The sequence below is a fragment of the Chryseobacterium rhizosphaerae genome (assembly GCF_003385455.1).
In the GTDB taxonomy this organism is placed as follows: domain Bacteria; phylum Bacteroidota; class Bacteroidia; order Flavobacteriales; family Weeksellaceae; genus Chryseobacterium; species Chryseobacterium rhizosphaerae.
Map to the genome: position 1 here is coordinate 1 of NZ_QNUF01000014.1, position 57,671 is coordinate 57,671.

Annotated in this window: 44 protein-coding genes and 3 tRNA genes; 23 read left to right on the plus strand and 24 right to left on the minus strand. The window is 36.2% G+C overall.

Annotation, left to right across the window (positions count from 1 at the left end):
- Window positions 1-226: 226 nt before the first annotated feature.
- The gene (locus DRF57_RS13025; protein ID WP_115918885.1) at window positions 227-448 is read right to left on the minus strand and encodes a hypothetical protein; all 222 of its coding nucleotides are present in this window, start codon (window positions 446-448) and stop codon (window positions 227-229) included.
- Window positions 449-782: 334 nt separating this feature from the next.
- Between DRF57_RS13025 and DRF57_RS13030 the strand changes: the two genes are divergently transcribed.
- Together DRF57_RS13030 and DRF57_RS13035 are read left to right on the plus strand one after the other, a co-directional pair.
- A complete protein-coding gene (locus DRF57_RS13030; RefSeq protein ID WP_228450263.1) occupies window positions 783-1,598 on the plus strand; it encodes a helix-turn-helix domain-containing protein in 816 nt (271 codons plus the stop codon).
- A gap of 27 nt (window positions 1,599-1,625) precedes the next feature.
- Window positions 1,626-2,789: an FAD-dependent oxidoreductase gene (locus DRF57_RS13035; protein WP_115918889.1), complete on the plus strand. Its 1,164-nt coding sequence runs from the start codon at window positions 1,626-1,628 to the stop codon at window positions 2,787-2,789.
- Window positions 2,790-2,885: 96 nt separating this feature from the next.
- On the opposite strand, the gene DRF57_RS13040 is transcribed toward DRF57_RS13035, so the two are convergent.
- The 4 genes from DRF57_RS13040 to DRF57_RS13055 form a co-directional block, all read right to left on the minus strand.
- Complete coding sequence (locus DRF57_RS13040; protein WP_115918891.1) at window positions 2,886-5,891, minus strand: reprolysin-like metallopeptidase; 3,006 nt, start codon at window positions 5,889-5,891, stop codon at window positions 2,886-2,888.
- A gap of 537 nt (window positions 5,892-6,428) precedes the next feature.
- The gene (locus DRF57_RS13045; RefSeq protein ID WP_115918893.1) at window positions 6,429-7,853 is read right to left on the minus strand and encodes a tetratricopeptide repeat protein; all 1,425 of its coding nucleotides are present in this window, start codon (window positions 7,851-7,853) and stop codon (window positions 6,429-6,431) included.
- A 158-nt stretch (window positions 7,854-8,011) separates the two neighbouring features.
- Entirely contained in the window at window positions 8,012-9,508 is a 1,497-nt protein-coding gene (locus DRF57_RS13050; protein ID WP_167449371.1) for a tetratricopeptide repeat protein, read from the minus strand.
- A gap of 6 nt (window positions 9,509-9,514) precedes the next feature.
- Window positions 9,515-10,948 (minus strand): tetratricopeptide repeat protein, encoded by a 1,434-nt coding sequence (locus tag DRF57_RS13055; protein ID WP_115918897.1) that lies wholly within the window; start codon window positions 10,946-10,948, stop codon window positions 9,515-9,517.
- 578 nt (window positions 10,949-11,526) lie between these two features.
- On the opposite strand from DRF57_RS13055, the gene DRF57_RS13060 reads away from it, so the two are divergent.
- The 6 genes from DRF57_RS13060 to DRF57_RS13085 all read left to right on the plus strand — a co-directional run bounded on the left by DRF57_RS13060 (window position 11,527) and on the right by DRF57_RS13085 (window position 17,038).
- Entirely contained in the window at window positions 11,527-11,997 is a 471-nt protein-coding gene (locus tag DRF57_RS13060; protein WP_115918898.1) for a GNAT family N-acetyltransferase, read from the plus strand.
- A 10-nt stretch (window positions 11,998-12,007) separates the two neighbouring features.
- A complete protein-coding gene (locus tag DRF57_RS13065; RefSeq protein ID WP_115918900.1) occupies window positions 12,008-12,349 on the plus strand; it encodes a hypothetical protein in 342 nt (113 codons plus the stop codon).
- 324 nt (window positions 12,350-12,673) lie between these two features.
- On the plus strand, window positions 12,674-13,774 hold the full coding sequence (locus DRF57_RS13070; protein ID WP_115918902.1) for a hypothetical protein: 1,101 nt from the start codon (window positions 12,674-12,676) through the stop codon (window positions 13,772-13,774).
- A gap of 186 nt (window positions 13,775-13,960) precedes the next feature.
- Window positions 13,961-14,629 (plus strand): DUF2625 domain-containing protein, encoded by a 669-nt coding sequence (locus DRF57_RS13075; protein WP_115918904.1) that lies wholly within the window; start codon window positions 13,961-13,963, stop codon window positions 14,627-14,629.
- 192 nt (window positions 14,630-14,821) lie between these two features.
- Window positions 14,822-15,697, plus strand: coding sequence for a helix-turn-helix domain-containing protein (locus DRF57_RS13080; RefSeq protein WP_115918906.1), 876 nt, complete (start codon window positions 14,822-14,824; stop codon window positions 15,695-15,697).
- Between the two features lie 120 nt (window positions 15,698-15,817).
- Window positions 15,818-17,038: a TCR/Tet family MFS transporter gene (locus DRF57_RS13085; protein WP_115918908.1), complete on the plus strand. Its 1,221-nt coding sequence runs from the start codon at window positions 15,818-15,820 to the stop codon at window positions 17,036-17,038.
- A 263-nt stretch (window positions 17,039-17,301) separates the two neighbouring features.
- On the opposite strand, the gene DRF57_RS13090 is transcribed toward DRF57_RS13085, so the two are convergent.
- From DRF57_RS13090 to DRF57_RS13125, 8 genes are all read right to left on the minus strand, one after another.
- A tRNA-Lys gene (locus DRF57_RS13090) sits at window positions 17,302-17,374 on the minus strand.
- 314 nt (window positions 17,375-17,688) lie between these two features.
- Window positions 17,689-19,161, minus strand: a complete 1,473-nt coding sequence (locus tag DRF57_RS13095) for a hypothetical protein (RefSeq protein ID WP_115918910.1) — start codon at window positions 19,159-19,161, stop codon at window positions 17,689-17,691.
- A 344-nt stretch (window positions 19,162-19,505) separates the two neighbouring features.
- On the minus strand, window positions 19,506-20,567 hold the full coding sequence (locus DRF57_RS13100) for a hypothetical protein (RefSeq protein WP_115918912.1): 1,062 nt from the start codon (window positions 20,565-20,567) through the stop codon (window positions 19,506-19,508).
- An 81-nt stretch (window positions 20,568-20,648) separates the two neighbouring features.
- Window positions 20,649-21,740 (minus strand): AraC family transcriptional regulator, encoded by a 1,092-nt coding sequence (locus tag DRF57_RS13105; protein ID WP_123863323.1) that lies wholly within the window; start codon window positions 21,738-21,740, stop codon window positions 20,649-20,651.
- Window positions 21,741-22,238: 498 nt separating this feature from the next.
- Entirely contained in the window at window positions 22,239-22,610 is a 372-nt protein-coding gene (locus DRF57_RS13110) for a helix-turn-helix domain-containing protein (RefSeq protein WP_241508024.1), read from the minus strand.
- 24 nt (window positions 22,611-22,634) lie between these two features.
- Window positions 22,635-22,943: a hypothetical protein gene (locus DRF57_RS13115; RefSeq protein ID WP_115918916.1), complete on the minus strand. Its 309-nt coding sequence runs from the start codon at window positions 22,941-22,943 to the stop codon at window positions 22,635-22,637.
- The gene (locus DRF57_RS13120; RefSeq protein WP_115918918.1) at window positions 22,940-23,182 is read right to left on the minus strand and encodes a hypothetical protein; all 243 of its coding nucleotides are present in this window, start codon (window positions 23,180-23,182) and stop codon (window positions 22,940-22,942) included. Before DRF57_RS13120 ends, DRF57_RS13115 begins: the two co-directional genes overlap by 4 nt.
- Before the next feature lie 575 nt (window positions 23,183-23,757).
- Window positions 23,758-24,096: a hypothetical protein gene (locus DRF57_RS13125; RefSeq protein WP_307724817.1), complete on the minus strand. Its 339-nt coding sequence runs from the start codon at window positions 24,094-24,096 to the stop codon at window positions 23,758-23,760.
- A 1,321-nt stretch (window positions 24,097-25,417) separates the two neighbouring features.
- On the opposite strand from DRF57_RS13125, the gene DRF57_RS13130 reads away from it, so the two are divergent.
- From DRF57_RS13130 to DRF57_RS13150, 5 genes are all read left to right on the plus strand, one after another.
- Window positions 25,418-26,140: a hypothetical protein gene (locus DRF57_RS13130; protein ID WP_115918922.1), complete on the plus strand. Its 723-nt coding sequence runs from the start codon at window positions 25,418-25,420 to the stop codon at window positions 26,138-26,140.
- 24 nt (window positions 26,141-26,164) lie between these two features.
- Window positions 26,165-27,661 (plus strand): hypothetical protein, encoded by a 1,497-nt coding sequence (locus tag DRF57_RS13135; RefSeq protein ID WP_123863324.1) that lies wholly within the window; start codon window positions 26,165-26,167, stop codon window positions 27,659-27,661.
- Window positions 27,662-28,177: 516 nt separating this feature from the next.
- Entirely contained in the window at window positions 28,178-31,252 is a 3,075-nt protein-coding gene (locus DRF57_RS13140; protein WP_206607192.1) for a DEAD/DEAH box helicase, read from the plus strand.
- A 240-nt stretch (window positions 31,253-31,492) separates the two neighbouring features.
- A complete protein-coding gene (locus DRF57_RS13145) occupies window positions 31,493-33,487 on the plus strand; it encodes an ATP-dependent nuclease (protein ID WP_115918926.1) in 1,995 nt (664 codons plus the stop codon).
- A gap of 4 nt (window positions 33,488-33,491) precedes the next feature.
- Entirely contained in the window at window positions 33,492-35,348 is a 1,857-nt protein-coding gene (locus DRF57_RS13150) for a UvrD-helicase domain-containing protein (RefSeq protein ID WP_115918928.1), read from the plus strand.
- A gap of 145 nt (window positions 35,349-35,493) precedes the next feature.
- On the opposite strand, the gene DRF57_RS13155 is transcribed toward DRF57_RS13150, so the two are convergent.
- Window positions 35,494-36,297: a TIGR02391 family protein gene (locus tag DRF57_RS13155; protein WP_115918930.1), complete on the minus strand. Its 804-nt coding sequence runs from the start codon at window positions 36,295-36,297 to the stop codon at window positions 35,494-35,496.
- 169 nt (window positions 36,298-36,466) lie between these two features.
- Between DRF57_RS13155 and DRF57_RS13160 the strand changes: the two genes are divergently transcribed.
- Both DRF57_RS13160 and DRF57_RS13165 read left to right on the plus strand, forming a co-directional pair.
- Window positions 36,467-37,957: a recombinase family protein gene (locus tag DRF57_RS13160; RefSeq protein WP_115918932.1), complete on the plus strand. Its 1,491-nt coding sequence runs from the start codon at window positions 36,467-36,469 to the stop codon at window positions 37,955-37,957.
- Entirely contained in the window at window positions 37,944-38,108 is a 165-nt protein-coding gene (locus DRF57_RS13165; RefSeq protein ID WP_115918934.1) for a PTS sugar transporter subunit IIBC, read from the plus strand. Before DRF57_RS13160 ends, DRF57_RS13165 begins: the two co-directional genes overlap by 14 nt.
- 187 nt (window positions 38,109-38,295) lie before the next feature.
- On the opposite strand, the gene DRF57_RS13170 is transcribed toward DRF57_RS13165, so the two are convergent.
- The 9 genes from DRF57_RS13170 to DRF57_RS13205 all read right to left on the minus strand — a co-directional run bounded on the left by DRF57_RS13170 (window position 38,296) and on the right by DRF57_RS13205 (window position 47,270).
- A tRNA-Lys gene (locus DRF57_RS13170) sits at window positions 38,296-38,368 on the minus strand.
- A gap of 210 nt (window positions 38,369-38,578) precedes the next feature.
- On the minus strand, window positions 38,579-40,378 hold the full coding sequence (locus tag DRF57_RS13175) for a BamA/TamA family outer membrane protein (RefSeq protein WP_115918936.1): 1,800 nt from the start codon (window positions 40,376-40,378) through the stop codon (window positions 38,579-38,581).
- A 295-nt stretch (window positions 40,379-40,673) separates the two neighbouring features.
- Window positions 40,674-40,746, minus strand: a tRNA-Lys gene (locus DRF57_RS13180).
- Between the two features lie 545 nt (window positions 40,747-41,291).
- Complete coding sequence (locus tag DRF57_RS13185) at window positions 41,292-41,924, minus strand: DJ-1/PfpI family protein (RefSeq protein WP_047490648.1); 633 nt, start codon at window positions 41,922-41,924, stop codon at window positions 41,292-41,294.
- A 98-nt stretch (window positions 41,925-42,022) separates the two neighbouring features.
- Entirely contained in the window at window positions 42,023-43,018 is a 996-nt protein-coding gene (locus tag DRF57_RS13190) for a GlxA family transcriptional regulator (protein ID WP_115918938.1), read from the minus strand.
- Window positions 43,019-43,097: 79 nt separating this feature from the next.
- Window positions 43,098-43,226, minus strand: coding sequence for a hypothetical protein (locus DRF57_RS24170; RefSeq protein WP_262511487.1), 129 nt, complete (start codon window positions 43,224-43,226; stop codon window positions 43,098-43,100).
- 70 nt (window positions 43,227-43,296) lie between these two features.
- Window positions 43,297-44,886, minus strand: coding sequence for an MFS transporter (locus DRF57_RS13195; RefSeq protein WP_167449372.1), 1,590 nt, complete (start codon window positions 44,884-44,886; stop codon window positions 43,297-43,299).
- Window positions 44,879-45,943: an HlyD family secretion protein gene (locus tag DRF57_RS13200; protein ID WP_047490653.1), complete on the minus strand. Its 1,065-nt coding sequence runs from the start codon at window positions 45,941-45,943 to the stop codon at window positions 44,879-44,881. Before DRF57_RS13200 ends, DRF57_RS13195 begins: the two co-directional genes overlap by 8 nt.
- A 4-nt stretch (window positions 45,944-45,947) precedes the next feature.
- The gene (locus DRF57_RS13205; protein ID WP_115918942.1) at window positions 45,948-47,270 is read right to left on the minus strand and encodes a TolC family protein; all 1,323 of its coding nucleotides are present in this window, start codon (window positions 47,268-47,270) and stop codon (window positions 45,948-45,950) included.
- Between the two features lie 130 nt (window positions 47,271-47,400).
- Here DRF57_RS13205 and DRF57_RS13210 point away from each other — a divergent pair, with 130 nt between their 5' ends.
- From DRF57_RS13210 to DRF57_RS13245, 8 genes are all read left to right on the plus strand, one after another.
- Complete coding sequence (locus DRF57_RS13210; RefSeq protein WP_047490658.1) at window positions 47,401-48,213, plus strand: AraC family transcriptional regulator; 813 nt, start codon at window positions 47,401-47,403, stop codon at window positions 48,211-48,213.
- A 203-nt stretch (window positions 48,214-48,416) separates the two neighbouring features.
- Window positions 48,417-48,848 (plus strand): RrF2 family transcriptional regulator, encoded by a 432-nt coding sequence (locus DRF57_RS13215; RefSeq protein ID WP_084084748.1) that lies wholly within the window; start codon window positions 48,417-48,419, stop codon window positions 48,846-48,848.
- Window positions 48,849-48,903: 55 nt separating this feature from the next.
- Complete coding sequence (locus tag DRF57_RS13220) at window positions 48,904-49,356, plus strand: hypothetical protein (protein WP_228450261.1); 453 nt, start codon at window positions 48,904-48,906, stop codon at window positions 49,354-49,356.
- The gene (locus tag DRF57_RS13225) at window positions 49,346-50,122 is read left to right on the plus strand and encodes a class I SAM-dependent methyltransferase (protein ID WP_115918944.1); all 777 of its coding nucleotides are present in this window, start codon (window positions 49,346-49,348) and stop codon (window positions 50,120-50,122) included. The genes DRF57_RS13220 and DRF57_RS13225 overlap by 11 nt, the downstream gene beginning before the upstream one ends.
- A gap of 9 nt (window positions 50,123-50,131) precedes the next feature.
- Complete coding sequence (locus DRF57_RS13230; protein WP_167449373.1) at window positions 50,132-50,554, plus strand: c-type cytochrome; 423 nt, start codon at window positions 50,132-50,134, stop codon at window positions 50,552-50,554.
- Between the two features lie 39 nt (window positions 50,555-50,593).
- Window positions 50,594-51,319 (plus strand): iron-sulfur cluster repair di-iron protein, encoded by a 726-nt coding sequence (gene ric, locus DRF57_RS13235; protein WP_115918946.1) that lies wholly within the window; start codon window positions 50,594-50,596, stop codon window positions 51,317-51,319.
- Window positions 51,320-51,332: 13 nt separating this feature from the next.
- Complete coding sequence (locus tag DRF57_RS13240) at window positions 51,333-53,576, plus strand: nitric-oxide reductase large subunit (RefSeq protein WP_115919040.1); 2,244 nt, start codon at window positions 51,333-51,335, stop codon at window positions 53,574-53,576.
- 64 nt (window positions 53,577-53,640) lie between these two features.
- A complete protein-coding gene (locus DRF57_RS13245) occupies window positions 53,641-54,093 on the plus strand; it encodes a hemerythrin domain-containing protein (protein WP_115918948.1) in 453 nt (150 codons plus the stop codon).
- Between the two features lie 65 nt (window positions 54,094-54,158).
- On the opposite strand, the gene DRF57_RS13250 is transcribed toward DRF57_RS13245, so the two are convergent.
- Window positions 54,159-57,644, minus strand: a complete 3,486-nt coding sequence (locus DRF57_RS13250) for a glycosyltransferase family 117 protein (RefSeq protein WP_115918950.1) — start codon at window positions 57,642-57,644, stop codon at window positions 54,159-54,161.
- Window positions 57,645-57,671 lie beyond the last annotated feature (27 nt).

A 57,671-nucleotide genomic window follows, 5' to 3' on the forward strand; every position in this document is an offset into this window, starting at 1 on the left:
AGAATCGGTATATCTTGATTATTGGGGTGATAAAAATGGAGAAGCTAAGGAGAGAAAAGAGAGGAAAGAAAGAGAGGAAAGAATGAATCAACTTTTAAGTGATTTACAAAAAATTGAATGATAATAGGTGCTAAGCCAGTAAGGCTATGCGCTCACTTGATCTTTTTTGATGGTTCCCTCCTGATCAACTTCAGGAGGGATTTTATTTTCTATAAACCGGCTATGGTTATTTAAAAGTTTTATAAATATCATCAGCCAGTTCTTTTAAAACGGCTTTAGCATTTTCTAAATCTTTTTCTGTTATTCTTTGTTTACTGTCCCCAGCAATATTTTCATTAAGTTTATTTGTCAATTTTGACGGTGCCGATTTATTATCCGGCCACATTTTCCTTGCCAATTGTGCCGTATTTATCGTTGGATTTCTCTCCAGGAATTCTTTTAATTTCATAATGGCAATATAAAAATTACAAAGGAAGATTAGAAACAAAAGATGGTGAAGCTTTTTGTTGTAAGGCGCAAAGATTTTATCTCCGATAAAATTGAATACCGCATCTATTTTTCATTGTCGTAGGCTATTCATTCTAATTTTTTTAATCTTGTTACTATCCGGGCTATCTTTTTAGTCCTGGGTTTTGTTTGAAAAATTGGGGAATTAAGGTTGGGAAACGCTAAGACGCTAAGATCGTAAAAGCTTTCTGTTGTAAGGCGCAAGGATTATATCTCCAATAAAATTGAATACCGCATCTATTTTTCGATATCTGTACATTATAAAAATTCAACAAATGGCTTACGGTTGTCCATTTTTTGTATCTTCATGTACTGAAAGCTTATTAAGATCAATCATGGATAATGACTTCCATTATAATTTCATTGAACCGGATCAGACGATTGCAGATTTTGTAGAAAATCTGGGGACGTTTCAAAACCTTTCTGGAACAGCTAAGGAAGTAGTTATCATTCCTGACGGACGGGTGGACCTGTTCTTTATGCAATCGCCATCTGAACCTTTTTGTGTTACACTTCTGGGGTTGGAAACTTATCCGGAACAAAGAGAAATCCCTTCAAAAACGACAGCTTTTGTCGTCAGTTTTAAGCCTATCGCCGTAGAATATATTTTAAAGACCTCTATTGCCGGTTTATTAAATAAGGGGGAAGTACTTTCCAATGATTTCTGGGGGTTTCAAGCGAATGATTTACAGGATTTTGAGCTTTGCTGTAAAAAAGCAACGCAAAAAATAAGAGAATCGATTCCTGAAAAAACAGATGAAAGAAAACATCAACTTTTTAAACTTATATATGAATCAAAAGGTGAAATGAGTGTAAAGGATCTTTCAGAAAAAATAGGCTGGAGCAGCCGTCAGATCAACCGTTATTTTACAAAACAATTAGGGCTATCCTTAAAAGCTTATTCTACTATTTTACGTTTCAGAACATCATTGGAACATATTGCACAGGGAAAGCTCTTCCCTGAACTCAATTATACCGACCAAAATCACTTTATCAAAGAGGTTAAAAAATTCTCCGGAGTTGCTCCTAAAGAATTGTCTAAAAATAAAAATGACCGATTTGTACTATTATCAGTGTTGAAAGGAAAATAAATTTGCATTGTAAAATTTAAATTAACAATGCTGATAGACAATACATCAATAGCCATCGTCGGTGGTGGTCCTGCAGGACTTACCCTGGCAAGACTTTTACAATTGAAAAACGCGAATGTAAAAGTATATGAAAGAGATCCTAATAAAAATGCACGGGTACAGGGTTCTCCTCTTGATATGCATGAAAATTCCGGACTGGCAGCTTTACGTAAAGCTGACCTGTTGGAAGAATTCAAAAAGACATTCCGTCCCGGTGCAGATAAGACCCTTATTATGAATGAACAGGCTGAAATATTTTTCAGCGACCACGAACTAAAACCTGAGGAAGATTTTGGAGCTGAACATTTCCGTCCGGAAATAGACCGTGGTCCGCTGAGAAATATGCTGCTGGAGTCATTACATCCTGAAACCGTAGTTTGGGACAGTCATTTTTTATCAATGGAGGCCCGGCAGGGAGGCTGGATCCTTCATTTCAAAAATGGAACTTCCGCTTATGCCGATCTTGTGATTGCAGCAGATGGTGCTCATTCTAAAATACGTCCTTACCTCACAGAAATGAAACCTATCTATTCCGGAATCATCATGCTTGAGGGCAATGTTTCAAAGGAAGCGGCCCCGCATATTGATGCACTGATCAAAGGGGGCAAAATAATGGCTTTTGGAAATTCCAAGAATATACTGCTGGGTCAGAAAGGCAACGGTGATCTTGGGTTTTATGCCAGCTTTAAAGCAGATGAAAACTGGAGTGTACACAGTGGCCTGGACTTTTCGGATAAGATGCAGGTTTTGAAATGGTTTAAAATAGAATATTCTGAATGGAACAGCATCTGGGATGAATTATTTGAAAATGCTCAGACTCCTTTTATCCCCCGCCCGATCTACTCTATGCCTTTGAACCAAAGCTGGGAAACAAAGCCCAACTTAACTCTGCTGGGTGATGCCGCTCATGTGATGCCGCCATTTGCAGGTGAAGGTGCCAATATGGCCATGCTGGACTCTCTGGAACTTAGTGAATGTCTGACAAACCATACTTATTCCACTTTACAGGAAGCTATTTCTGCCTATGAAATAAAAATGCGCAAAAGAGCCGGCATTGCCACCCAGGAATCCCTTGAAAACGGAGAACGGATGCATTCTGAAAAAGCGTTAGTTAGTATGCTGAAATTTTTTAATGGTCATATAACTTCATAGTAAACAAAAGGCTGCCTCCAATAAGAGACAGCCTTTTAGTTAATACATCTTTTTTCTCTCCATTTTCAAAAATCTTAATGTGGAGATTTATTCATCTTATTTCTTGATCAACTTATTATTATAAGTGTTTTTGTCATCTTTTATCGTCATTACATACATTCCTTTTACCAGAGAAGCCACATTGATTTTTCCTTCAACTTTTCCCTCCTGAACAAGTCTTCCATCTGCACTGTAGATTTTGTAATCCGCTTTACTTCTAAGGTTCTTCACTTCTACAAATGTATCCGCAGGATTAGGGTAAATAGATACCTCTGATGATTTTATATCTTTTACTTCTCTCACAGCAAGTGTATTATCAGTAATTCTCACAGGAAGATCCATAATACCTCCTGCCTGACTTGGTATTTCACCGCACAAATCATCCAAAGAGCTGGTGGCATACTTACATACAATCCTCATTCTTGTCAACTTATCTCCTGAATACGTAGCTGATGGAACTGTAAAATTAATAGTCCCCATCCCAATATCACCTTTAGGTGCTGTTCCGGATACTTGAGCGATTCTTTCTGACACTTCGAAAACTCCATTTCTATTGTAATCAATCCAGGCAGACATATTTACAGGCATGCTTTGTAATAAGTTTCCTATTCTAGGTGCAATAGTATAGGTGCTACCCTGTGTCAAATTAATAATCTTATTAGGATCTTCACTTAAATCTTTATATGATCTTGCCGTAACATCAGTATAATTAATATTAGCAACAACTACTTTCAAAATTGCTCCTAAATAAGGTGATCCAGAACTTAATATACAGTAATCAACACCTGTCTTTAATCCTTTTGTTTTAAATGAATAGTTATTAGAAAAAACCCCAAGAGATGAATTGACTACAGAAGCCACCTGTACTTCATAATTCGTTTCGTCTTCTAAGTTATTCAACACTACTGAATTTGCAGCACTTACAACATTAGACCAATTCACAGTTCCTTCTTTTCTGTAATTAATTGAATAAGTAGCTCCAGGAATACTGTTCCATGAAACTCTTGCTGTTGTTTTGAAAACCTCAGTATCCAAAGTAGAGATACCTGTAGGAGCTAATGTAGAAGATGTAGGGGCACCTCCTACAGTAATAACAGGAGAAATTGCATAAAATATACTACCTACAGCCGATATTCTTAGTTTAACGGTACCACTTAGGCTACCCGGCATTTGCACATTATAATTTCCTGTATTGGGAGTTGCAGTCACAAGATCTGCCCATGTAATTCCGTTATCAGTGGTGTAATCTATTTTTACAGCTGCTACATTATAAGGAGCTGTATTTGTATTCGCAACATCCCAATATATTGTGTTTACGGCATCATTATACAGTACTGAAGATGTTGTAAGTCCATTGAATTTGAAAGGTCCATCATTTCCTACCGTTACTGAGGTTGTTGAGCTGGAAACCATTGGACGTTGTGGATTTTGATCTCTTACAGTTACTGCATAATTCAAAACACGAGGAATATAAGATACAGTTTCCCATTCTTGCTTGTTAGTTAATCCTCCATTCATTACTGTCTCTAGTTTAGGAAAATATCTTCTTCCATTCGGTGATCCGGGAAGCGATCTTGTGAGGGCTCCTTTTGAATTATATCCCCAACCGCTGTCTCCTGAAATGGTGGAAAATTCATCTGTACTGTCATTCTGCTCCCATGTATAATTTATAGGATCATTTTCAGCATCGGTAGCTGAAGCTTCAAGATAATAAGCGGTACCTTTAGGAATACTATAAGCTGCCAATGGATTGATCACCGGAGCCGTATTATTATTGATATTTTGAGAGACTCCACAATTAAGTTTATTTTCTAAATTAGTTAACACCTGATCAATTGATTTATAATGAAAATATCCATCCGAATTAGCCTGAACATTATCATATGTAATGCCTGCATATCCCATAATAGTTGTTCCTCCTCCAGGCTCTACATTAGCTCCCTCATTAGCATCTGTGACAGATGTGTTGGAAAACGTATGGTTAGCTCCCAGTTGATGTCCCATTTCATGGGCAGCGGTAAAGTCAAAAATTTCACCTACAGGTACAGGTCCTCTGGTAAAAGCTGATCCTTTTTTAATATCCATATTATTAGCGGGATCCGGATCTGTACAGACAATCCCAATTCCTCCGGCATTTCCACTTCTTTCTGCATTTTGATGAAAAACGTGCCCAATATCATAATTGGCATTTCCTACCTCAGAAGTAAGTGTTTGCTGTAATTGAGTATTTAAATCATTTGTATAAGGATCTGTAGCAGCATCAAGATAGATGATTTGTGGGAGATTCTGAACCGTAAAATGAGCTCCAAAATCACGTTCGAAAACACCATTTATTCTTGTCATTGTATTATTCATAGCGGCCAGAACAATTCCTTTTTTTATATCATCGGGAGCATTGCTGGGAGTTCCTGCTGCTGTTAGTTGATATTGGCTGTATTCTCCTGTAGCGGACAATGCCATTCTGAAATCTCTGTATTTTGTGTTAGTTGGTCTGCTGGCAATTCCTACTCCCGAAAGCATTTTTTTACCATTCTCTACTAACTTATTAATGTCATTAAGATGATGTTCTCCCGTTTCGCATTTAAAGCCATGTTCTCCCCTCTCTTTTGTTTTGTAGAAAACTCCATAAGTTTGTTTATCAGCACTTATCGGCTCTATAAACTGAAATACCCCGTCTTTGATAATCATAGACTGCATATCACCTGGAGACGTACTGAATCTCAAATATTTAGAAGGATCATCCACTCCAACTCCTACATAAGAACCTAGCTGATATCTGTCTACCAGAGATCTATCCATCACCGGATTGCTATAGACCGCAAATTTTTCGATTCTTCCTTCTGCAGTTGGTAAAGAAATAATAACAGGTTTTGCATTTCTTCCTGTTTCTGCAGCATCTTTTAGAAGGTTTCTCAGAGATTGTAAGTTTAGCTGGTACGAGTACTGAACTTCAATATTTTTATCTATTTGAGATGATTTTTGAGAAGCAGGTTCCCATCTCTGTCCATAGGTAGCTATACTTCCAGCTACTAATGTACTAACCAATAATAATTTTTTTTTCATAATGTTTTTTAATATTTTTCAAGTATAATTCTTAATGTGAGTAAAGAATAATTTTGGCAAAAACTATCTTCATTTGGTTTTTAATTAAGTAACAAAAAACAATGTCAATTTATATTTTTAAATAGTAAATAGCATTAGATAGATCTACTACATAGATACAACACAATATACAACGTACTGAAATCCAACAACATACAAATCAAGTTGATTATTCTCCTGATGAAAAAAAGATTACAGAATGCTAAAAATTAATGAGAAAAAGAGATAAAGATGTTATCATTGAGCACTTAGAAAGTACACATTTTAATAATCAATTAAAAAAATCGATGATGCATAGAATTTCAACAAAAACAGATAAATGATAAAAAAAAATTAAACAAAAATAATAATGTAGTACGTATGTAGTAGGTGGTTATTTTTGAATTTCATGAAAAATATTCAAATTTGAAAAAGCAAATCACCAAAAAGCTAAATGGTGAAAAAAAACATTTCGAATAACTGCCTGATGGAATCATCAGGCAGTTTTTTATATCGGATTTATACCAAATTATCAAAAAAATGATAAATATCTGTCTCTGTAGGGATATTAAGTCTTTTTCTGATTCTGTATTTTTTCTGCTGAACAGTCCGGTGTTGGATGAGTGTATAACTGGCAATTTCTTTTGAGGTAAAATGTAATTTTAACATAGCACAAAATGTAAGCTCGGAAGCTTCAAGACTAGGATTGATAATGAGAAGCTTATTGATAAACTCAGGATAGCTTTCTTTAAACCTGTTAAAAAATTCAGGATCATTTTTCCTTGCCAGTTCCAGAATTTCGTCCTGTTTATTATCATCTGCTTTGGCTTTTAATTTTTCTGTTTCGACTTTAAGTGCTTCTTTTTTCTTCCTCAGTATGTCTATAATCCTCCAGGCATATATTCCCAGAACAGAAAACCCCACAAGCGATAATAGGATTACCCATTGCACATTTTTATCATGCCTTTTAGTATCTTTTTTGGTTTCATCAATAAAAGATTCCATATCCTTGTTAATGGTTGTAAATATTGCAATATTGGTTTTATCTATTGCATTGGTATAAGCATTTAAATAAAAATAAGCTTTTTCTTTGTCTCCTTTTTTTTCATATACCATTCTGAGATCGTTGTAAATATATTTGGTATAATTAGCATATACACGCCGTGTCTTTTTATCAATTTCAAGGGCCTGTAAAAGCATTTCCTCTGCTTTATCATATTGTCCGTCTACAAAGTACCATTCTCCCATCATCGTATTGGTATAAAGCGCTATCCCATCTTTTTTTCCGGAAATATTGGTCTTATGATAGGCTGTTGCTATATATTTGTAGGCAGAATCCTGATACCTGTAATAAACATAATCTCCTATAGCACATTCTGCGTATCCTGTATTATCAATCTTTTGAGCCTTTTGAAAAAATTTCAATCCTTTCTGGTATTCTTTCTTCAAGGAAAAATAAACACCCAGTCTAATATAAATATCGAAAAGCAGCTTATCTTTTAATTTAGAATTTTCACTTTTATAAATATTATTCAATGCTTTATTATAATTCTCAAAAGCCTTATCCGTTTTGCTAAGTTCAAAATTAAACCGTCCATACGCAGTATAGAATATTGCTTTATGAAGGTTATTTTGAGAATTTTCCAGAACATTTTTTGCTTTACCAAAAAGCACTTCCGATTTTTGAAAATTTCCAAGAGAAATATTCAATTTAGCTAGATTGACATAGGTCAAAGCCTTCCCTTCTTCATAGCCCATTTGATTAGCTTGTCTGTAATATTTTGTATTAAGACTGACAAGAGAATCATATTCCCCGGATAGGCTGAACTGCTCATTTTTTTCCCCTAAAGAAATATCAAAGTTTTCTTCATCCTGTTTACGGGAACGCTGATTACACGAAACCAAAACAATCAGCACAATAAAAAGAAAAAAACGGATCATCATATTTTTTAATATTTTCCAATATAATTTATGAGTAAAAAAACTGTTTTTTTAACAGGTAATAATATTCTCTACTCTTTATACTTCACTTGTTTCACATTGAATAAAACCTTTTTCTAAAATTCATTTGACAATACTATACTTATCATTATTATTTTTTATTATAAACCATCAAAAAAATCATAAATATCTTCTTCTGCCGGAATATCCAGCCTCTTTCTGATCCGGTATTTTTTTTGCTGAACCGACTTATGCTGTACAAAAGTATAATCAGCAATCTCTTTGGATGAAAGACGGAGTTTCAGCATAGCACAGAAAGCCAGTTCAGAATTTTCGAGACCAGGATTAATCTTTAAAAGGGCACCTGCAAAATCCGGATACAGTTCTTTGAATTTCAACAAAAAAGAAGAATCATTTCTTTTCACCAGTTCCATAACTTCCTGAAACATCTTGGTATTTACGTGTCTTTTCAAATCTTCAGTTTCCATTTTTAAACTTCTTTTTTTCAGTCTCAGGGTATTGATAACCTTCCGAACATAGACTCCCGAAACAGTAACTACAGCAATAGCTAATGCAATAGCCAGGGGCAGTTTATTTCTCTTCCAGTCCGATTCTCTCTTTGTTTCCGATATAAATTCATCCAACGTATGATTTATTGCAATTAATTGGGCAGAACTGGATTTTCCCCGTTCTTCCATATATTTTTTCAGATAATAATAGGCTTTGTCCTCTTCATGCATTTTTTTATACATTTCTGCTAAAGATTGATATACTTCTACCATATGTGAAGAATATGTATGTCTTATTTTTACATTAATTCCCAGTGCTTTTTTAAGATTTTTTTCTGCCTCTTTATAATTGTTGATCTCATTATAATAGTAGCCCATCGTATAATATACCCAAAGAGATTCTACATTATTTATTTTCTCGGTCAGTATTTTTTCTTCTGCTCTGTGAATGTATATTCCTGCAGGTTCCAGCTGGTGCGTAAATAAATAATATTGCGCCACCATACAGTTGGTATATGCTGAATTTTCTAATTCATTTGCTTTTAACAAACATTTCAAAGAAGTTCCCGACCACCCTTTCCATGCAAAATAAGCTCCTCTGTTCACCAATAGCCTTGGAAGAAGTTTATCATTGAATTCTGACTTTTTGACATCCTTTACATCATGAAGTGCCTTGTCATTGTATTCTATCGCCTTATCATACAGTTTAAAATGAGAATAATATTTACTATAACTATCATAAAACAACGCTTTATGATATGCATTTCCGGATTTATATAAAGCTTTTTCTGCTTTTTCAAAAAAAACCAAAGCCCTTTCATAATTTCCGGCAGAAACATTCACCCTTGCTATATTGAGATAACAAAGTCCTTTCCCTTCTCTATAACCCAATTTTCCTGCTTTTTTCAAATAGTCTATGTTCAGGCGGATAAGAGCTTCATATTCACCTGATGACAACAAAAAATCATTCTTACTCAGTAAATTGTTATCAAAGGTTTCTTTCTCTTTTTCACTTATATTCTTATGTCCACATGAAACCAAGACCAGTAACAAACCTATACAAAAGATATAGGTGCTAGTCTTCTTTACTTGTTTTAAAAGGTCTAACAACCTCTTTTCAAATTCATATGACAACATATTGATTATCATCCTTTTTTATTGTAAATGATCAAAAAAATCATAAGTATCTTCTTCTGCCGGAATATTCAGCCTCTTTCTGATCCGGTATTTTTTTTGCTGAACCGACTTATGCTGCACAAAAGTATAATCAGCAATCTCTTTGGATGAAAGACGGAGTTTCAGCATAGCACAGAAAGCCAGTTCGGAATTTTCGAGATCGGGATTAATCTTTAAAAGGGCACCTGTAAAATCCGGATATAGTTCTTTGAATTTTAACAGAAAAGAAGAATCATTCCTTTTTACCAGGTCTCGAACTTCCTGAAACTGCTTGGTATGCATATGTTTTTTTAAATCATCGGTTTCCTTTTTTAAGTTTCTCTTTTTCAGTCTCAGTGTATTAATAATCTTTCGAACATAGACTCCTGAAGCAGTGATCGCACCAATGGCTAAAGCAATAGCTAAAGGCAATTTACTTCTATTCCAGTCCGACTCCTTTTTCGTTTCTGTCATAAAATCATCCATCATTTTATTCAGTGTTGTCAATTGAGCAGAACCAGATTTTCCCTCTTCCTCGGTATATTTTTTCAGATAATAATAAGCTCTGTCTTTATCATGCATCTTTTTATATAGTTCTGCCAAAGACTTATAGCAACGTCCTTTGAATACAGAGTAAACGCCTTGTGTTTCTAAAATGAAAAGGGCTTTTTTAAAAGCTTTCTCAGCATCTTCATTACGATTCAACGTATTATAATACTCGCCCATTGTGGAGTATACATAAAAGGACTCCACATCATCTGTTTTATCACTCAACATTTTTTCATTAGCCTTTACAAGATATGTTTCCGCAATATCCGGCTGATGTACAGACAAATAATATTTTGCCAACATACTATTGGTTAACTTTGAATCTTCAAGTTCATTGGCTTTAAGGAAAATTTTCAGTGATGTACCCAACCAGCCTTTTTCCATAAAATAAGTTCCTCTATTCAAATACATCCTGGGAAGAATTCTATCTTTAAGTTTTGATTTTTTTGCTTTATTCATATAATAAAATGCAGTATTGCTATACTCTATTGCCTTATCGGTTAAATTAAGAAATTTGTAATACCTACTATAATTATGATAAAATAAAGCTTTATGAAGTGGATTTTTAGAAATGTCAATATATTCCCTCGCCTTATTGAAAAAAAAATTGGCTTTTTCATAATCCCCAATGGTCACATTAATACATGCAATATTATGATAGCAAATACCCTTACCTTCCGGATAATTCATCTTTTCTGCTTTTTTCAAATACTCTATGTTCAGACGCATAGCAGATTCGTATCCCCAGGTTGACATGTAAGTATGATTTGCAAACACTAAATCGGTATCAAAGGATTCCTTCTCTCTTTCACTTATATTCTTTCCACATGAAACCAAGACAAGCAATAAACCTATACAGAGGGTATAGATTTTAATATTTTTCATGATTTTTTTAATAACTAATTTTACTTCTGATCATTCAACTTATTAACGCTAATTGAAAAAGTATTTTTTCAATTTTTTTCACCCATTCATCTGTAATCATATTATTCATTTTCCTATACCTACCTACGCATCATAAGAAATAATACCAAAACAGAATCCAATTAACATATTATTATATCTTTCGATTATTAATAATTCCTCCATATAAATATACATAATTTATCATACTAAAGGAATACCAGGTATTAATTTAATAAACATTATAATTATTAACGAATTATTTCCCATTTTTCAACCTCAGTCTACTACAAATAAACTAAGAATGCATCTTTTCGCTTAACAAAAAATCTGCCACACCCCTTAATTTTTGACCAAAAACAAGAGTGAAAATACAAATAACATGAAAATTATTCTACCTTTTATTATTTCCAAGTAAAGTGATATACAATCACACATCTTGACAAATAATCAAATACTCGACTTAACTTAATTGACATAAAAAAAATTCTTAACAATTGATGTTATCTGTATCCTAAACTATTCGCATCTTTGCTATGCTATAGCATTACAACTTATCTATGACTATTGAATACAGAAAATTGCATCCGGCTGAAAGCAAAATCTATAGACTGCTCCGGCTGGAAAGCTTGAAAAAGTTTCCTGAATCATTTTGTGCAACCTATGAAGAAGCTCAAAATACGGAAAAGCTAAGAATGGAATTTGATATAGAAAATCAAACGCCGGAAAGATTTGTTTGGGGGGCATTTGCAGATGCTCAGCTTATAGGAATCTGTGTTTTCGTTAAAGATACCGGTTCTTCGGGAAATATCTACCAGATGTATGTCAAAGAAGGATTTCAGGGTAAAAACATAGGGTACGAATTGGTAGAGGCTGTGATTCATGAAGCAAGAAGATTATTTCATCCGATCGATATTTTCCTGGATGTAATTCCGACCAATGAAAGGGCTTACTATTTATACAAAAAGATTGGATTTAAAGAAGTGGAAAAAGAAACGGATTCTAATATAGTCATGAAGTATCATCATTAAAACGATTATTATGAAAAAACTACAGATTTTCCTGTTTTCACTCTGTTTTTCAGCAGCTATAGCACAAAAACAGTACAGTATAGAACTTCTTTTCCTTACGGATACTCATGAAATAGCTCCACATGTTGAAGTAACTTTTATGAAAGAAAACAAAACCGGTGTTATGATTGTAAAAAAAGTAAAAGCCAACGATAAAGGACTTGTAAAGCTTAACCTCTCTGATACTTATTTTGGTACAAAAGACTCATTAATTGTTCAGAGCTATTATTATACTAAGGATACCTATTACTTTGACTATCATGAAGAGTTGTCAAAAAAACCAGTTTCCTTTCAAAAAGACCGTTATTCTTGAACATATTGTTCCTCCGACACTTGAGCAAATTAACAGCTCTCATGTTCCACCACCTCCTATGCTTCCCCAAACTTCAAATAAGAAATCAAAAAAATAATGGTTGGGTTTACATGAGGATCAATATAATTGACCTTTTGCTTAGAATGAAACTTATATAATGAACAGATAACCATTATAACTGAAAAAAAACACCATGCAGAAGTCATTATTTCTACATGGCGTTTGGTGACAGTAGAACATTTCGGTTTTCAAAATCCTGCAAATCATAAGCACCCACCCATTAGTTGTAAACTTTCCAAAACAGATTTCACAAACTAAAAACTGATGAAGACTATAGAACAACTTCAAGAAAAATTCAGCAAAGCTCAAAAGAATTATAAAACGATTAAAAAAAACACAGAACAAAAAGTAATCAGATGGTTTTGGACAACTGACAGCATTTCTAATCTTGAGCCTTTTTATTTCGAGGAAAACCGCTTTCCAAAAGGCAGACTTCATAAAGATGAACCTGTAAAAAAAGAAAATCAGTATCAATATGGTGTTGATGACCATAATGAAATCATTGTTGAAAGACAATTCACGGATCTAAAAGATTTATTTTACGAAATTTTTTATATCAGGGGAAAAGATAGCATAGAAAGCTACCGATTTGATTATAGTATAGAAAAAGAAATAGACCATGTGGAACTTTTCATGTATGAGCATTCAATATTAACTATTAGTTATGCTGTTTTTAAAGACGGTTGGATTAAATATATGTACACTTATAATAAGGGAAAACTGTCAACTAAGACAATGCAGCGTATCTATCAAAACACAGAAGTTCCTGATAGGATATTTGATTACTATTATGACGAAACAGGGCTGCTTCAATCTATAAAAGAAAAGGAGCATTATTGGTATAATAAGCCGAACAAGAAAATTAGCTACAAAAAATTAACCGACCTTGTATCAGAAAAACTTCTTGAAATTCTAAAGCAAAACATTTTACATTATAACATTCAGGAAAAAATCTATTGTATCTATATTTATTATTATCATGAGGAAATGCTCCCGCCTTCAATTGGATTTGGAACCGAGTCAGACCGTAAAGAATGGCTTAATGAAAAAGGGAAAGAAGCAAAATGGATAATTTGGAATCCAATAGACTATTCCCATTCCCTCGAAATTGAGTTGAACGAAGAAACTCAAAATCTGTTTAATTTATACAATCAAGAAACCTCTTTACATCATAAAGAAAATAATACTATAAAAATGATTATAGAATGCTGTAAAAATTTAAAAAATAGTATTTCTGCATTTGAACTCAACAAAACGGATGATTTTGTGGTGGTTGCTTCAGACTATGAACAAAGCGATCTGAAGAAAAATTTTAAACTTATTAACCCTGAATTATTTTACGAATTTAAAAATAAGCTTGTGTAAAAAAGCTAGAGCAAAAAAAGATTTTCACGTCAGTTTAGCTGAAGTGCAACGCTCAACAACAGTTTTTTAGTTGAACTTTAATAAGGATATTAGCTTTTATGCTTCATGTTCTCGCCCAAACGTAAAGTCGAAAAAAGTAGTGATAATTTTACAGAACCAACCTACACCAACAAAAACGAACAAAATATGAAGACACTTGAAGATTTAATACACCTGGAAGAGCCAGGTTGGGAATTAGTAACAGAATGGTTAAATGAAGCCCAAAACGAATATGAAATTTTACCAAAAGACGAGAAAAGAGCAGAAAAAGAACTTGTGAATACTCAAGTCACAACACGTTCGTCAATGGGTGCTGTAATCTACGAAACGGGCGGTATATTAATTGACAACGGCTGGCTTAGAATTTTAGGTTCAGGAAGTAAAAAACTAGACCGGGGTTTGGCTGAATGGAATAAAGGAAAAACTTTTGAAAATTATGGTGACCAACCCTCACATTTTTTAATTGCCGACGATGTAATCGGTGGATATTTTGCCCTAAACGCCGGCGGAATTGGAAGTGAGATTGGGAAAGTTTATTATTTACCACAAGACACTCTTGAATGGGAATGTTTAGACACCAACTATTTTGAATTTCTTTATTGGGCTTTGGTTGGTGATATCAATACGTTTTATGAGATTTTCAGATGGAAAAATTGGCAAGACGACGTAAAAAAAGCAAGCGGCAACCAAGTCTATTCATTTGTACCATTTTTATGGACTAAAGAAGGAAAAGACATAGAAAAAACAGCCAGAAAATTAGTGCCGATTGAAGAAAACTATAATTTGACTATAGGATCTGCAAAGCTTGCCCCATAGTAACCCGTTCAAATTGACCCGTTAATTCTGTCAGTAATTATAAAACCTCTCGAAGGAGGAAGCACAAATTAAGCAGTCGAGACGTAAATTAATTCATAGATGATTTTTAATTTTCATGGTATTTGTATACGATTTTTAAAGTAGTACCTCATAACGTTTGCTACAGCGGTGTGTTTTTTTCGATATTTGCACATGGCTCTATTTATAACTTTGGATAATGTCTATAAACTGTACAATCTTGATCCTTTAAAAAAGACGGAAGGGATAGTTATTCTTAATCAGCAAAATGACCCCAATAAGAAATATACAAGTCATAGTCGACTATTTGATGGTCTATTACTAGGGTTCATGGTCCAAGGATCCATGAAATCGCAAATCCATTTTTTAGAGTATGAAATAAATACGGGTGATATTGCTATTTTACAACCACAATTGATGATCGACACAAAGTCATTAAGTGAAGATGCACAAATAGTCACAATTGGTCTTTCATTAGATTTTATTACAGAATTTCCCATTCTACGTGAGTTTGTAATGAATAATCAAATTAGATGGCAACCAATTATCAGACTTCAACCCGAAGACATAACGCTTCAAAATGAATTATTGACCCTTATACAAAACTTCTATCATAAAAAACCGAGTCCTCATAAGACACAAATGCTACGGCATCTTGTTATGGTTCTCATTAGTATGATTTCTGAGGTATATTCTCATTTAGCGAATAACAAAAGCTTAGTAAAAAACCGAACACATGAGATTATAGACGATTTTTATCTACTCATTTCAAAGCATGCTAACGAACAAAGAAACGTTGCATTTTATGCTAAAAAACTACATTTAACACCACAATATCTTTCCTCTTTCCTGAAACAGAAAACTGGAAAATCTGCATTACAGTGGATTGATCATATCACAATTCTGCATGCTAAAACCTTATTAAAATCCTCTAATTTATCAATTAAAGAAATTAGCAATGAGCTTTATTTTGAAGAAACCAGTGTCTTTTGCAGATACTTTAAAAGAATAGTAGGAATGTCACCAAAAACATATAGAAACGAATCATAATGTATATCGTTTATGTACGAACACTATTTACAGATCACTGAACATTATTAGCTTTCAAATTGTATGTAAACACCATTAAATTGTTAATACCTTCTTTTTATCTCTGTATAATTTTACAGCATGAAAAAAACAGGTAGAAAAGCAGCTATTGGATTTATATTTATCACGTTGTTGATTGATATTACAGGTTGGGGAATTATACTTCCCGTGGTTCCTAAACTCATTGGAGAGCTTATCCATAGTGACCTTAGTGAAGCTGCAAAATATGGAGGTTGGCTCGGCTTCACTTATGCTATTACGCAATTTATATTTGCACCTATAGTGGGCAACCTCAGTGATCAATATGGAAGACGTCCAATTATTTTAATTTCTCTTTTTGGATTTGCTATTGACTATGTGCTATTAGCAATTGCCCCTTCCATGGGTTGGTTGTTTTTTGGAAGAATCATTGCAGGGCTTACTGGGGCTAGCCTTTCAACTGCCAGTGCATATATAGCAGACATATCCACCGATGAAGATAGAGCCAAAAATTTCGGCTTAATAGGTGCAGCTTTTGGATTAGGGTTTATTATAGGCCCAGTAATCGGGGGGTTACTTGGACATTATGGAGCAAGAGTTCCCTTTTATGTTGCGGCTATATTATGCATGGTTAATTTTCTTTACGGGTTGTTTGTACTACCAGAAAGTTTAGAAAAAGATAAACGTCGATCATTTAGCTGGAAACGTGCAAATCCTATAGGAACATTTAATTTTTTGAGAAAACAATCAAAAATATCAACCCTTGTCGTTGCTTTAATTTTCGTCTATGTGGCTCTCCATGCTGTACAGAGCAACTGGCATTTCTTTACCATGTATAAATTTAATTGGACAGAACGAATGGTAGGCTTATCACTTGGGTTTCTTGGGTTATTGATAGGATTAGTACAAGGAGTTCTAATAAGATGGACAATCCTAAAATTAGGAGAACAGAAAAGTGTATATCTTGGGTTGCTATTCTATGCCTTGGGTTTAATGCTGTTTGCATTTACCAATCAAGGGTGGATGATGTTTGTTTTCCTTATCCCATATTCTTTAGGAGGAATCTGTGGACCGGCATTACAATCAATAATCAGTAAAAATGTCCCTTCAAATGAGCAGGGCGAACTTCAGGGGGCATTAGCAAGTTTAGTGAGTGCTACTTCTATTATAGGCCCTCCGATCATGACCAACTTATTCTATTATTTCACCCATGATAAAGCGCCATTTGAATTTTCAGGAGCGCCATTTTTTCTAGCATCCATTTTAATGGCTATTAGTGCAATTATTATATATTTTTCTTTTCAACGAAAAAGTAAACAGTAATCTAAAGATTAAAAAATCAGTCAAATAACTTTTATACCATTTTTATTAAAACTATAGAGTAAATAATTGATTCTCCATCACTACCCATTTCCACAAATTTCAAATTGAATGTAAAAAGCTTCCCTGAATTTTTGGTTTTTGATGGAATACTACATCGAAGTCTAAGAATAAATTCAGCAACCGAACCTGTCTATCAGCGTACCAATAAACTTAAGAGCAAAAAAATAGGACAAATCTAGATTGTTTAGATTTGTCCTATTAAGTGACCCGGCTGGGATTCGAACCCAGGACCCATACATTAAAAGTGTATTGCTCTACCAGCTGAGCTACCGAGTCGGTCATCTACTTTTTGATGTTTCCATTTTTAAGTAAATCCCTTTGTTTAAGGGACTGCAAAGATAGAAAAATACTTTTTAACTCCAACTTTTTTTCACACTTTTATTCGATAAATTTCACGCCACAGAAGAAGTTTGCAGATTTACAGTCATCCATTGACGACTCCTTTATTTCTAAGTAATTGTTAATTAAATTATTGCTCACAAAAACGCCATGCGAAAAACAACACATGACGTTTTACTGAATTTATACCTTAATTTTCTCCCATCCTGAAAAGCTACCATATATTGACTAGAAGCTCAATTGAATAGTATTTATGTTCCAATAATCCAGTAGCTGCTTCCGTCATCCAGCAAGGTCACCGCTGAAAACGGCAGGCTGACAGATATATTAGTTTGTTTATCTATCTGACTTGCAGATTGAATCAATATCTTATTTGGCGAATTATCCATTTTTTTAATCACTATTTTCCTGCCTTTTTGAGATGAACTTGGTAAAGTAAGGGTAACCTCTACAGAAGAGGTATCTACCAGAATAATTTCATCTGATTCTGCAATAGAATAATCGGCAGCTATTGTTTTAACAGAAGTCTGAATGTCAATAATATCTCCCTGAGCATTAGTTCCCAATTGAGTTGCCCCTTTAAGATTTGTCAACCGCACCCCTGATGTGTTGGGCTCAGCACTTTTAACTTCTAAGCTATTGCCTGGTGCAGCAGCATTAATTCCTATATTGGCATAGGTATTCACGCCGGCATTTATGTTGGTTCCGTAAACGCTGTTCCCTATATTGAGTTGATTGCTTCCTGATATATCCTTTAATTCAGTATTCGATCCCAAAACAATATTATTTGATCCGGAAACCTGATTCAGACCAGCTTTATTACCAACTATGACATTATTGTCTCCCGTAAACCATCCTATACCTGAATACGCCCCCAATGCGACGTTCTGATTTCCCGAAGTTTGATTGGCTAAAGACAAAAATCCCAGAGCTGTATTTTCAAGCCCCTTTGGATTATTAGCCATTACATCAGTACCAATAGCAATATTATGGCTTCCGGTTTTATTTCCTCCCAGACTTCGATATCCTACCCCAATATTCCATTTTCCACTTGTATTCCATTTTAATGCCTCAAATCCGACCGCTGTATTTGCTTCACCAACGGTATTAGATGTTAAACTAAAACTTCCTACCGCCGTATTATCATGGGCCTTCATATTTCCATCCTCCCCTTTGAGACTTTCATACCCGATGGCTGTATTCCATCGTCCTATTAACCCTACATTCCCTTTATAAGAGCCTACCCCAAAAGAAGTATTATAGATCCCCACTCCACTCAATCTGCCGGCTATTACCCCACCACGCTTCAATATAAGATCCTGATTGTCATTCGTTCCTATAAAATTTGTTTCCGGACTGGTACCGCTGTTTCCGAGCGTCCCCCAGGTATTAGTGGAGGCTCCCAGTAAAGCCCAACGACTTCCATTCCAATAATGATATCCCGGAATAACAGCATTTACCCCGGTACCTGATGTCACAGTGTTATATATCAGGAGCCCTACTGCCGGATTTGCAATGGTGAGGGTATCCTGAACTCCCGTTAAAGTAATTCTTGGAGGAAGAAAACCTTTGTTTTTGGCTGTTACATCCAAGGCCGCCGAAGCATGGGGCTCGGGTGTATTGATCCCGACTTGCCCATACAACTCTACTGCGCTAAAGATGGAAAGGATTATTATTGTTAATTTCTGTACCACTACATGTATTACACTTCTATCTTTCATCATAATTTAATTATTTTCAGCAACAATACTAATTCCAAGTTGGGCAATTAAAATTAAATAACTTTGTTTGTTACGATCTAAAACCCAGATGTATTTTAAAGTAGAGGTTATCTCTAATTTCCACTTTAAGACCTTGATAAAAATAGTATTATGAACTTATTTTTTAGAGGGGCAAAATTACAGGGGCAAATTTGTAATGTTTAAAAAAAACATACAAATCCTATCTGACAGATTAACAAAAGGGTATTTACAATATGATAAACGACTGAAAACAAACACATTGAATCAATAAAAAGAATCAAAAAAAACAGATATACGATGGAGATTATTTTTGTAAAACTTTCTGTTTATGATTCTTTTATTGCAAATTCCGGTAAAGATGACAGTATTTTTTCACTCCTCTTTAAGCTCTGAAAACTTCGAAAACCGGAAAGATATACCAATTCATCTATATCCATATCTTTATTTTCAGGTAACCCTTTAAGATAGTAGAATTCCTCAAGCCTGAATTTGTTGATATACATGCTGAAGTTAAGCCCGTAGGTGGTATTGATAAATGAAGACAGATAGGTACGGTTCGTTGCAAAAACAGGTACCAGGTCTGTAATTTTCAAATAGGGATCCAGATAGGGTTTTTTAGTCATCATATACGCATGAACCTCTTTGTGGCTAAGGTAATCATTTCCATTTTTCTCCAGATCTGAAAACTTGTCTACTATTATATCTTCTGTAAGAAGTACAAAATTTTGCTGAAAAATATTATAACAGAGTACCACATTAAACATAAGGACCGACAGATTAGGAACTAAAAGACCTATGAACCTTATGTATATATCATTAGAAGTAAAATAATATAATATTGGAAAAGGAAAGATCAAAAGAGCCATACCAAAAATTTGATAAAGCCATGTTAATGAAGACACTATAGTGTCAGATGAATACTGTATAATTTCATTCCTGTAATGGATAAGCCTTTTAACAGACAGATAAACATAAATAACCAAGACAACAAGTCTTATGTAAAATCGACTATAATTAAAAATGATATATACTTCCTGTCCTTTTATCCAGTTAGGTAATTTATCACTTGTATCTGTCTTTAATTCCTCCGGAGCCATTGAAAACAAAACACCATACAGCAAAGCCAATAAAAAGGGCAAAACATAATGAGACAGTTTAAAATCCTCAGAGGTCCTCAACCGGGTAAGCTTAAAAACAAAATGATAAAAAAGTACCGGAAGTACAAGCATTGCAAAGAAATTAAGAGCCTTTAGCTGTATAAATACCTGAGTGTTGAAATTATAAAAAAATATGGTCAGCAAATAGACTACTTCTACTGTAAAACTAGTAATAAGCAATAGAATCATTCTTTTCACAAACTTATCCAGGTTTTTTGTCGCTATTTTCATCAAAAGCAACACCATGCAAAGCAACGCTGAAAATATTGAAATCGAAAAAGACAGAATTAAAAAAAATCGTTCTATATCCATTTAATTAGTTTTTGTCTGTTCTGCCATTTTTTTTGCCCGCCAATAAGATCTTGGGTTATTGAATCCTGCCAATAGAGCTAATTCTTCTTGATTTTTGCCCTTATGCTCAGGAAGACTTTGAAGATATTCCACTTCTTTCAGCCTCCATAGATTGTTATATTGCGAAAAATTAACGCCGTATACCTGATTGATAAATCCTGATAAATACGTTCTATTGATCTTAAAATACTCTACCAAATCAATAATTTTAAAAGATAGATTCAAATAGGGTTTATACGTTTTATAATAGTCTTCAAATTCAGACCTGCTCAAAAGCTGAACTTCTTTTTTTAGCTCTTCCTGAATGTTGGGATCTTCATGCAGCTGCTCGTTGTATACTGTTATGATCTCACCTCCACCTACCAATAGAGCATTTTTCTCACCAAAAGGCAATATGGTGTAGCTCTTCATCAGCATATAATATACAATAATAATATGTTGTACAGGAACCAGTACTGCCATGAATCCATACACATGATACACCTGAAGCTTAATCCCAAATAAAACGGCAAATATTACCCGCAGCCATACAACAAGCTCTATCCAACGCATTGGCTTCCATTTCTCTTCTCCATATTCCTGTATTATTCTCTTTTTATACAGGATGATTCTTCTGGCTATTATTATAGAGTAATATAATGAGAAAAATAAACTCGAAAGATAAACATAAGGCAGAAACAAAGTAGCAATAGCATTGTCTGACAGCTGTTCAGTAAAAATATAAGATATCATGAAGACTCCTGAAGCCAACAAAAGCATCAACGGTATAATATAATGAAACTCTATATGCTTTGGTCCATTTTTTTCGACAGGACTCAAGATCCGCATAAAATGATAAAAAACCACCTGATTAATCTGGAGCATAAAGCCCATCAGAGGAGCAAAATACTTCAGGGTATGATCATAAAAAGTATAAATCTGTAAATACAGCCAGACAAAGCTCATCAGGATAAAATAGATACACAGTAATTTCCTGGCTTTACGTTCTGTTTTGGTAAGTCCCTGCCGGAATGCAATGGCAAACAGCATCCCAAATGTAAGTGAGGATACCATGGGTAGAGAAATGTATATAGTTTTTAGCAGTTCCATAACAAATTAAATACAGACAAAATAATCTAAATCATACCCCATTCAGTACAAAAATATGAAATTATACATGATGAAAATAAAAAATGGATTTCAATTATCTGTAATAAATGTTCAATATTATCTCTTCCAATCTTTACAGTACAAAAACAAAGGTATATACCCTATGCATCATTAGTTTGCAACTAAAACACAAAGCAATAATTATCAGTTACTTAATATAAAAAAACGACTTATCACTTTATATTTATTCTTGTTATATTTTTGAAAATTGAATCCATTAAAATTTTCTGAATCCAGGTCAACAGTTCTGTTCATGGGATTAACCGGAAGTAGCTTTAATAATAGCATTTACCTCAGTTTTTCCAATGGCAACCTGTGCATAACCAGACATTCATAAAAATATGCCAATAACCAGGAATATTTTCTCAATTTTGTATTCATCACATTCTTTATAATCAGGAGTTATATAATCCTTTTATCATCTTTACGATCTATATTCTTGAGATACATTTTTTTCCATTTAGCAATACTATTGCGGCTGATTCCAATACTCCTTGACATGGCGACATTGGTCATATTATTCTGCTCCTGGTGATCCAACATTTTGAGTATAGAGGTCTTATCATAAGACCGATGCTTTTTTTCCTGTATACTCTTTCCAAAAATAATTTTGTTCAATGCAATTATATCAAGAGCCAAAAGCTTATCACTTTCCAGGATCTCCCTACAGAATTCTTTTTTTTCAGGATATTTCATTTCGATCATATCTGTATAAATCTTTTTATAATCCGGCATTTCTTTCTTGTTTATGTTTTCTTTTTTTAAAAAGTTCAAGATTCTTCATTCTTATTTTCAATACTAAAAATAGTTTTGAATATTCCCATCTGAGCTATGCAAAAGAGAGTTTATCCTGATAGATTTTAGTGTTTTTTTTTCCGACCTGAAAAGCCCACCGAAATACGTTATTCTAAAATAGGCTTTCTTAATAATTTCGCCTTCAAAAATAAGATACAGCTCCCTGGAGGTTTCCCACCATTCTGCTTTGAGTTCATATCTCCAGAAGTCGGACTGAAAGAAGTTGAATTCAGAACCTAATAGCTGCTTTATATCGGTCTTTGTAAGACCGTGGATAGCAATATCTACGACATCATTTTTATTTTTCTTCATAAGCTGTTTTTTATTCCCCTCAGAGGATTTACATACAATACCCTCACCCCTATATACTGTACTGTATCATCTTCAAAATCAATAATCAATATTGTTTTTCTGATAAACCATGATACTTCCAATATATAATACCACCTATTTCCATATTCCTTGTCGGGATAACCATTCATAGTTTCATATACTTTATATTTATTTTTGCCAAGCAGATGATATTTTCTGGTTTCTTTATTTATGTTCATTCCTATAAAATTTCCGGTTATTTCATGTATCGTCGTGAGATTCCGCCACGGAGAAAAAAGGACGATCCTTCCTATTTCACATCTTCCATGATATCCATTTTTAAGTTTGATTTCAAGGTGAAATAATTGGTCATTACTGTTGAAGAATTTTGGTTTCCAACATGAAGATAGTTGTGAAAACCTTTCCGTATTCTACATTAATAGAATCGTTGTCCACATCCGCACTTTCTGAGGTATAGATTGATGCGTAATCCCCGGCTAGTTATTTACCTTCCCTGGAATCTATTACCCTGATCACTTCATACAGCGACCAGCCTATTGCCGATAAATATCTCGCCACCCTAAATGGCAAATGGTGATTCAGAAGTAGCCGATAGCTCTACTCCTATCTGAAAAAGGTTAAATTATCCTGCTTCCATAGTAGCATTCAGACCATCAATTTGCACCATATAGACATCATGTCAACACTGAAGCTAATCCCTGTCTATCTTATCATGCAAACTTTACTGAAGTTTGATTTCAATACCCTTCAAATAGGGTCTTATAGCTTTAAAGAAAAAACTTTGACTGTCTTGTTAATTCCTCTGTCTGTATTTGGAGATCCACTTATATAATGTAGTTTTAGGAATTTTGTACTCATTGATGACCTGCTGTTTTGTTTTCTTTTCGGTGTCAATAAGTTCCAGAATAAATTCGATAATCTCCGGGGTATAAATATTCTTTCTAAACTGTGGCAGCACACTTGTGGATTCTACATTCATTTTCAGAGCAGGCATAGGAGCATATAATATCATATGCTGAGAATACAACCTGAAAAAATCATATTGCAATAACTTACTCCAACGCAACACAACTTCTGTATCCAGTGATCTGCACTGATACATCTTTTCTATCTCTGCCTCTGTAAGCTTCATGAATTTCATCATCCTATTACTACCGATCATGCGCTCCTTTACCATGCGCTTAATACAGGCTCCTAAATGTATATTTTTAAAATCCTCCACTTTTATGTTATTATTATGCTTTAGTTGATTTTTTCATTTTACAAATCTTGAGGAGGAAAACCCTCCTCAATCGCCGGCTGCTTATGACATTTTTCATCAACCTGTGTAGGTGTTCATCAAATGCACTTTAATCATCACTCACAACCCGCTGATTTGCAAAAAACTTGAAAGTTAAATTTGGGAAATCGTTATTTTTTTATAACAGTGCAAAATTATTTTGCATCATAAATAGAATCGCAATAAAACATAAAAATCAATGCTGACATTTTGTAAAATCGAATTTTACAATTTAGCAACACTCACATTTTCAAATACTAAAGCCTATTCTTTAGATATATTAAATATAATTCTTAAAATACCTTATAATAGCAATGTCGACTAAAAAAACAACTTCTTCAGCTTAGAGAGATCTGATTTATAAGGTATAGTAAACATGTATTCCGCAAGATAAAAAAAGAAATAACTCTCCAAAAGTATACTAAGTTTTAAGTTAAGAATAAATAACAGAATTGCAGATCCTGGAATTATGTGGTTCAAAAATAAACCTCAAAAAATTAGCTTACCAACCCATTCTTTTTAAAAGTAAATCTACCTTGTCCGGTAACATAGTATACAAAAGATATTTCAAAAATATTCTATACCTACCTACTCGGTATTTGCAAATATCAACCAAGGAGTTTTTGATATTAGATCATGCAGGCAAATACAGAACACGATAAACCCTATCAAGAGTTTTTTTAGAAAAAAATGAAGAATATTTTTTGATTTATTTCAAATGAATATTTTTTTTGGAAAATAAATTTAAATTTTTATTACAATTCACCAGACATAATAAATTACTAAAAATCAACAAAATAACCAAATCGTAAACGTGATTTTACAAAATATCAGAGCTGATTTTTACATTTTTTATTTGTGTTTTTATATCAAGTTTTAATTTTGCCACCTCAATATTTCAGGATAACATTTATTTTTTTAGATCGAACAGCAATGATTAAAAATTGTTGCTTCTCTAAATCCTCCAATTCAAAAAATACAGCAAGTACATCTCAATGTATTTATACAGATTTAAAGCAGGCTGTTGACGGTATATAAAAAATGCAGATGGTGAAAAGACACACAGATGATGAAAAAGTATACCCGTGAGACCCTCCTCCATGATAGCCTGCTTTTATTCTGTAATAATAAATAGGTTGAAAATAGACCAGTTAAACAGAATAATATTAGCATAATGATGAAAAAAACAAGTAAGAATCTGCTCGTGGCAACAGGAATTTTATTGAACATTTCTGTGTATGGCCAAATTGGTATGGGTTCTCCAACACCAAGAGGAGCTCTTGATATTAACAAGAAAGACGGAGACAAGTATAGCTATGATATGGGATTGGTACTGCCTACCAATGACGCAGCTGCCAAGATTAAAAATGCAGTTCCCAACACTTCAGTGGCTCCCGGAACGATTTTTTATGACAGTACCAAAGACTGTATAAGATTAAGACAGATTCCGGACTGGAGTGATTGCCTGGCTGCTATTGAAACTGTCCCTTCCGGTAGTGTGGTATCGCTGGTTTGTAATGATCCACAACTTATCATAAGCGGAACATTTGCTGCGGAAGTACATTCGTATGGTACTTTTACAATCAAGTATACCGGAGGAAACGGTAAATCATATCCGACACTAAATGTAGAATCAATAGCAGTGACAGGATTAAAGGCAACACTGGCACCAGGGTATTTTCAGACAGGAACTGGTGAACTTACTTTTGTGGTATCGGGAATTCCAGCTTCCGCAGGAGATGCCCTATTTGTGATCATGATAGGAGGGAAAAACTGTGTGGTCAGTGTACCGGTGATTGCTAAACCCAATATTGCTGCTTTGAATCCTGGCAAAACCTTTAACGCTGAAGATAAAATCCTTACCATCAGAAAAGACAAAAAGAATATTTCGATATAAAACAAACATAAGAAAATGAAAAAAATGAATAAAAAAGTATTCCTGATTGCAGGAGTTTTATTGAGCGTTTCAATGACGTACGGCCAGGTAGGCATAGGTTCGCCTGTGCCGCGGGGCGCTTTAGACATTAACAAGAAAGACGGAGATAAATACAGCTATGATATGGGACTGGTACTTCCAACCAATGCTGCTGCAAATAATATTAAAAATGCAGTCCCCAATAATGCTGTGGCTCCGGGAACAATCTTTTATGACAGTACAAAGGACTGTGTAAGACTGAAACAGACCGCAGACTGGAGTGACTGTATCGGAAATGCTGAAACGGCTCCTTTAGGCGTAATTCAGACGCTGGATTGCAATAATGCCACCATAAACGGAACATTTGCCGCTAATGTATATTCATACGGAACTTTTAAGATCCCATACACCGGAGGAAATGGCAAGTCATACCCTGCAGTGAGTGTAAGCTCATCTGGAGTGACAGGACTAACAGCAACATTGGCCCCAGGAACCTTTGAAAACGGGAATGGGACACTGACTTTCGTAGTATCAGGAATTGCTTCCGGAGAGGGAACAGCTGTATTTGTTATTTCAGTAGGAGGGCAAACCTGCCCGGTTATTGTAAATGTAGTAAAGAAACCGGATACTGGCGGAGGAGCATCTGGTTATGCAAGGATAGGATCTTATGGAGCAAACAGTATTTTGCTTACAGGTCAGGGCAATGACTATGGTGCACGCAAATTCACCAATCAAATGCGTAAAGAATCTAATTATGGCCCTGCGGGGATAAAAAAGATAGAAGGAATTTTTTATGCCACGCTGGAAGGTACTTCATATCCATATGATATATTTACTTTACAACAAGCAGCACTTAATGGAAATAGTTACACTCAGGTAAGGGATTTTGCAACTGGGAAAAAGATGAGATCTTCTTTTGATATTCTTGAGGTTGCCCATTGGGGAGTTAATTCCTATGTTACTCAAGAATCGCAGATTGAAAAAGATTTTGAATTGATCAGAGACTTTGTAAAAGCAGGAGGAGTTGCTATTATTGCCTTAGATAACGGGCCGTCGGCAAGTAAATTTTATCTTTACAAAAGTTATCTACTGAATAAATTTGGGTTGAATGGGTCACTAAGTAATGGCTCCTTGAGGTTATTTACCCAGTTCGCAGAGTCACATGGAAAAGTAAAGGAGAATTTCCCCGGTTCAGTACAAAATTTTGGTTCCGTTACTGAAGGAGATGAATTGGGTACTGGCTTAGCTAACCAAATGGGATATAGAGCAAATGATCTTCCTGCAGGGAGCACTGTATTTGCCGTCAATAAAACATATTCTGATTATGCTACGGTTTTTACATTAGGAGGGGAATATGAAGGTAGGGTTATCTTTGTAAATTACGGATATTTCAAGGGACCATTTGTGGCAAACACAGATTCAGATGTGGTTATAGATAGTGCACAGGAGAAATTCCTTCATAACCTTGTAGCATATGCCATGGATAAATCTAAGGGATTATAAAGAGATCAATAATCTTGCTCTCTGTTATATTTAATTTTTTATTTAGGGACTTTGTACTGGAAACAGGATGTTGGAAATCTTCCAATGTCTTGTTTCTGTTTTTGGATACATTAAATATGCTTCCAGGTCTCTCTCCTTTGTAGGAATGGTGATATTGTAACAAAAAAGGTCGTTGAAAAACATGCATTTTAAACACATCCACTTATTAACAAGCCATTACAAAGCAAAAAAAACGGACAAAACATTGTAAAAAATGCTTCATCCGTTCAAGTGACCGCAAAGATACAGTTCTCGAACACTTTTATAGAGGATTTGACTAAATTATCTGAAATTGATATATAATTAATGACATCTCGTACAAGTCTTAAATATCCACTTAAAGTTTTTCACTCCAATGTGTATGTCAATTTAGACAAGGGCAAATTATTTTGAAAAACAATTTTGTCTTTCTACATTGATAATCTATAAATCAAAAAGTTTTTATATTTTTCGTAATATAGTGGTACAAACTAATGAATGATGAGCACATCAGAGCAACATGTACTTAATTTTTGGAGAAATGTAGAGGTTTTCGATCTTCCTCAATTTAATAAAGACAGTTATCCACTTATAGAAAATAGCCCTTTGCCCTGGTTACAGGGAGAACGACCTGCAAGGAAAAACTACGTTTGGCAATACACTTTACTTTTTGGAAAATTAGATAAGAAAAAAGTGGTAGAAAAGATTGATGCCTTGTTAGAGGTAAAAGATGCCCAACCAGATTGGGAGCGATCAGTAACCGGAGATACTTGTCTTGCCGCTATCCTTCTGGATGACGAAGGCAGGCCTGATGAAAGAAGCTATGTTCTCGCATCCTATATTGCCGGAATGCAGGTGTTGGAGCAAAACAAAAATTGCGAAGAGGTTTCATCATTACTCAACACTGTACAAGAAGATTTTGAACTTCGTTACAATATTCCCCCTATTCCTGAAAATAAAACTGAAAGTGATGAAAAACCAGTAAGAAAGGGAAAGGTTGTAACATGGGAACTATTGCATCATGAATTGGATTACTTGCAAAAACAAATACAGGCATGGAGTACAGAGCCTATAAAAACATTCTTAATAGCAAAAGAGGTTCATAAGAATAACAAGCTGGAGGTCAATTTTCTGAACAGCTTTTATTTAGATGATCTTAATCATCTATGTTCTTTAGATTCTAAGAACTACAATAGATCATTACAGGAATACCTGAATCTTAAAAATAATGAAAACCAAAGAAAAGATGTTTTAGCTAATCGCAAACATTTCTTTGACTGCATTAACCCTAAAAATATGCCTGCCGGAAAATGGCCATCTTCACCATCGTATAGTCTTTATACAGCACAAGCTGCCGCAGTAAATAATTTGTTTTCTGCTTTAGAAGAAGATGGCGGAATACGAGGCATCAATGGCCCTCCTGGAACGGGAAAAACAACCTTGCTGCTTGACGTTGTAGCCGAAGTGATTGTTAAAAGAGCTATGCAAATGATGAAATTAGGATGCGATAATATTTTTCATAAGAAGTATGAGAAAATAGAAAAGGACGAGGGGTTTGCTGGTTATTTTCTCCTTAACAAGAAACTAATTAATCAATACGGTATTGTTGTTGCCAGCAATAATAATGCAGCAGTAGAAAATATTACCAAAGAGCTACCTTCTCTTGAGAAGATAGACGGTAAGGCTTTTCCTCATGCAGCCTATTTTACGGAACAAGCCCGGTATCTAACAAAAACATCCAATTGGGGAACCTTAAGTGCTGCATTGGGAAATGCAGAGAATAGAAAAAATTTTAGAGATACTTTTTGGAAATCTGATGCAGATAAAAACTTTATGGGTTTCCATGATTTACTTTACAACGTATATCGCAATAAAGAAAATGATCAAAGTGAGATACATCGTGCAAATTTTGAGACGACCAAAGAAAAGCTAACTGCTCTTTTGAAAAGTTTTAATGTGTTTCAGCAAAAAGCAACAGCATTCCATAATGGCTTAGCACAATATCAAAAAGATGTAGAGGAAAAGGCCAGTCTGGAACAGGAAGTAATCTCATTAGATTCTCACAAAGAAGTGGTAGCAGAAAAAAGTAGTGAGCTTGGACAACAAATAACGGAGCGGGCATCCTCTATCCAAAGTTTGCAAACCAACCTTCAACTATTACAAACCACTAAACCTGCATGGTTTTTTTTCCAGAAATTGTTTAAAACGTCTTCATATCAACAATGGAAGACGAAGGTTGAACAATACCTCGATCAATTTGATCGCCTACAATTACAATGCGGGGCCTTGCGTAAAGAGCAGCAAGAGTGTGATACGGAACTACTATCAATACAAACCAAACTGCAACAAATTTCAAAGCAATTAGATGCATTAAAAGGCTCTATAAGTCTTTATCTTGATAGGCAGGAAGAGCTTCATACTTTTTACGGCATTGCTGATGAAAATTTAGTGGACACTGATTTTGTTTCTCTGCCTATGAATGAGATACATAAAAGAATGCCTTACCACTCTGCTCAGATTGCCCAATTGAGAAGTGAAATATTTCTGTTAAGTATAGAACTTCATCAGCACGCTATTATGGCAAATGCCAAATATGTACGCAATAACCTTAGTCTTTTTTTTGAAATGCTTTCCGGATATACAAGTGTCCGGGAGGATATTGTTAACAATTTATGGAGTACTTTCTTTTTATGCGTGCCCGTAGTATCCACCACACTCGCTTCTGTCAGTCGTTTATTCCCGAATAAAGAAAAAGATCAAATCGGATGGTTGCTGATTGATGAGGCCGGACAAGCTACTCCACAATCAGCAGCAGGCATTATTAACAGATCTAAGCGATGCGTAATTGTCGGAGATCCTTTACAAGTTGAACCGGTGGTAACCATTCCGAAAAATTTGGTTTATAAACTCATGCAGCAGGAGAAGGTAGATAAAATATGGTCACCGGTACAAACTTCTGTGCAGCAATTAGCTGATCGAATCTCGGTAAACGGAACTTATATGCCTCTTGCAAATTCGGATGAACAGATATGGACAGGCTTTCCGCTTCGTACCCACCGAAGATGCGATAATCCGATGTTTGACATTGCCAACAAAATAGCCTACGACGGGCAAATGGTAAAAGACACCAAAGATGACACCAAAAATAAATTTATTGGAAACTCTACGTGGTTTCATGTGGAGGGTACAAATCTGATCAATAAGCACACACTCAAAGGCGAGATTGAATTGCTGAAAATAAAAATACAAGAACTAAAAGAAAGTAAGTATCAGGGTGAAATCTTTATTATTTCTCCCTTTTCTTTGGTGGCTGATTTTTGTGAATGGGAATTTCATAATGACCCGAAAATATCTTGTGGAACCATTCATAAGTTTCAAGGGAAGGAAGCCGATATTGTATTTCTTGTTTTGGGTAGTGATCCAAAATCTCCGGGCGCCAGAAACTGGGCTTCCGAAAAACCCAATATGCTCAATGTAGCACTCACCCGGGCAAAGAAACGCATCTATGTCATTGGCAATAAAAATTTATGGGGACAATGTGACTTCTATAAGGATATGTGTAATGCTTTATAAACGTAGAAAATATATTTTGCAGAAATTAATAAAACTAACCATGAATGTTTATAGGTTGTAGCTTTAACCAATACCTATTCAGGTCAATTACGGGAAACCATAATCTTGATAGCATTAACTTTTATAAATTAGTTTAAATAAAATCATGAAGAGTATAATGACGAAAAAGATTTCTATCAATGTGAAAAATATCATAGATAAGGGTAATGTGAAAAAAATCTAATAACTCGAAATATCATTATGAGAATATCAACAATTAAAATAAAAGGCTATAAATCGTTTGGCCCGAAAGAAACAACAATCTCCTTACAAGATAAGCTGGCTGGCTTTATTGGCTTAAATAGCTCAGGAAAGACCTCTGCATTGGAAACACTAAGGAAGCTTTTCGGCGCATCGCTCATGGAACGGGAAATCATCCGTTCGGACTTTCATATTGGAAAAGATGAAAACCCCGAGGATATTGCAGAAAGAGAGCTTTCCATTGAAGTAAGGATAGATTTTCCAACGGATGACGACGACTCGGTTCCTCATTTTTTCCAAGATATGGTCGTGGGCGGAGAAGACGAAGCCCCCTATTTGCGAATAAGGTTGGAAGCAAGCTGGCGAAAATCAGATTTAATACCTCAAGGTGAAATAGAAGTAAAAACCTATTTCATCAAAGCAGCAGAGGATGAGGCGGAAGATGCTGACACAAAGAAAATTTTCCCAAGCCATCTAAGAAGTCTTATTCAAATACATTATGTTCCTGCAATCAGAAAGCCGGGAGAGCAACTAAAATACGCCTCTGGTAGTATCCTGCACCGGCTATTGAAAAAAATTAAGTGGAATGAAGAGTTCAAAGAAGAGTTTGACACAAAAATAAGTGAGATTAACGAAGCGTTTAAGGGATTATCAGTGTTCAATACTATTCAAACTTCCATTACTTCCTTTTGGCAAAAATTCCACAAAGACGAACGTTATAGTGAAACAGCGCTAAGTTTCGGAGGAAGTGAGCTTGACACCATTCTCAAAAAACTGGAAATATCCTTCAGCCCGACAGGCACTCATAAGCCTTTTGGCATTGACGAATTGGGCGAAGGCTATCGTTCCTTATTCTATTTAACATTGGTATGTTCCCTTTTGGATGTAGAAGAAAAGATATCTGAAGAAGAAGATGGAGAAACCATTGGCATAACAAGGCCCCTACTTACAATCTTGGCCATCGAAGAACCGGAAAATCACATTGCTCCGCAGTTATTGGGAAGGGTCATTAAAATTCTTCAATCGATTTCAGAAAAGGAAAATTCACAGGTATTGCTATCTTCCCATACGCCTGCAATAATAAAAAGGCTTGAACCCGAGCAAATTCTTCACTTCAGAATTACAGAAGATTATGAAACAGACGTGAATCAAATAAAACTTCCTGAAAAGACAGATGAAGCTTACAAATATGTAAAAGAAGCTGTTCGTAATTATCCTGAAATTTACTTTGCCAGATTGGTTGTTATTGGAGAAGGCGACAGCGAAGAAGTGATATTTAACAGGTTGATGGATGTGATGGATGTAGACTTTGATGATAATATCATCACTTTTGCGCCGTTGGGACACCGTTTTGTGAACCACATCTGGAAGCTATTAAATGCGTTGCATATCCCATACATAACGCTTCTTGATCTGGACACAGAACGTGAAGGAGCTGGTTGGGGACGAGTAAAATATGCTTTGCAGCAGCTTTTGGGAATTGGAGTTAAAAGGAATGAGTTATTAAAGCTAAAAGGAGACAACATATTATCAACTCAGCGACTTGAAGAAATGCACACCAGAGATTTAGTAAAGACTTCTAAAACATTACAAGGATGGCTTGGACGGTTAAAAGAATATGATGTTTTCTATTCTGCTCCACTCGATCTGGACTTTCTAATGCTTACTCATTACCCCGAATTTTACAAAGCCGTCATTCCAAAAGGAGGTGGCCCTCAGATTCCAGACAAAACTAAGAAACCAAAAGAATTTGAAAAAAAGATGAACAAAGCAGTGCAAGCTACTCTTAAATCAGAAGATGCAACAGGCGAAACCTATTCGGACGAAGAAAAAGAACTAATGATCTGGTACAACTACCATTTTTTAGGCAGAGGAAAGCCAGCCACACATATTCAAGTATTGTCATCAATGAGTGATGAGGAAATTAGAGAAAACTTGCCTCCGGTGTTTACTAAAATTTTTGAGCGTATATCTTCCATTCTACAAACACATTAAGAAGATGAAGCGAATAAAACCGGAATTATGGGAACCTGCGGACGGTATGCAACTTGAACCGGATGCCCTTGATATTGCCAAAACCTCCAATAACCATTTAGTTGTTGCCGGACCGGGTGCGGGGAAAACGGAATTGTTGGCCCAAAAAGCCTGCTATCTTTTACAGACAAATACTTGCCCGTTTCCATATAAAATTTTGGCCATAAGTTTTAAAAAAGATGCAGCCTATAATTTAAAAGAAAGAGTTCGTGAGAGATGCGGAGACGAGCTTTCTAAAAGATTTGATTCGTTGACATTTGATTCATTTGCCAAGCAGATTTTGGACAGGTTCAAACAAGCGCTACCCGATGAATATAAAATTGAAAATGAATATGAAATCGCTGTAAAAGATCCTACTATTCTAGACTATTACAACACGGAAGATCCTGACTACACCAATACGGCCAACAAGAAGGATATATTGGCATTGCATGCTGCCCGGTTACCGCAAAATGAAAGTAGTTATGCAGAAAATATCAGGAACAGAGTATGGCAAAGAATATTAAAATCAAACCTTGCACCCTTGTCATTTCCAATGATCATGAGACTGGCAGAGCTAATTATTCTTGCCAATCCTAAGATTAAAAAGTACTTGCAGCAGACCTATAAATATGTTTTCCTTGATGAGTTTCAGGATACGACCGATATACAATATGATCTCTTTAAAACCTGTTTTCTGGAAAGTGATAGTTTTTTTACCGCCGTTGGTGACGACAAACAACGAATTATGATATGGGCAGGGGCGAAAAAAACGGTATTTGATGATTTTATTCGGAATACCAAAGCCATTCGTGTTCCACTTACCATGAATTTTCGTTGCGCCCCCCGGTTAGTTCACCTATTAAATCATCTCACGGAACATTTACTTGAAAAGACCGATTTTGCGACACCCTCTTCCAAATGGCATCCTGATCAGGGAGAATGTTTTGTTTGGGAATTTGAAAATCCTGCTGAAGAAATGGAGGTTCTTTTTCAAGAAATATCCCATTGGATTAAAGTTGATGGTGTGGATCCAAGAGATATCTGCATCCTTATTAAACAAAGATTGGAAGACTATGCCGGCAAACTGATTGAATACTTCAATGCTAACGGAATAAATGCTCGGGATGAAGGTAAGTTCCAGGATATTCTAACCCAAGATGTTTGTCTGTATATCATTAATGCATTTTATCTAATTTTTAATAGAAAGGATTTTGAAGCAAAAAAATATATCTTCGACTTTATAAGTAATCTTCGTATAGAAATAGAAGATGAACAATTGTTGCGACTTGAAAATGATTTAATGAAATTTATAAAAGAGGCGAGGAAAAAGTATGCTGAAATCACATTGAATGAAGATAGCATTAAAGCACTTGTTTCTGAAATCATTGCATTTGCCAATGTTGACCGGATAATGGCGTATTATCCAAATTATCGTAATCTTCGTGAACTAACTACTTCAATAGACAATGTTCAAGATGAACTAATTAAAAATTTTGTTTCTTCAAACGATATTACTTCTTCTTTGGACATGCTTGTAGGAAAAGATACGATCCCGGTGATGACAATCCACAAAAGTAAGGGCTTGGAGTATCATACCGTTATCTTTATTGGTCTTGAAGATGGCGCTTTTTGGACTTTCCAGCGTCAACCCGACGAGGATAAATGCACCTTTTTTGTTGCGCTTTCACGGGCTATGGAAAGAGTTGTGTTTACCTTTAGTAATCAAAGAGAAGGGCGTTACGGAATGCAGTCACAAACTAAAGAAGCAATCAAAATTATTTTTAAGGTACTTCAAGAATCTGGCATTGTAATGACAGAGAAGAAAGGGACATTACTATAAAACTTAACTTAACAGAATACATAGCGCCCAATAAAATACAATCCATTCAGCTCAACTTTTAATAATTCCCGTTTTCTTACTTCAGAAACAGGTCTTTAAAGAATTTACAAAGAGCGTTTACCCATTTGAATAAACGCTCTTTTTTTTATATGGCTTTGTCCAATTTCTTATGTATAAGGGAGATTGTCGTTAAAGTATCCAACGCTTCTTCTTCTGTTATTACAAAAGTGATCTTAGGTTCATGAGCCGTCGAATTTCTTATCATCCCAAAAATACCTTTGATTAGGTAACAAAGGCCAAGATGCTCGCTCCTATCTGTAGGCGTCAACATATTGTTTATGCGAACCAATGGACTGCTTGTTGAAAATACAGTATCAGCCAAAGCACTACCATCGGTGTGCAAACCTGTCATTTTTCTCAACCTATCTGCTACACTTTTGGTGGCTTCAAAGACTGCATGAAAATAATTTTCAACCAGTAATTCTGATTTGCAATAGTTGAATATTTCAACATGAGTACTACGGTTTTCCAATTTATGCTTTAAGCGGTTGGCTCTTTGCACAGCTTCAGAAATTGTTGTTGCTTCATCCACCACTATAAATTTCCCGTTATCTTTTAGTTCCACACCTATAAAGGCCAATCGTTTATTTATTTCCAATCTGCGATCATGAAATAATTCCTCATTCTTAACATACCTGACAGGATCCATTGCTTGTTGTATAAATCTAAGAATGGAGTTTGAACACAGCTCTTTGTTTTGACATTCTACGAAAGCGTTAAACAATCTTTTCCATTTTGTATTTGCAGGATCAATATCTTTAATCTGAACATTTGCCAGTAAGTACCCTATCTCTGATCCGGTTAAGCCATTACTTGTATCTGCAATTGTTTTGCATAGTGCCTCCAATATCTGGGCGGTGAACATGGGGCGTTTTATATTGTTTGCCATAACGTTAGTCGTCGTTTTATTTGTTTTAACAAGGTATAAAAATAGAGCATAGGAAATAGTCCTACACTATTCAACCTAAGTTACTCATTTCTTCCTACAGAGATGTGAACATTTAATTTCAAATAAATCAATACTATTTAAACGTTAATGTTTCATAAACCCTATATTTATGAAATCAGCGTATTTATATGTCAGAGTAAGTACTGACGAACAGAAGAGAAAAGGCTATTCTCTTCCTGAGCAGGAAGAAAGATTGTTGAAGTATTGTGAATATAACAATATTGAGGTTAAAGGAATTTATTGCGAAGACTTTTCAGCAAAGGACTTCAATCGGCCAGAATGGAAAAAACTATTCTTACAAATTAAGAATAAATCATCAATAGAAGATAAGAATATTCTATTTATTAAATGGGATCGATTTAGTCGGAATGTTGAATATGCTTATGAGATGATAGGTATGCTCAGAAAATATAGAACAACAGCAATGGCTATAGATCAACCAATAGATTTTTCTGTACCAGAAAGTACTGTTATGCTTGCTGTCTACCTATCAGTGCCTGAAGCAGAAAACAGCAGAAGGGCTCAGAATATAGCGAATGGTATTCGTCGGGCGAAACAAATGGGTAGGTATCCAAATAAAGCTCCAATAGGTTACATCAACCTGACATTATTGGACGGCAAAAAAATTATAGCTCCAAAGGAACCAGAAGCAGGCCTTGTAAAATGGATATTCCATCAAATTGCTAAGAATACCCAAAAGCTGGAAGAAATCCGAAAAATAGCCAATAACAAAGGATTATTATGTTCTAGATCCCATTTTTTCAGACTTATACGAAACCCAGTCTATTGTGGCCATGTAATAATCAGATTTAATTTTGAAGAACAACAAACTATAAAGGGAACACATGAACCATTGATTCAAGAAACATTATTTCATAAGGTCCAAAACATCATTACTACAAAAAGGAAAGTTACTGCAAAAACGGATGAACTAAAAGCATTGTTTTTTCTAAGGGGTTTCCTAGTATGCCCTATTTGTGGCCGAAAGCTTAGTGGAAGTTTTTCTCGAGGCAAGACAAAAAAATATCCATATTATCACTGCCAAGGATCACGTAAAACTAGGATCAATGCAATTCTTCTCAATACCTGCTACCAGAACAAACTTCAACAATTGGTCCTCTCAAATAAGGTAATTGAATTATTTAGTTATGTTTTAGATGATCAAGATATAAAAAAACAAAAGACACAATATTTATCTGAACGAAGTTTAATTGAAAGAAAAATAAAAGAAGAAGAATCAATTCTTTCCAAGGCTAGAAAGCTATTTGTTGTCGAAATATTTAAACTCGATGATTATAATAAGTTAAAAGCAGAAAATCGAGTTAATTCTAAATGCTTGCAAAAAGAGTTACAGGATATCAATACTAAATTAAGAAACATTGAAAGACAAACCAAGTTGCTGGGAAAAAAAATTTTTACTGACATTTTTCAGGGATTTTCAGACTTTGATATAGCTGATAAAAAACATCTTATAACCCTAATCCCGCCCCTTAATATTAACTTTCAAACAGGATATCTTTCCTTAAGCTTGAATGAAACCTTATCAAAAGTATTAGTGTTAAAAAGTAACCAAAAAATTATTAAAAATGAATTTTATTGATAAAAAAACTTCCGTTGGGCAAGCAATTATTATATTATCAAAGAATGGCATTCAGGCAAATGAGAGGGAAGCAGTTATTATATTAGATTTCCTATATCTTATTTCAAAAAATCACAAGAAATTACGAGAAAAGAAAACACAAAAACCTTAACAGGAGTTCGAACTTCAGAAAGACACTTTCAGATACACGTTAGAGTAGTTTTAAGTTTTATTTCACTTAGAAATTAATTGGTTTAAGTTTTAAAATCAAACTATTGACATTTGAAAAACAACAGCCTGAATAGCAATCTCTTATCAATGCAAAAAAGGAGATAACCTATAATAGTTATCTCCTTAAGTGACCCGGCTGGGATTCGAACCCAGGACCCATACATTAAAAGTGTATTGCTCTACCAGCTGAGCTACCGAGTCGGTCATCTACTTTTTATGTTTCCATTTTCAAGTAAATCCCTTTGTTTAAGGGACTGCAAAGATAGAAACTTTTTCTTTATCTCCGCTATTTTATTTAAAAAAAATCATTTTTTTCACGGGCTATAATGGATGCACATAAGCCTTTCTTCTCCTTCCCTTTTGAAACTGATTCTAAATCAAGCGATTTGGAATTTAAAAACTCAAAACAGCTTAGTTGGAAAAATTAACAAAATGAGGGATATCTGTTGCAAAACTGTTCATTGGCAAAAGATTATTTCTATTGCTGTTAAAATCAAAAACAGAATTATTATCGAAAGGAACACGGGGATAATACATGAAAGAAATTTGAATCCTGTTGAAAACCAGAAAAGGATTATTGATTAACACGCCAATTCCTATCTTGGTGTTTGCATTTGTTTTCAGCAGTTTATCATTGGGCATCCCCAGCCATCCGACTGCCGCCGTTAGATAGGGACTGAAATGGAAATTCTTCCAGGTTTTATTGATAAAGAGTTGAAGCTGATATCTTAAAACCAATTTTTTGGTTCCAATATAATCCGAATTGTAAACAGGAAATTCATCAGCAGCAGAAAGATTGATTCTGTCTTTATAAGAATAATTATGCTGTGGGTTTCCTAAGGCTAAAGTGGGAGAAAAGAAATGTCTTGCTTTGGCAAATTTCCAATCCATGAGATTCGTAAAATACGTTCCATCCAGTCGGAAAGATTCACGATTGGGATCGTCTTCATTAAAAAATCTCCCAAACTGAGCTTTCACATTGAAATATCCCAGCCTTGCAAAGGTACCATAAGACGCAGAAATCCCTATATAAGGCTTCACATCATTACTTCTAGACAAAGCTCCTGCCGTGAAATTCACCGAATTACCATATGCGATATCCTCCGGTAAATCATATTGAAAAATATTCTTCTGAACCGAAAAACTTCTGTGAATATATCCTACAGACATCAGAAAACTGTTGTAAGAGCTAAAATATTTATACTGGTCGATTCCGGGACTGTCTTTATACTGATAATTCTGAAACCTCCCTATCACGGCAATATTACCGGAAACCTTCTCGTTTGGATCAGATGAAACAGGAATCTGATAACCGCCCCATAAATCCTGACTGTATACTTTGATCTGAACTTCCGGAAAACTAGTCTCCGTTTCTGTTGGCAGTAAAACATTCCGCATAAAATATTCGAAACTAAAACCACCGGCCCATTTTGTCAAAGGGGAGAAAAAGTCTCTTCTGACATTGAAGTTGATTCTTTCATTTCTAAAAAAATCCCGTTCCCCCAGTACCTGAGCATTGATATAAGAACCAAAAAGATTATAAGCTGTATAGCTCCCGAAAAGATAATCCTGCTTTTCTTTGGAATCATTTCTATACAGGAAATTCAATTCATGCCCTAACCCAAATACATTTTCTTCCGTCACTCCCAACCCAATTTTACTTCCTGAATAGCTGACTCTGGGTTTCAGACTCCAGGAATCAAGGACTTTCACAACAACATCAATAGAATCCTTACCGGAAGTACTGTCAGAAACACTGATATTAACCCTGTTTATAAAAGGCATCGTTCTCAGCAAACGTTCAGATTCGTAGAGTTTCTGAGCATTATATTCTTCCCCTTCCTCAAAAAGCAAATAATTATTAACGGTGGAATTTTTTGTATTAGAATGAAGATGATTGGTGATCCAATCATACCATTTGGATTTTACTTTACTGTCTTTAGAACCGTATCCGAAAGGGTCAATTGTTTCTATCCGGATATTTCTGATGTATTTTTTATTATAAGCTTCCTGCGACAGTTTTTCAGTCCTGGTTTTAACAGAAGTAGAATCTGCCTCCCTACGGAATATAAAACGATGAATAAATTTGGTGACTTTTCTTTGATCAGAAAATTCTTCTATTTTGTAATAGAGCGAATCTTTTTTTTCCTGTGCATGTAAAAAGAAAAAACCACTTAGAAAGAAAAATACAATTAGAATCGATTTAGTCATTAGTCATCAAGAATTCAATAAAGTTTATAATATCAATTTATAAGCCAATATAGGCTAAAAATACACTAATACCCAGAAAATTTCCATGTAAAAAGTAATAAAATTACTGCTGTTTTGAATAACCAGTCTTCATTCTGAAATAACCTCAATACCCATAGCTACCTATTTCGGCTATTTTCTCTGCCATTTACAATTTTAAAATTCAGTTCTGATCCGAATATAAATCACTAATTGACATCACTTTACAAAACAAAAAAACGGATAAAGCAGTTGTAAAACGCTTCATCCGTCCAAGTGACCCGGCTGGGATTCGAACCCAGGACCCATACATTAAAAGTGTATTGCTCTACCAGCTGAGCTACCGAGTCGGTCATCTACTTTTTCATGTTTCCATTTTCAAGTAAATCCCTTTGTTTAAGGGACTGCAAAGATAGAAAAATACTTTTTAACTCCAACTTTTTTTGAGTGTTTTTAGCGTATTTTTTCTGACAACATATACAAACATCTGTCTATAAATAATTTACAGTATTTATTATTTTTATAAAAATAGTGATCACAGCTTTTTCGATAAACATCATACCAAAGCTGTGGGTACTATTCTCCTGTTTATCGTTGTTTTTTTAAGAATCCACCTTTGGTGTTTTTACAAAGAAGTTCTATTTTTAATCCTCTCGCTGATTGAGCTGATTACGCAGATGATGGGATAAATATCCATTCCTTTCTTAATCTGCAAGAAACTGTGTATTTCTTACCTCTCCCATTAATCTCATAAGTAAGTAAGTTTTAAAAAATCTGCATAATCCGTGGGATCTGCGAGAAAAAAACTATTCTAATCCTCTCGCTGATTAAGCAGATTACGCAGATGATGGTGATAAATCTTGCATAACTTACTTGATCTGCAAGAAAAATGAAATTAAGCTATACTACTCCCCTGCTGGTATTCAAAAAGCTGTACAATAGTATCTACGGCTTCCTGCCCATGATGTTTTCCTATCAGGTAGAGGGCTGCATCTATTCCGGCCGTAATACCTGCCGTCGTGATTAGTTGTTCCTGATCGACAAACCTCACTCCTCTTTTAACATTACTTTCTGTATTATGCTGTTCCAGTGCGTCCAGCAACATACTGTGTGTTGTAATATCATAATGATCAAGGATACCTGTTTCCGAAAGCAGCATACTTCCTGTACAGACCGTGAAAATAACAGTTCCATTATTGCAATGGTCTTTCACCCAATTGAGAACTGTATTTTGAAAATCATCATCCTTCAGATATTGCATTACCTGATCAGGATTTGTTCCGGGAATGACAATCATATCCGGTTTAGGACAGGTCTGTAGGTCATAAGTAGGAACAATAGCCATTGTATTAGCCTCTGCATATACGGCGTCTCTGGTTTTTCCAACGGTATAGCAATGATAACTGCCCGGCAGTATTACATTCGCCTTGACGAAAACATCCAGTGGACCGTTCAAATCAAGAACTTCTACCTGATTATACACTAAAAATGCAACGTTCATGGTTTTAATGTGTTGTACATGTTTCATACGATAGTATTAGGATTAATATGGTAAATAAGGACAAGACTATTCCCTGCTGATTATCATCAGCCGTTCAATAGCATATCCAAAAAAATTAAAAAGTGTTATTCCATTCCCTTAAATGCCTTGCGGTATTGAGCGGGAGAAAGGGAAAGATGTTTTAAAAATACCCTGCGAAGGCTTACTGAACTTCCGAGACCACATTTATCAGCAATCATATCAATGCTCATCTCCGTATATTCCAGCATATTTCTGGCCTGATCCAGTCTCATTTTTTCAAGGAATTTACCGGGACTCATCCCTGATTCTTTTAAGAATACCCTGGAAAAATTACGGATGCTCATATGCATGGTATCTGCTATATATTCAATACTAATAGATTGTCCCAGTTTATCTTTCAGGAGATCACGTACATCTTTCGTCAATGCAGTCATCATATCATAGTCCGGGAGTGCATTTCCAAATTGTAACTGTACGCCGGGTCTCCGAAGATGTAACACAAGATGACGGGCAACTTCCGAGGCTACAGCTTTTCCAAAATCTTCTTCCAGCAGTGCCAGGGCAAGGTCTATTCCCGAAGATACGCCTCCGGAAGTATATATAGGCTTGTCCCGGATGAAAAACGGATTGATATTAACCTCCAGTTCAGGATAAGCCTGTTGTAAGGCATTGGCATATTTCCAGTGTGTGGTTACCTGCTTTCCTTTTAACAGTCCTGCTTTGGCCAGTATAAATGCCCCGATACAAACGGATCCCAACCGCCTCACTTTTGTGCTTATGTTCTGAAGAAAATGATAGAGGTCGGGATTAATGTCATCCACTATGGCAAGGCTTGTCCCAGCTACCAAAAAAGTATCCACATGAAAGTCAATATCATATATTGTATGACTACAGGTCAAAGGCATTCCGGAGCTGGAATATATTACCTTTTCTGAAGTTCCGGATACCATAAAAACACGGTATCCTGATTCATCATCACCCAGAAAACGGTTAGCCGATGTAAACACATCACAGGGACCTGCAATATCCAGTAACTGAACCTCCGGCAGTACCAAAAGTACTATATTCTTCTTTCCTGAATCTTTTCTGACATTCTTCATATCTCGTTCTGTATGATGCAAATGTACACAGAAAGCCTTCCGTCCGCAATGACAAAAAACATACAGTTTCGGCCAGTATTTATACTTTTATGATCTTTACAGACAATAAAAAAGACTGCCCCAAAGACAGTCTTTCACTAACTACATCAACACATTCCCCTATCAAAAAGTCCTGAAACTCTTTGAAAGGCATTTTTAATTTCTTCAAAAATTTCAGGTAGGGAAAGAGAGGTTTCTTACCTATTTTCATAATAATCGTATGAAGGGGTGACCTGCATTTATGCAGGGGATAACCTGCGTGATTTTAAATAAAGTGCCGTACGGTTCAGATACGGAAAAAGGATAATCAATAAAAGCGCCGCAGAAAGGAGCCAGCACATCATTTCATAATAATCCATGGCAAAACGTACATGGTCCTGGGCATTAATCTTTCCGATCATCAGCTTATGGGCGGCTTTGGCAGCATGATCTTCAAGCATTCCTTTCGCACTAAGTTTAGCGGTCTGCTTATGAAGAAAATCCTTTACAGCAGGATCTACCGCAGTCAGATGATCCTGAAAGGCATTATAGTGGCGGCTTTTTTCAAAAAGTTCAAAATAATTAATCAAAGCTATGCTGATACAGAAGCCCAGATACCGTATCGCCAGGGCCATAGCTGCAGCAGAAGGCCCTATAGCAATGGGAACTGATGATATGATAAAAATAATCGTGGGCACCATGATCAGCCCTACACCCAACCCCTGAAGAAACAACGGAATAAAATAATTGAATTCATCTGCCTGTACATCAAAAGAATAATACATCATCCCATAAAAAACAAGAAGCATTAAAAATCCGGGAATCCAGATATTCCGTATCCTCTTCTTCTGTAATACCATACAGCAGGCAATGATCACCCCGGCAATAAGCCCGGCAAGATTAAAAACATTGATATAGGAGAGATAAAAAGGATCAAAGTGTAGCTCTGTAATAAAATAATTATTGGTAATTCCCGAAGCAAAGCGACAGATATACATTACAAAAAGAATCAGTAATCCCATTTTAAAGTTTTGATATCTGAAAACACGCAGATCGATATAAGGTCTTTTAATAGCGCGCTGGCGAATGACTGACACAACGATTAAAATACCAATTCCAATCACACTTCCCAGAATTCTGGGATCCTCAAGCCAGTAATACTCCTGTCCAAAAATCATGATATAGCCGATCAGTACCAGCATGGTACTGTAAACAGCAAAACTTTGCCAGTCCAGTTTATAAAGATGAAACCTGGCACCCGTTCTGTAGTTTGTCATTGCAAGAGTCAGAAAGAAAAGACCTGGCACATATGAAAAAATGGCTGTTTTATAAATAATATTAAAATTATATGAGTCTATAAGATCTGCCGTAATCAGGTTATTAAAAGGCAAAGCACAGATCAGAATACCAAAGAATACGGAAAAGCTGATCTCTCTTCCTCTTTCGCTGCTTAACCGTGTAAAAATTAAGGTGAGGGAAAGATTCACATTTCCTGCAAACAGCATTCCCTGGATAAAACGTACCGGAAACAGGATATACACTTCATTCGTACCATAACAGACCAGACAGGCCATAATCTGTAAAGTCGTAAATAAAAGAAAGTATTCTTTGGCCGCAAGAAAGCTAAAAAAACGCCTCTCCAGGCAGTAAAACCCTACATATCCGGCATAAAACAAAGCTACTGAAAACTGAATATCAGCAGGTTCACACCCATAATATCCTGCTGCTGCATTCACATTAGACAGGGGCAGAAAAAATATAATGATACCCGGGAGGGTCATGGCAAAGAGAATGATCTTGACAAGCCATTCCGGCACCCATCTTTTAAAGTAAGGAATTTTTCTAGCCATTGGAATGCTTTTTACCCGCATATACATTGACGTTCATTCCTAATTTCAGAATATCAATATCTTTTCTTTTACCCTCAATTCTGATACGAACCGGAATACGCTGCACAATTTTCACATAATTCCCGGTTGAGTTATCAGGTGGCAATAATGAAAAGCTTGATCCTGTAGCAGGTGAAAGTGAAATAATCGTCCCCTGAAATTCCTGATCAGGATAAGAATCAGCGACAATTTTCACGTGATCTCCGATATGCATATCCTTGATCTGGGTTTCTTTATAATTAGCCACTACCCATTTATCCGTTTCATTATTTACAATAAAAGCCAGGGTCTCTCCCGCATCAATCATCTGTCCTACCTCAACGGTTCGTCTTCCCATTCTTCCGTCATAAGCCGCGGTGACTACCGTATAGCTTACATCCAGTTTATGACGGTCCAGTAATGCCTGCAGTCTTGCAATTTCGGCCTGTACAACCGTTTTTTCAGCCTGAATATCATTGATCTTCGACACAGAAGCAGCATATGCATCCTGGGAAGATTTATAATTGCTTTCATTCACCTCCAGGGTAGCTTTCACATCTTCAAGGCGTTGTTTAGTTGCAGATTCCTCGTTGTAGAGTTTCTCATATCTGTTATAATCAAGCTTCTGTTTCCAGACTTTTGCTTCATTGGCACTCACCTGAGCCTGTGCTGAAGCAGCTTCCTTTTCTGTAGTAGTGGTATTGCTCGTGAGAACTTTCAGCTGTGCACGGGCTTTCTGAAGAGCCGCCTGGGTCTGTTCCTGCTGAAGAATATATTCACGGCTGTCTATCACCAGAAGGGTATCTCCTTTTTTCACTTCCTGATTTTCTTCAAACTTGACCGCCACGATGAATCCTCCGGCTCTTGAAATAATAGGATTTACATATTCCTGAACCTGAGCATCATTGGTCTGCTCATATTGATAGTAATTGATAAGGGTAAAACCGCCCCAGACAGCAAGTCCGGCGACGATAAAAACTGAAATCCATCCTGTAATTTTTGTAATCAGTCTGTCGGTTGGGGTATATTTTTTTTTCATTGTATTATAAGGTACCTGTAATATTTTGCAGTAAATAATAATTGTTTTGAGCCATGATTCTGGCTGCTTCCAGCTCAAATTTGGTCTGAAGAAGCTGTATGTCTGCATCCAGCAGATCTGTAACCAGAGAGGCCTGATTGAAATAGGTGTTTTTGATAATGCGGGCATTTTCTTTCGCCTGAACCACATTTATTTCAGCTACCTTAATCTGCTCAAGAGCTTCCTCATATCGTAAGTAAGCTTCTTTTACCTGCTGTCTGATTTTATCTTCCGTATTCTTATGAGCTTCTTCCTCTTTTTCAAACTCCAGGGCAGCTGCTTTTACTTTATGGGTATTATGATACAGTGAAGAGATGGAAAATGAAGCTTTTACCCCTACCACTCCCAGCGAATACCAGTCGGGATTATATGGATAAAGGAAAATCTGTGGGTTGGCATAATAAAATTCACCATACAGGCCAACTTTAGGGCTTACATTGGCTTTAACCTGCTTAAGTTTAATTTTACTTAATTCCGTTTGCTGTTCGGAAACATGATAGTCAAAAGAATGATCCATAGCCTGTTTTACATACTCTCCATAGGTGCTGCTTTCATTCCATTCATTAAACGGAGCGTCAGGCATCACCACCTGTTCATCAGGAATTCCTAAAATAATATTCAGCTTCTGTGTGGCTATGAGAATATCATTTTCAATGGTGACCAAAGCCATTTTCCGTTTGGAAAGTTCAAGCTCTATCCGGAGAACATCACTTTTAAGAACCACTCCGTTTTTATATAAAGCCTGAATTTCTTTCAGCTGAACTTTCTGATCGGCAATATCCTGTTGGATAAGATTTCTGAAAATGAATGTTTTCTGAAGGTCAAGATAAAGGGCAGCTGTTTTGTAATGAATATCGGAAACCGCCTGCTCTTTTTGAATATCTTTAATTTTTTGAAGGGTTTGATTCTCTTTGATCTTAAGATTAAGCTTATTTCCCTGATAAATATTCAGGTAAAAATCAGCTCCCGCTCTGTAAAGGGTGTGGATTACTTCATGTTGGGTAGGTTTGGAAAAAATTCCGTTTTCATAAATGGGAATATTGGAAGCTTTCTCGGCAGAACCTTTAACTTCAATTTCCGGAAGCCGTTCTCTTTTGGCATCTTTTACTTCAGCTTCGGCAATGTCTGCATCTATGGTATTGATTCTGATATGACGGCTGTGCTCTTCAGCTTTCTGCCATGCGTCTTTTAAGGAAAGCCGAATGGTGTCATTTCGGGGACTGCCTGCCTGAGCCGATAGCATATAGGAAGTTCCCAGTATCAGCAGTCCGGTAAGATAAATTTTCATCTGAATTTTTGAATTATTGCACTGCAAATTTATCAGCAATCCGGAAAATATTTTTATCTAAAATAGTCAAGTTTTACATGATTCCGGCCAAATGATTATATTTGCATTTTCATACTATTTTCAATTTCTGATGGGATTAATTGCAGCGCTTCCGGATATCGATCGACATGACAAAAGTGTCTTTATTATGCACGAAAAATCAGAAAAACTGATTCCGTTTCACAAGCATACCAAAGGGCAGCTAAGCTATGTGGAAGGCGGTATTGCCTACATTACGATAGATAACCGTACGTATGTAGTGCCCGCCAGGCATTTCTTCTGGATTCCTCAGGGAATGGAACATATCCTGGAAATCGGACATAGTGCTACAGTCCTGCGTTCCCTTTATTTTTACGCTCATGATGATATCGCGGACCCTTTTTACAGCAGACTGGGAATTTATCCCGCATCAGAACTTTTGATTCAAATGATCAAATACACGGAAATATGGGATGAAAAACACGTTTCGGCAAAAGATGAGAATTTTGAATTTTTGGTAGCATTAAAAAAAATCCTGCCAAAAACCCATCAACAGCCATTACCCATTATTCTTCCTGCCACTCATAATAAGCAAATGATGAAAATTGTTTCTTACCTTGAATGGAATATCGGAGAAAAACATACCCTGACCAATGTGAGTACAAGATTTGGATTGAGTGAGCGTTCCATGTCCCGTCTCTTTAAATCGGATATGGATATTTCCTTTCTTCAGTATCTGAAAACATTAAGAATCATCAAAGCGATTGAACTGCTTTTAAATACTGATAAGCCGATCAACGAAATTGCCGATGATGTTGGCTATAGCTCTATTAGTGCCTTCAGTGATACTTTCCATGAGTTTACCCAATCCCGACCTTCTGATCTCAGAAAAAGCAGCAAAGCCTTCCGTAATCCTGCAGTTTAAAGAAGCTGTCCATCCTTTTCATACATCAAGAATCAAATACTAAACACATGCACCGGAAAGATGGCGAAAATTCAAAAAATTTTGACGGGGTGGTCAATTATTCTCAATTCCTATGATCTTTATCAAACTTTAAAAAAATAAAAGAGTTTTTTATCTTCTATTAAAAATAAGTTTATATCTTTGTCCTATAAAATTCAGAAGAAATGTTTTCCAAAACCTGCGAATACGCATTAAGAGCTTTGATCTATATCGCCCAGCAGTCTAAAAACGGCAGCCGGGTTGGAATCAAAGACATAGCTAAAAGCATTAGTTCGCCTGAACATTTTATAGCCAAAATTCTACAGGATTTAAGTAGAAAAGGATTTGTTCAGTCGGCGAAAGGCCCAAACGGAGGTTTTTATATGGATCAGCAGAATTTGAATAATACCATTGCGGATATTGTGAGAGAAATTGATGGTGACAAGCTGTTTTCAGGCTGTGGATTAGGTCTTGAACAGTGTTCTGAAACACATCCCTGCCCTCTTCATGATCAGTTTAAGAGTATCAGAACCAATCTTCGTATCATGCTGGAGAGTTCTAAAATACAGGCATTTGTCGATAATTTAGATTTAAAACTGACCTATCTTAAGACCTAAAAAAAATTTAATTAAATAAAAGATAAAAAGGTCTTAATATATTAAATAATAAAAAATGAAATTATATCTTAAAAATCCTGTTGTACTGATACTGTTTTGTGTAATGGCGGGAATGTTTATGACCATTAGTTTTTTGGAAACCCCGATGAAATTTCAGGTAGAAGGAATAACACTTTCAACAGCATTGGGATTGGGGAAACTGATGTTTGGCCTCTCCACAAAAATACAAGGTCTATTCCTTGCTTTAATTCTGATAATCATGTATATCAGCCGTAAAAACTATACAAAAACTGACTGTATGGTTCTCACGGTTTTAATGTTCATACTCCTTTTAGAACAATTTTGGATGCTTCCCGTACTCGATGCGCGGGTAGATCGTATTTCTTCGGGACTATCATTACCGGCTACTCCACTTCATGACTATTTCATCTATGCGGAAAGTGCCAAAGCACTAACGTTAGTATTGGCTATTATTTTACAATTTAAAACTCAACCCAATGAATACTGAAAATATTGAAAAAATGTCCGGTCACTGGCTGCTGGCCAGGATTGGTAAAAAAGTTCTTCGCCCGGGAGGCCTGATGCTTACGGAAAAAATGCTGAGCATGTTACATATTACTCCTGATGATGATGTCGTGGAGTTGGCTCCGGGACTTGGTTATACAGCACGTCTCACCTTAAAAAACAATCCTAAATCTTATACAGGAATTGATGCTGAACAACGAGTAACAGATCATTTGAATAAGGAATTCAGGCAAACTTCTGCAAAATTTCAATCTGGGAATGCCGCCCACACTTCATTACCGGAGCAGTCCGCTGACAAAGTCTATGGAGAAGCACTATTGAGTATGCATGCTGACCACAGAAAATCTGAAATTATAAAGGAGGCTTCCCGAATTTTAAAGCCTAAAGGATATTACGCAATCCATGAACTGGCACTGGCACCAGATACTTTAGATGATGGTATAAAACTGCATATTCAGAAAGACCTGGCTTCGGCCATTAAAGTAAATGCCCGTCCATTAACTGTTTCAGAATGGACCCATCTCCTGGAAAAGGAAGGTTTTACCATTAAAAAAATAGAAACGGCTCCTATGCATCTTTTAGAACCCCAAAGAATCATCAGTGATGAAGGGTTCCGGGGATTTCTGAAAATTGTAGGTAATCTCATGATCCAACCTGATATACGATCCAGAGTACTACGAATGAGAAAAACATTTAAAAAATATGAAGACTGCCTTTGTGCTGTATCTATTCTCGCTCAGAAAATTTAAATCAATATTATGAAAACACAATTCTTACATACCGCCATTATATTCAGCTTATCTTTATTTTGTTTTTCCTGTTCCAGCAAGGATACCACCCCGATTCCACAACCCGTTCCTTATACTGAACAACCCGCTCCACAGCCAGCTGAAACTCCGGCTCCTCCTGTTTCTAGTAATACTTCCGGCGATCCGGGCCTGAAACTGATAGAAGGAGCAGATTGCCTTGCCTGCCATAAAATAGATGCCAAATTAATAGGACCTTCCTATCAGGATGTAGCGGCAAAGTATACAGACGCAGATATGGATCAATTGGCACAAAAAATCATTGAGGGCGGAAAAGGAAATTGGGGTGATATCCCGATGACCCCTCATGAAGGCCTCAATAAAGATGATGCTAAACAAATGGTGAAATATATCCTTTCCCTAAAAAAACAGTAAAAAAATTTAAAATAATAAAAGACAAAAAAGTATTATATTATGAATACAAAAACAGACTTAATAGGAAATATGGTGGCTGAAGACTTCAGAACAGCTGCTGTTTTTAAAAGACATGGAATAGATTTCTGCTGTAAAGGCGGAAGAACAATAGAGGAAGCCTGTACTCCTAAAAAACTTGATCCGGAAAAGGTTTATGCCGAACTGGAATCTTTACCGGCAAATGAAGGCGGCTCCATTGATTTTGGCAGCTGGCCTCTCGATCTTCTGGCAGATTATATTGAAAAGACACATCACCGTTATGTAGAGGAAAAAACACCGGTTTTACAGGCTTTTCTGGATAAATTATGCAAAGTTCACGGGGGCAGACATCCGGAATTATTTGAAATCAATACGCTATTCAATGAATCTGCCCATGACCTGGCAGCTCATATGAAAAAAGAGGAGTTTATCCTGTTTCCTTTTGTAAGAAATATGATGAAAGCCAAAATATCGGGAGGGTCCCTTCAGCATCCGGCTTTTGGAACAGTGGAAAATCCGGTCAGCATGATGCAGCATGAGCACAGTGTAGAAGGAGACCGTTTCAGAAGAATTGCGGAGATAACCCATGAATATCTTCCCCCGGCTGATGCCTGCAATACTTACAAAGTAGCTTTTGCCATGCTTCAGGATTTTGAAAATGACCTGCACAAGCATATCCACCTGGAAAATAATATCCTCTTCCCGAAAGCCATCCAACTGGAAAAAGAATGTACTGTTGAATCTTAAAAAAACACACGGAATGACACCTAAAAAACTTTGGCGATGGCTTGCTGTAGTGATGATTGCTTCATTTGCCGTTCTTATATTTTATGGAACAGAAATTTACAGAAAGGTTCCTCCGATTCCTGATAAAGTAGTCAGTACGGACGGAACGGTGATCGCTACAGGACAGGATATTAAAGACGGACAGAATGTATGGCAGTCTATTGGCGGACAAACGGTAGGAAGCATCTGGGGACATGGTGCTTATATTGCTCCGGACTGGACTGCTGATTATGTTCACAGAGAATCTCTTCTCCTTCTTGATGAACTGGCCAAAAAAGACGGAAAGACCTACAAAGAACTTCCCGATGATGAGCAGGCTAAATATCAGGTATTGCTGAAAAAAGAACTTCGTACCAATACTTTCAATGAAAGCAATAACGAAATTATTTTCTCTCCCGAAAGAGCTGAGGTTCAAAAACAGCTCTCCCGGTATTATTCAAAACTGTTTATGAATGATCCTTCCATGGCTACGCTGCGCGGCCAGTACGCTATTCCGGAGAATACCGTCAAAGATGCGGGAAGAATGGCTCAAATGAACGCATTCTTTGCATGGACTTCATGGGTCTGTATCACGGAACGTCCGGGAGATGATGTCACCTATACCAATAACTGGCCACACGATGAATCGGTAGGAAATGTTCCTCCTCCTTCACTGCATCTATGGTCCGGATTCAGTATACTGCTGTTATTGGCCTGTGTGGGGCTTCTGGTATTTTATCATGCCAGAAATAAGGAAGAAGAAATCAGTGAGGTGCTTCCTCTTGAGGATCCGCTCCGCAATATGAAACCTACCCCTTCTATGAAGGCTACTTTAAAATACATCTGGGTAGTCGCTTTACTGATTCTGGTTCAGATGCTCGCAGGAGTTATTACGGCTCATTATGGTGTGGAAGGAAGCGGTTTTTACGGTATCCCATTGGACCAGTTTTTACCACAGTCGGTTTCCAGAAGCTGGCACGTACAGCTGGCCATATTCTGGATTGCCACTTCCTGGCTGGCAACGGGACTTTATATTGCTCCGGCTGTTTCCGGATTTGAACCCAAATACCAGAAATTGGGTGTTAATATGTTATTCGGAGCTTTATTGATTGTTGTACTGGGCTCTTTAACCGGACAATGGCTGGGGGTAATGCAAAAACTGGGTCTGGTAGATAATTTCCTTTGGGGACACCAGGGATATGAATATGTAGAACTTGGAAGGGTCTGGCAGATTTTACTGCTTGTTGGGCTTATTCTTTGGCTTGTCTTAATGGTAAGAGCATTGCTTCCCGCTTTAAAAAGAAAAGACGGAGACCGGCATTTACTGACCTTATTCACGCTTTCAGCCGTAGCTATTGCCTTGTTTTATGGAGCAGGCTTAATGTATGGAAGACAGACGCATCTGGCTATTGCTGAATACTGGAGATGGTGGGTGGTCCACCTTTGGGTAGAAGGTTTCTTTGAAGTTTTCGCAACGGTAGTAGCTGCATTTTTATTTACAAGATTAGGATTATTGAGACTGAAATCGGCAACCCATGCTGTATTATTTTCAACGATTATATTCCTCGCAGGAGGTATTTTGGGAACTTTCCACCATCTCTACTTCAGTGCTACGCCTACCGCTGTGCTGGCATTGGGAGCTACTTTCAGTGCACTGGAAATTGTTCCGCTTGTTTTGATCGGTTATGAAGCTTATCAAAACTATCAGCTCAGCAAATCCACCCCATGGATCCAGGCTTACAAATGGCCGATCTACTGTTTCATTGCCATGTGTTTCTGGAACTTTCTCGGGGCAGGCATTTTCGGATTTGCCATCAATCCACCGATAGCCCTGTATTATATCCAGGGGCTGAATACTACTGCTGTTCATGGCCACGCTGCCCTGTTTGGGGTATATGGAATTCTAGGAATCGGATTAATGCTGTTTGTATTACGGGGGCTGTATCCCGACAGACAGTGGAATGATAAACTTATTGGCTGGGCATTTTGGCTGACCAATATAGGATTACTGGTGATGGTCACCATCAGTCTTCTGCCTATAGGAATTATGCAGTCTGTAGCATCTATTAAGGAAGGATATTGGTATGCCCGTTCTGCAGAATTCATGCAGACCGACATCATGCATTTTTTAAGATGGATGCGTGTTCCCGGAGATATTTTACTGGCCGCCGGAGAGCTATTACTTATCATTTTTATTTTGGGGCTAAAGTTCGGATGGTCACTGAAAGAAAAACGGTAACCCATTTTTTTAAACCCCATAGGTTGTAAGATGAGGGTTTATTTATTATCCTAAAAAAAGAATTATGAAACGTAATGAAAATATCGTCCTTTTATCCAGGGATCATCACTTCGGATTACTTTGCAGCTGGAAAATAAGACAGGGACTGAAAAAAGAAGTTGAACTTTCCAGGATCAAAAATTATATTCTTTATTTCTGGAAAAATCATCTTGAAGAGCATTTCCATGAAGAGGAGCATCTTCTTTTTCCTCCTCTTACGGATGAATATTCCTCCCGGATACAATATGAACATCATCAGATAAAAACGTTGATCCTTCAAATTGAAAATTCAGAAAATGCAGCTCATTTTTCAAATTTTGCTGATCTTCTGGAACAACATATCCGTTTTGAGGAACGCAGTTGGCTTCCCCATCTGGAAGAAAAACTGGATCCTGAAGTTTTAAACACCATTGGAAAGGAATTAGATCAGATTCATTCCGAAGAGAAGGATCTTTATCCCGATGAATTCTGGAAATAAGAATGAATAAAAAAAGTCTCCGAATACAGGTATTCGGAGACTTTTCTATTTTTGTAAGCAGCAGATTATTGAGTCGCTTTCATTATTGCTGTGGTAATCTGATTTTCTTTTTTCTTCGCGTACGTAGAATCAAAAGGTTCCATAATATCGAATAAATACTGATAAAAAGGGGTAATCCTTTGTACATTTTCCGATTCTTTCACTGCCTTCTCTTTCCCCATCTTCTGAAGTCCGCTGGCAAAAATATTGAACTTCTTATCGATCGGTTCAACAGATTGCAAGAGGTAAGCATAGGCTTTTTCTTTCTGACCAAGTGTTTTATAAGCCTCTGTAACAGCAGAAACCACAAGAGCATATTCCATAGGTTTTGTTCTCATCTGTTTCCGTGCCGCCCTCTGGAATGAAGGGGAAAGATTCAGGTAATAATCATATTCTTTGAAAATTTCATTCTTAAGATTTTCCGCAAGCTGTAATCCTTTCTGTTCCTGACCTGCAATAATGTATCCTGATACAATTGAACTTAATGAACGGGGATCATTGTACTTTTCTGCAGGAATTTCTTTGGCTGCAAGCTCTAAAAGTTCAACAGCTTTAGCCTTCTGATTGTTCAGTACCAATGCAGAAACCGCTCTGCTTACAGACATCCTGTAGCCGATGATATTGGATGTGGCTGTTTCATCATAATAGATACTCAGATCTTTAAAATTTCCCCATCTGAAGTTTTTCACTACCTGATAAAGAGAATTCGGATCTACCCTTCCTTTATCTCCATCAGGATGCTGAGGGGTATGGATGGGTATTAGTCTGTAACTGAATCCGTCAAACTGAAGATATTCATCAAGGTAGAAAATATTTTCACTGTCATAGATTCCTCCTGAAGAGAAGTTAATCGGACGTTTCCAGTCGAAGTTTGCCAATAGATCCATCATCATCAGGTTATTTTTATACAGTGTATTTCCTTTATAGGTAATCATAATCTGATTGACAACATTGGGAAGGTCTTCCGGGTTAATGATTCCTGCTTTCACAGCATTTTCTTTATTGACGGGAAGGATAAATTTGTTGACAGGAAGGATATTGAATTTCTCATATTTCTCTTCTCCAAAATACATTTTTAAAAGCTGATCTTTTTCAGGAGATTTGAACTTAATAAAATCAATAGCCTGCTTCAGTGTTAAAGAATCCTGCGTAAGGTACTTTCTGAATGACTGGAATTCTGTTTCCGGAGCTCCCTGTTCTTTCAACATAGAGAAAACACCCTCCCAATCTTCTTTCTTCATCATATAGACCTGCTCATTGACTCCATCTCTATAATCTTCATGTGTTAATTGGCTTGGAATTCCCTTTGCATTGTAGGTTTTTCTTTTTACCTGATCTATACTCCAGGGAGTAGCCAGTAGTGTAAAATTTACTGTTTTTACATCATCCCTGAATCTCTCAGTTTCCTGAATCGCCCAAACCGGAAAAGTATCATTATCACCATAAATAAAAATAATATCCTCTTTTGGTAACGATCTTAGGAATGAATAAGCATAATCATATGCCGCAGATTTCCGGCTTCGGTCATGTGATGTATAGTTCTGGAAACCCATCATAAAAGGTATTCCCAATAGAACAACTCCTAATGCTATATTGACTCCGTTAGATTTTATTTTGGATTGTAAGAACCACAGAATAGCTCCGGCTCCCAATCCTATCCAGATGGCAAAAGCATAGAATGAACCTACCATGGCATAATCTCTTTCTCTTACTTCAAAAGGCTTTACTCCTGTATAGAAAACAATTCCAACACTGGTTAAAATAAATAAGGATAATAAGGCATAGAATCTTCCGAAGTCTCTGTTCAACTGGAAAAAGAATCCGATCAATCCTAAAATCAATGGGAGGAAGAAAAAGGCTACGGTACTTTCATTTTTAAAATTAGCAGGCATTGAATCCTGATTTCCAAGTAGTGCATTATCGATAAAAGAAAAGCCTGAGATCCAGTTTCCCTGGGTATTTTCCATATGTCCCTGAAGATCATTCTGCCTTCCTACGAAGTTCCACATCAGGTACCTTACAAAGTAATACCCGTTTTGGAAAGAGATGAAGTAATCCATATTCTGGGCGAAAGAAGGTCTCTGAACCTTGATCAGGTCATATGGTTTTACCTTTAAATAATCTGCCGCAGTAATTGATTTGTCTTCATATTTTGTTCTCATCTCATCGAAGATCTGCTTAGCCTGTGGGTTGTCTGCAACATCCTCGTTGTCGTAGTTAAAGGTGAAATCCGGAGCTCCATACAGCGCAATATAGTTGGCCGCTACCTCTTTATCTTCACTGAACATTCTGGGCATAAAGCTTATATGGGATTTACTGAACACATAATTGAATCTTTCCCCTGTTTTTCTATAGGTTCCGGTTTTTTCGTCTTTTTCGTAAATATCTCCTGTTTTCTCTGTTTTATAACTTCCGTCTTCATTTTTCTCTATCCCTTTTGCATCAAGGAATGCGGTATAATTTTGTCCATAAGTCGTTGGCCAGTCACCATACTGTACCCTGTTATAATAATCTCTCATGCCAATAGCTGTATCAGGATCATTAAGGTTCATCGGCGGATTGGCATTTGCTCTGATCGGGATGACCATCCAGCATGAAAACCCTATCATCATGTATACCAAGGATAAAACGATGGTTTGATATATTTTCTTTTTAGTCTTCCTCGCATATTGTATCAGCATATATGAAACTGCTACCATCAGTATAAATGCGACAATAGTTCCGGAGTGGAAAGGTAGACCCAGCCCATTCACAAAGAAAATCTCCAGTCTTCCGAACATCGTCATGATCAAAGGGAAAATAATCTTAAATACCAACGCCAGGATCACCAGTGTTATAAAATTAGCCAGAATAAAACTTTTCCAGGTAAACGTATAATTTCTTGCATAATATACAAGGCATACGGCAGGAATCGCCAGCATACACATCATATGTACCCCAACAGAAAGTCCTAAAATAAAGAAGATAAGAATAATCCATCGCTCACTGTCCGCTGCTTGATACTCATTCTCCCATTTCGTGATCAGCCACACCAAAAGCGCTATAAACAGTAAAGCCATCGAATATACTTCTCCCTCTACTGCCGAAAACCAAAAGGTATCTGAAAAAGTAAAACATAAAGCCCCAACCACTCCGGCAAACAGAATAGAAAATTCCTGTTTCTTGCTTATTTCTTCAACATCTTTATGTAAAAGTCTCCTTAAAAAATGGGTGATTGTCCAGAATAAAAATAAAATAGTAAACGCACTGAACAATGCAGACATCGCATTGATCACAATAGCATAATTCTGTTCGTTCCCCAGTGCAAAAATACTGGCTACCGCCCCCATAATCTGAAATAAAGCCGCTCCCGGGGCGTGGGTGACTTCAAGTTTTACGGCTGATGAAATATACTCTCCACAGTCCCAGAAACTCAAATAATGTTCTATCGTTGAGAGATAGGTAATTAAGGCAATACCGAAAAGGAACCATCCGAGCACGGTGTTCCATTTTTTAAAAGACCAATTTTTCATATAATATTCTCCAATAATCAGTAAGAC

Coding starts and splice junctions, on each gene's coding strand:
- DRF57_RS13055 (WP_115918897.1), bottom strand. CDS start 10,948: ATGAAAAATATTAAAATCTATACCCTCTGTATAGGTTTATTGCTTGTC.
- DRF57_RS13140 (WP_206607192.1), top strand. CDS start 28,178: ATGATGAGCACATCAGAGCAACATGTACTTAATTTTTGGAGAAATGTA.
- DRF57_RS13130 (WP_115918922.1), top strand. CDS start 25,418: ATGATGAAAAAAACAAGTAAGAATCTGCTCGTGGCAACAGGAATTTTA.
- DRF57_RS13145 (WP_115918926.1), top strand. CDS start 31,493: ATGAGAATATCAACAATTAAAATAAAAGGCTATAAATCGTTTGGCCCG.
- DRF57_RS13155 (WP_115918930.1), bottom strand. CDS start 36,297: ATGGCAAACAATATAAAACGCCCCATGTTCACCGCCCAGATATTGGAG.
- DRF57_RS13160 (WP_115918932.1), top strand. CDS start 36,467: ATGAAATCAGCGTATTTATATGTCAGAGTAAGTACTGACGAACAGAAG.
- DRF57_RS13060 (WP_115918898.1), top strand. CDS start 11,527: ATGACTATTGAATACAGAAAATTGCATCCGGCTGAAAGCAAAATCTAT.
- DRF57_RS13240 (WP_115919040.1), top strand. CDS start 51,333: ATGACACCTAAAAAACTTTGGCGATGGCTTGCTGTAGTGATGATTGCT.
- ric (WP_115918946.1), top strand. CDS start 50,594: ATGAATACAAAAACAGACTTAATAGGAAATATGGTGGCTGAAGACTTC.
- DRF57_RS13230 (WP_167449373.1), top strand. CDS start 50,132: ATGAAAACACAATTCTTACATACCGCCATTATATTCAGCTTATCTTTA.
- DRF57_RS13215 (WP_084084748.1), top strand. CDS start 48,417: ATGTTTTCCAAAACCTGCGAATACGCATTAAGAGCTTTGATCTATATC.
- DRF57_RS13075 (WP_115918904.1), top strand. CDS start 13,961: ATGAAGACACTTGAAGATTTAATACACCTGGAAGAGCCAGGTTGGGAA.
- DRF57_RS13035 (WP_115918889.1), top strand. CDS start 1,626: ATGCTGATAGACAATACATCAATAGCCATCGTCGGTGGTGGTCCTGCA.
- DRF57_RS13040 (WP_115918891.1), bottom strand. CDS start 5,891: ATGAAAAAAAAATTATTATTGGTTAGTACATTAGTAGCTGGAAGTATA.
- DRF57_RS13210 (WP_047490658.1), top strand. CDS start 47,401: ATGGGATTAATTGCAGCGCTTCCGGATATCGATCGACATGACAAAAGT.
- DRF57_RS13150 (WP_115918928.1), top strand. CDS start 33,492: ATGAAGCGAATAAAACCGGAATTATGGGAACCTGCGGACGGTATGCAA.
- DRF57_RS13225 (WP_115918944.1), top strand. CDS start 49,346: ATGAATACTGAAAATATTGAAAAAATGTCCGGTCACTGGCTGCTGGCC.
- DRF57_RS13125 (WP_307724817.1), bottom strand. CDS start 24,096: ATGAAGCTTACAGAGGCAGAGATAGAAAAGATGTATCAGTGCAGATCA.
- DRF57_RS13050 (WP_167449371.1), bottom strand. CDS start 9,508: ATGATAATCAATATGTTGTCATATGAATTTGAAAAGAGGTTGTTAGAC.
- DRF57_RS13105 (WP_123863323.1), bottom strand. CDS start 21,740: ATGGTATCCTCACTTACATTTGGGATGCTGTTTGCCATTGCATTCCGG.
- DRF57_RS13185 (WP_047490648.1), bottom strand. CDS start 41,924: ATGAAACATGTACAACACATTAAAACCATGAACGTTGCATTTTTAGTG.
- DRF57_RS13070 (WP_115918902.1), top strand. CDS start 12,674: ATGAAGACTATAGAACAACTTCAAGAAAAATTCAGCAAAGCTCAAAAG.
- DRF57_RS13245 (WP_115918948.1), top strand. CDS start 53,641: ATGAAACGTAATGAAAATATCGTCCTTTTATCCAGGGATCATCACTTC.
- DRF57_RS13120 (WP_115918918.1), bottom strand. CDS start 23,182: ATGAACATAAATAAAGAAACCAGAAAATATCATCTGCTTGGCAAAAAT.
- DRF57_RS13100 (WP_115918912.1), bottom strand. CDS start 20,567: ATGAAAATAGCGACAAAAAACCTGGATAAGTTTGTGAAAAGAATGATT.
- DRF57_RS13085 (WP_115918908.1), top strand. CDS start 15,818: ATGAAAAAAACAGGTAGAAAAGCAGCTATTGGATTTATATTTATCACG.
- DRF57_RS13175 (WP_115918936.1), bottom strand. CDS start 40,378: ATGACTAAATCGATTCTAATTGTATTTTTCTTTCTAAGTGGTTTTTTC.
- DRF57_RS13030 (WP_228450263.1), top strand. CDS start 783: ATGGCTTACGGTTGTCCATTTTTTGTATCTTCATGTACTGAAAGCTTA.
- DRF57_RS13025 (WP_115918885.1), bottom strand. CDS start 448: ATGAAATTAAAAGAATTCCTGGAGAGAAATCCAACGATAAATACGGCA.
- DRF57_RS13190 (WP_115918938.1), bottom strand. CDS start 43,018: ATGAAGAATGTCAGAAAAGATTCAGGAAAGAAGAATATAGTACTTTTG.
- DRF57_RS13195 (WP_167449372.1), bottom strand. CDS start 44,886: ATGGCTAGAAAAATTCCTTACTTTAAAAGATGGGTGCCGGAATGGCTT.
- DRF57_RS13095 (WP_115918910.1), bottom strand. CDS start 19,161: ATGATGAAAGATAGAAGTGTAATACATGTAGTGGTACAGAAATTAACA.
- DRF57_RS13115 (WP_115918916.1), bottom strand. CDS start 22,943: ATGAAGAAAAATAAAAATGATGTCGTAGATATTGCTATCCACGGTCTT.
- DRF57_RS13205 (WP_115918942.1), bottom strand. CDS start 47,270: ATGAAAATTTATCTTACCGGACTGCTGATACTGGGAACTTCCTATATG.
- DRF57_RS13045 (WP_115918893.1), bottom strand. CDS start 7,853: ATGATGATCCGTTTTTTTCTTTTTATTGTGCTGATTGTTTTGGTTTCG.
- DRF57_RS13250 (WP_115918950.1), bottom strand. CDS start 57,644: ATGAAAAATTGGTCTTTTAAAAAATGGAACACCGTGCTCGGATGGTTC.
- DRF57_RS13200 (WP_047490653.1), bottom strand. CDS start 45,943: ATGAAAAAAAAATATACCCCAACCGACAGACTGATTACAAAAATTACA.
- DRF57_RS13135 (WP_123863324.1), top strand. CDS start 26,165: ATGAATAAAAAAGTATTCCTGATTGCAGGAGTTTTATTGAGCGTTTCA.
- DRF57_RS13080 (WP_115918906.1), top strand. CDS start 14,822: ATGGCTCTATTTATAACTTTGGATAATGTCTATAAACTGTACAATCTT.
- DRF57_RS13065 (WP_115918900.1), top strand. CDS start 12,008: ATGAAAAAACTACAGATTTTCCTGTTTTCACTCTGTTTTTCAGCAGCT.
- DRF57_RS13220 (WP_228450261.1), top strand. CDS start 48,904: ATGAAATTATATCTTAAAAATCCTGTTGTACTGATACTGTTTTGTGTA.
- DRF57_RS13165 (WP_115918934.1), top strand. CDS start 37,944: ATGAATTTTATTGATAAAAAAACTTCCGTTGGGCAAGCAATTATTATA.